At 72.3% G+C, this 57,671-nt stretch carries 47 protein-coding genes (1 of these 47 running past the window's edge); 35 read left to right on the top strand and 12 right to left on the bottom strand.

What is annotated here, in order from left to right; translation table 11 throughout:
• Positions 1–599: the 3' end of a S1C family serine protease gene (locus tag ISU07_RS13845; protein ID WP_194707398.1), read on the top strand. It extends 736 nt beyond the left edge of the window; the window shows 599 of its 1,335 coding nt (coding positions 737–1,335); the start codon falls outside the window, past its left edge; its stop codon occupies positions 597–599.
• A 1-nt stretch (position 600) separates the two neighbouring features.
• Here ISU07_RS13845 and ISU07_RS13840 read toward each other — a convergent pair whose 3' ends face one another.
• Positions 601–870 carry a helix-turn-helix domain-containing protein gene (locus tag ISU07_RS13840; RefSeq protein ID WP_194707397.1) on the bottom strand — a complete coding sequence of 90 codons (270 nt, stop codon included), beginning with the start codon at positions 868–870 and terminating at the stop codon, positions 601–603.
• 100 nt (positions 871–970) lie between these two features.
• Here ISU07_RS13840 and ISU07_RS13835 point away from each other — a divergent pair, with 100 nt between their 5' ends.
• Together ISU07_RS13835 and ISU07_RS13830 are read left to right on the top strand one after the other, a co-directional pair.
• Positions 971–1,657 carry a hypothetical protein gene (locus ISU07_RS13835; protein ID WP_194707396.1) on the top strand — a complete coding sequence of 229 codons (687 nt, stop codon included), beginning with the start codon at positions 971–973 and terminating at the stop codon, positions 1,655–1,657.
• A 4-nt stretch (positions 1,658–1,661) separates the two neighbouring features.
• Positions 1,662–2,897, top strand: a complete 1,236-nt coding sequence (locus tag ISU07_RS13830) for an AAA family ATPase (protein ID WP_194707395.1) — start codon at positions 1,662–1,664, stop codon at positions 2,895–2,897.
• Positions 2,898–3,297: 400 nt separating this feature from the next.
• On the opposite strand, the gene ISU07_RS13825 is transcribed toward ISU07_RS13830, so the two are convergent.
• The gene (locus ISU07_RS13825) at positions 3,298–4,641 is read right to left on the bottom strand and encodes a hypothetical protein (protein WP_194707394.1); all 1,344 of its coding nucleotides are present in this window, start codon (positions 4,639–4,641) and stop codon (positions 3,298–3,300) included.
• Positions 4,642–4,749: 108 nt separating this feature from the next.
• Between ISU07_RS13825 and ISU07_RS13820 the strand changes: the two genes are divergently transcribed.
• Genes ISU07_RS13820 through pruA form a run of 3 tightly spaced genes read left to right on the top strand, consistent with a single transcriptional unit; the run spans position 4,750 to position 8,163 of the window.
• Positions 4,750–6,189, top strand: a complete 1,440-nt coding sequence (locus ISU07_RS13820) for a WS/DGAT/MGAT family O-acyltransferase (protein WP_194707393.1) — start codon at positions 4,750–4,752, stop codon at positions 6,187–6,189.
• Positions 6,189–6,497: a hypothetical protein gene (locus ISU07_RS13815; protein WP_194707392.1), complete on the top strand. Its 309-nt coding sequence runs from the start codon at positions 6,189–6,191 to the stop codon at positions 6,495–6,497. The genes ISU07_RS13820 and ISU07_RS13815 overlap by 1 nt, the downstream gene beginning before the upstream one ends.
• Positions 6,498–6,522: 25 nt before the next feature.
• The gene (pruA, locus tag ISU07_RS13810) at positions 6,523–8,163 is read left to right on the top strand and encodes an L-glutamate gamma-semialdehyde dehydrogenase (RefSeq protein WP_228521898.1); all 1,641 of its coding nucleotides are present in this window, start codon (positions 6,523–6,525) and stop codon (positions 8,161–8,163) included.
• Between the two features lie 517 nt (positions 8,164–8,680).
• Here the strand turns inward: pruA and ISU07_RS13805 are convergent.
• A complete protein-coding gene (locus ISU07_RS13805) occupies positions 8,681–9,178 on the bottom strand; it encodes a DUF2505 domain-containing protein (protein WP_194707391.1) in 498 nt (165 codons plus the stop codon).
• 53 nt (positions 9,179–9,231) lie between these two features.
• Here ISU07_RS13805 and ISU07_RS13800 point away from each other — a divergent pair, with 53 nt between their 5' ends.
• The 4 genes from ISU07_RS13800 to ISU07_RS13785 all read left to right on the top strand — a co-directional run bounded on the left by ISU07_RS13800 (position 9,232) and on the right by ISU07_RS13785 (position 19,336).
• Entirely contained in the window at positions 9,232–14,112 is a 4,881-nt protein-coding gene (locus ISU07_RS13800) for an NAD-glutamate dehydrogenase (RefSeq protein ID WP_323742608.1), read from the top strand.
• 95 nt (positions 14,113–14,207) lie between these two features.
• On the top strand, positions 14,208–15,995 hold the full coding sequence (locus ISU07_RS13795) for an ABC transporter ATP-binding protein (protein ID WP_194707390.1): 1,788 nt from the start codon (positions 14,208–14,210) through the stop codon (positions 15,993–15,995).
• Positions 15,992–17,836 carry an ABC transporter ATP-binding protein gene (locus ISU07_RS13790; RefSeq protein WP_194707389.1) on the top strand — a complete coding sequence of 615 codons (1,845 nt, stop codon included), beginning with the start codon at positions 15,992–15,994 and terminating at the stop codon, positions 17,834–17,836. Before ISU07_RS13795 ends, ISU07_RS13790 begins: the two co-directional genes overlap by 4 nt.
• An 84-nt stretch (positions 17,837–17,920) precedes the next feature.
• Entirely contained in the window at positions 17,921–19,336 is a 1,416-nt protein-coding gene (locus ISU07_RS13785; RefSeq protein WP_194707388.1) for an amidase, read from the top strand.
• On the opposite strand, the gene ISU07_RS13780 is transcribed toward ISU07_RS13785, so the two are convergent.
• Positions 19,300–19,968 carry a response regulator gene (locus ISU07_RS13780; RefSeq protein ID WP_194707387.1) on the bottom strand — a complete coding sequence of 223 codons (669 nt, stop codon included), beginning with the start codon at positions 19,966–19,968 and terminating at the stop codon, positions 19,300–19,302. The two genes, ISU07_RS13785 and ISU07_RS13780, sit on opposite strands and share 37 nt — an antisense overlap.
• 20 nt (positions 19,969–19,988) lie before the next feature.
• On the bottom strand, positions 19,989–21,356 hold the full coding sequence (locus ISU07_RS13775; RefSeq protein WP_194707386.1) for a sensor histidine kinase: 1,368 nt from the start codon (positions 21,354–21,356) through the stop codon (positions 19,989–19,991).
• Between the two features lie 171 nt (positions 21,357–21,527).
• Between ISU07_RS13775 and ISU07_RS13770 the strand changes: the two genes are divergently transcribed.
• From ISU07_RS13770 to ISU07_RS13755, 4 genes are all read left to right on the top strand, one after another.
• Positions 21,528–22,232 carry an ABC transporter ATP-binding protein gene (locus tag ISU07_RS13770; RefSeq protein ID WP_194707385.1) on the top strand — a complete coding sequence of 235 codons (705 nt, stop codon included), beginning with the start codon at positions 21,528–21,530 and terminating at the stop codon, positions 22,230–22,232.
• Positions 22,229–24,604 (top strand): ABC transporter permease, encoded by a 2,376-nt coding sequence (locus ISU07_RS13765; protein WP_194707384.1) that lies wholly within the window; start codon positions 22,229–22,231, stop codon positions 24,602–24,604. Before ISU07_RS13770 ends, ISU07_RS13765 begins: the two co-directional genes overlap by 4 nt.
• A 119-nt stretch (positions 24,605–24,723) precedes the next feature.
• Positions 24,724–25,650, top strand: coding sequence for an ABC transporter ATP-binding protein (locus tag ISU07_RS13760; protein ID WP_194707383.1), 927 nt, complete (start codon positions 24,724–24,726; stop codon positions 25,648–25,650).
• Positions 25,647–26,726 (top strand): ABC transporter permease, encoded by a 1,080-nt coding sequence (locus ISU07_RS13755; RefSeq protein WP_323742607.1) that lies wholly within the window; start codon positions 25,647–25,649, stop codon positions 26,724–26,726. The genes ISU07_RS13760 and ISU07_RS13755 overlap by 4 nt, the downstream gene beginning before the upstream one ends.
• A 40-nt stretch (positions 26,727–26,766) precedes the next feature.
• Here the strand turns inward: ISU07_RS13755 and ku are convergent, their stop codons facing one another.
• A complete protein-coding gene (gene ku, locus ISU07_RS13750; RefSeq protein WP_194707382.1) occupies positions 26,767–27,687 on the bottom strand; it encodes a non-homologous end joining protein Ku in 921 nt (306 codons plus the stop codon).
• Positions 27,688–27,785: 98 nt separating this feature from the next.
• Between ku and ligD (ISU07_RS13745) the strand changes: the two genes are divergently transcribed.
• The 7 genes from ligD (ISU07_RS13745) to ISU07_RS13715 all read left to right on the top strand — a co-directional run bounded on the left by ligD (ISU07_RS13745) (position 27,786) and on the right by ISU07_RS13715 (position 34,560).
• The gene (ligD, locus tag ISU07_RS13745) at positions 27,786–28,724 is read left to right on the top strand and encodes a non-homologous end-joining DNA ligase (protein WP_194707381.1); all 939 of its coding nucleotides are present in this window, start codon (positions 27,786–27,788) and stop codon (positions 28,722–28,724) included.
• Between the two features lie 7 nt (positions 28,725–28,731).
• A complete protein-coding gene (gene ligD, locus ISU07_RS13740; protein WP_194707380.1) occupies positions 28,732–29,628 on the top strand; it encodes a non-homologous end-joining DNA ligase in 897 nt (298 codons plus the stop codon).
• 234 nt (positions 29,629–29,862) lie between these two features.
• Positions 29,863–30,555 carry a response regulator transcription factor gene (locus ISU07_RS13735; RefSeq protein ID WP_323742606.1) on the top strand — a complete coding sequence of 231 codons (693 nt, stop codon included), beginning with the start codon at positions 29,863–29,865 and terminating at the stop codon, positions 30,553–30,555.
• A 33-nt stretch (positions 30,556–30,588) separates the two neighbouring features.
• Positions 30,589–31,683 carry a sulfite oxidase gene (locus ISU07_RS13730; RefSeq protein WP_194707379.1) on the top strand — a complete coding sequence of 365 codons (1,095 nt, stop codon included), beginning with the start codon at positions 30,589–30,591 and terminating at the stop codon, positions 31,681–31,683.
• A gap of 50 nt (positions 31,684–31,733) precedes the next feature.
• Positions 31,734–32,828: a transcriptional regulator gene (locus ISU07_RS13725; RefSeq protein WP_194707378.1), complete on the top strand. Its 1,095-nt coding sequence runs from the start codon at positions 31,734–31,736 to the stop codon at positions 32,826–32,828.
• On the top strand, positions 32,825–33,739 hold the full coding sequence (locus tag ISU07_RS13720; RefSeq protein ID WP_194707377.1) for an ABC transporter ATP-binding protein: 915 nt from the start codon (positions 32,825–32,827) through the stop codon (positions 33,737–33,739). Before ISU07_RS13725 ends, ISU07_RS13720 begins: the two co-directional genes overlap by 4 nt.
• Positions 33,736–34,560, top strand: a complete 825-nt coding sequence (locus ISU07_RS13715) for an ABC transporter permease (RefSeq protein WP_323742605.1) — start codon at positions 33,736–33,738, stop codon at positions 34,558–34,560. Before ISU07_RS13720 ends, ISU07_RS13715 begins: the two co-directional genes overlap by 4 nt.
• Here the strand turns inward: ISU07_RS13715 and ISU07_RS13710 are convergent.
• On the bottom strand, positions 34,550–35,347 hold the full coding sequence (locus tag ISU07_RS13710; RefSeq protein ID WP_194707376.1) for an esterase/lipase family protein: 798 nt from the start codon (positions 35,345–35,347) through the stop codon (positions 34,550–34,552). The genes ISU07_RS13715 and ISU07_RS13710 overlap by 11 nt on opposite strands.
• Before the next feature lie 121 nt (positions 35,348–35,468).
• Here ISU07_RS13710 and ISU07_RS13705 point away from each other — a divergent pair, with 121 nt between their 5' ends.
• From ISU07_RS13705 to ISU07_RS13650, 12 genes are all read left to right on the top strand, one after another.
• Complete coding sequence (locus ISU07_RS13705; protein WP_194707375.1) at positions 35,469–35,609, top strand: hypothetical protein; 141 nt, start codon at positions 35,469–35,471, stop codon at positions 35,607–35,609.
• A gap of 30 nt (positions 35,610–35,639) precedes the next feature.
• Positions 35,640–36,920: an MFS transporter gene (locus ISU07_RS13700; protein WP_228521897.1), complete on the top strand. Its 1,281-nt coding sequence runs from the start codon at positions 35,640–35,642 to the stop codon at positions 36,918–36,920.
• Positions 36,921–36,938: 18 nt separating this feature from the next.
• Positions 36,939–40,262 carry a tetratricopeptide repeat protein gene (locus tag ISU07_RS13695; RefSeq protein WP_194707374.1) on the top strand — a complete coding sequence of 1,108 codons (3,324 nt, stop codon included), beginning with the start codon at positions 36,939–36,941 and terminating at the stop codon, positions 40,260–40,262.
• Positions 40,253–40,432, top strand: coding sequence for a winged helix-turn-helix domain-containing protein (locus ISU07_RS13690; RefSeq protein WP_323742604.1), 180 nt, complete (start codon positions 40,253–40,255; stop codon positions 40,430–40,432). The genes ISU07_RS13695 and ISU07_RS13690 overlap by 10 nt, the downstream gene beginning before the upstream one ends.
• Before the next feature lie 83 nt (positions 40,433–40,515).
• On the top strand, positions 40,516–42,360 hold the full coding sequence (locus ISU07_RS13685; protein ID WP_194707373.1) for a hypothetical protein: 1,845 nt from the start codon (positions 40,516–40,518) through the stop codon (positions 42,358–42,360).
• A gap of 134 nt (positions 42,361–42,494) precedes the next feature.
• A complete protein-coding gene (locus tag ISU07_RS13680) occupies positions 42,495–43,748 on the top strand; it encodes a CpaF family protein (protein WP_194707372.1) in 1,254 nt (417 codons plus the stop codon).
• Positions 43,748–44,605: a type II secretion system F family protein gene (locus ISU07_RS13675; RefSeq protein WP_194707371.1), complete on the top strand. Its 858-nt coding sequence runs from the start codon at positions 43,748–43,750 to the stop codon at positions 44,603–44,605. Before ISU07_RS13680 ends, ISU07_RS13675 begins: the two co-directional genes overlap by 1 nt.
• Entirely contained in the window at positions 44,602–45,543 is a 942-nt protein-coding gene (locus ISU07_RS13670; RefSeq protein WP_194707370.1) for a type II secretion system F family protein, read from the top strand. Before ISU07_RS13675 ends, ISU07_RS13670 begins: the two co-directional genes overlap by 4 nt.
• Positions 45,544–45,566: 23 nt before the next feature.
• A complete protein-coding gene (locus ISU07_RS13665) occupies positions 45,567–45,776 on the top strand; it encodes a hypothetical protein (RefSeq protein ID WP_194707555.1) in 210 nt (69 codons plus the stop codon).
• A 1-nt stretch (position 45,777) separates the two neighbouring features.
• Positions 45,778–46,158, top strand: a complete 381-nt coding sequence (locus tag ISU07_RS13660) for a TadE/TadG family type IV pilus assembly protein (protein WP_194707369.1) — start codon at positions 45,778–45,780, stop codon at positions 46,156–46,158.
• The gene (locus tag ISU07_RS13655) at positions 46,155–46,586 is read left to right on the top strand and encodes a hypothetical protein (RefSeq protein ID WP_194707368.1); all 432 of its coding nucleotides are present in this window, start codon (positions 46,155–46,157) and stop codon (positions 46,584–46,586) included. Before ISU07_RS13660 ends, ISU07_RS13655 begins: the two co-directional genes overlap by 4 nt.
• A complete protein-coding gene (locus ISU07_RS13650) occupies positions 46,583–47,038 on the top strand; it encodes a pilus assembly protein TadG-related protein (protein ID WP_323742603.1) in 456 nt (151 codons plus the stop codon). Before ISU07_RS13655 ends, ISU07_RS13650 begins: the two co-directional genes overlap by 4 nt.
• A gap of 101 nt (positions 47,039–47,139) precedes the next feature.
• Here ISU07_RS13650 and ISU07_RS13645 read toward each other — a convergent pair whose 3' ends face one another.
• From ISU07_RS13645 to ISU07_RS13625, 5 genes are all read right to left on the bottom strand, one after another.
• Complete coding sequence (locus ISU07_RS13645) at positions 47,140–48,360, bottom strand: HNH endonuclease signature motif containing protein (protein ID WP_194707367.1); 1,221 nt, start codon at positions 48,358–48,360, stop codon at positions 47,140–47,142.
• A gap of 186 nt (positions 48,361–48,546) precedes the next feature.
• The gene (locus ISU07_RS13640; protein ID WP_228521896.1) at positions 48,547–48,774 is read right to left on the bottom strand and encodes a formate dehydrogenase subunit delta; all 228 of its coding nucleotides are present in this window, start codon (positions 48,772–48,774) and stop codon (positions 48,547–48,549) included.
• Positions 48,771–51,617, bottom strand: a complete 2,847-nt coding sequence (fdhF, locus tag ISU07_RS13635; RefSeq protein WP_194707366.1) for a formate dehydrogenase subunit alpha — start codon at positions 51,615–51,617, stop codon at positions 48,771–48,773. Before fdhF ends, ISU07_RS13640 begins: the two co-directional genes overlap by 4 nt.
• Positions 51,614–53,164 (bottom strand): NADH-ubiquinone oxidoreductase-F iron-sulfur binding region domain-containing protein, encoded by a 1,551-nt coding sequence (locus ISU07_RS13630; RefSeq protein ID WP_228521895.1) that lies wholly within the window; start codon positions 53,162–53,164, stop codon positions 51,614–51,616. Before ISU07_RS13630 ends, fdhF begins: the two co-directional genes overlap by 4 nt.
• Positions 53,161–53,625: an NAD(P)H-dependent oxidoreductase subunit E gene (locus ISU07_RS13625; protein WP_194707364.1), complete on the bottom strand. Its 465-nt coding sequence runs from the start codon at positions 53,623–53,625 to the stop codon at positions 53,161–53,163. Before ISU07_RS13625 ends, ISU07_RS13630 begins: the two co-directional genes overlap by 4 nt.
• Before the next feature lie 221 nt (positions 53,626–53,846).
• Between ISU07_RS13625 and ISU07_RS13620 the strand changes: the two genes are divergently transcribed.
• Entirely contained in the window at positions 53,847–54,065 is a 219-nt protein-coding gene (locus ISU07_RS13620) for a heavy-metal-associated domain-containing protein (protein ID WP_194707363.1), read from the top strand.
• 18 nt (positions 54,066–54,083) lie between these two features.
• On the top strand, positions 54,084–57,257 hold the full coding sequence (locus ISU07_RS13615) for a heavy metal translocating P-type ATPase (protein ID WP_323742602.1): 3,174 nt from the start codon (positions 54,084–54,086) through the stop codon (positions 57,255–57,257).
• Positions 57,258–57,671: the final 414 nt, after the last annotated feature.

The following is a 57,671-nucleotide window of genomic DNA, read 5'->3' as shown; positions in this document are numbered from 1 at the left end:
TCGTCGCGTTCGGCTCGCCGCTCGGCCTGAGCTCGACGGTCACCGCCGGCATCGTCAGCGCGCTGAACCGGCCGGTGACCACCGGCGACGCCGGCAACCAGTCGTCGTACATCAACGCCGTGCAGACCGACGCGGCCATCAACCCCGGCAACTCCGGCGGCCCCCTGGTCAACCTCCAGGGCCAGGTGGTCGGGGTCAACTCCGCCATCGCCACCACCGGCGGCGCCACCCAGGGCGAGGCCGGCAACATCGGCGTCGGGTTCGCGATCCCGATCGAGCAGGTCAAGGTGACCGCCGACCAGATCCTGCGCACCGGCGAGGCGCGCTACCCCGTGATCGGGGCCAAGGTCGTCACCGGCGGCACCGACACCGGCGAGGGCGCGGAGATCAGCGAGGTGCTGCCCGACACCCCGGCCGACCAGGCCGGGCTCCAGAAGGGCGACGTGGTCACCGAGATCGACGGGGTCCGCGTCACCGACGGGATCGCGCTGATCGTGGCCATCCGCTCGCACCAGCCGGGCGAGGACGTCGACCTCCGGCTCACCCGCGGGGACGACGAGATGACGCTGACCGTGACGCTGGGCTCCGAGGTCGGCTGACTCAGGTCTCGTCGACCGGCTCGTCGACCGGTTCCTCGGCCTCCTCGAACGGGTGCTCGTCGATGAAGGTCTTCGTGTCGGCGTACGCCTGCTGGATGTAGGCCTCCAGCTCGGTCGTCTCCACCCGCCACTGCCCGCGGCCGCCGATCTTGATGGCCTTGAGCTCGTGGCGGCGCACGAGGGCGTAGACCTGCGCGCTCGAGGTGTTGAGCACCTCGGCCACGTCGGTCAGGGTCAGGAAGCGCGGCCCCACCCCGTGCTTGTCGGCCATGCGGGTCATCGTCGCATCCCCGGTCCGGCCCGCGGCGCAACCCCAGGTGCCTGTGGATGAAGCCCTGGGCGGTCGCGCGGACCGCGTGCATGATGGGCGCGTGAGCAGGAATCTCGGGAGCTCCGCTCTCTCCGGCACGTCCGGGTCCGGGGTCGCCCCGGCCGTCCGGGCCACGCGAACCGGCTGGCGCGACCCGCGCCTGTGGGTCGGCATCCTCATCGTCGCGGCGTCGATCGTGGCCGGCTCGCGGCTGCTGGCCGCCGCCGACGACTCGGTCAGCGTCTGGGCGGTGGCCGGCGACATGGGCGCGGGCGACACCGTCACCGCCGAGGACCTGGTGGCGCGGCAGGTGCGGTTCACCGAGGCGGCCGACCTCGACCGCTACTTCGCCGCCGACGAGGTGCTGCCGTCCGACGTCCAGCTCCTCCGGGGCGTCGGCGCGGGCGAGCTGCTGCCACGCGCCGCGGTCGGCGCGGCCGGCGACGACGGCCTGCTCCAGGTGCCGATCGCGGTCGACGCCCGGCAGGTGCCTCCCTCGGTCGCGGCCGGCTCGGTCGTCGACGTCTACCTCGTGCCGACGGCCGGCGGTCAGTGTCACAGCGCCTGCGACGGCACCCCCGTCCTGCAGGACGTCACCGTCGTGGACGCCTCCTCGGTCGACGAGGGCTTCGGCGCCACCGACGAGCGCCAGCTCGTGCTCGGGGTCCGGGACGACGACGCGGGAGCGTTCTTCCAGGCGCTCGGGGCCAGCGACGGGGCGACGGTCACGATCGTCCGGCGGGGCTGACCTCGTGGTCGTCCTCCTCGTCCTCGCGAGCGGCGCGGCCTGGGAGTCGGCGGCGCTGGCGCGGCTCGAGCGCGAGCCCGGCCTGGTCGTGCTGCGTCGCTGCGTCGACGTCGCCGACCTGCTGGCCGCCGCCTCCTCCGGCCAGGCCGACGTGGCGGTCGTGGCCCTCGAGGCTCCCGGGCTGGACCTCGACGCGGTCGACCACCTGCGTCGCTTCCAGGTCCGCCCGGTGGCCGTCGTACCCGACGGGCCGGGGGAGCAGCACGCCCTGCGGGCCGCGCGCCTCGGCATCACCCAGGTCGTCCCGGACCACGACCTGGAGGCACTGCCCGTCGCCCTCCGGGCATCCGAGCCCGCGGCCGACGAGGACACCGTCGTGCCGGACCCGCTCGAGCCCGAGCGGCCCGCACCCGGTGGTGCGGGCCGCGTGGTCGCGGTGTGGGGACCGGCGGGCGCGCCGGGGCGGACGACGGTGGCGATCGCGCTCGCCGCCGAGCTCGCCGCTCGCGGGCGGCGTACGACGCTCGTCGACGCCGACCCCTACGGCGGCGCGGTCGCGCAGCAGCTCGGCGTCCTCGACGAGGTCTCCGGCCTGCTGTCCGCCGCGCGGCTCGCGGGCACGGGCGCCCTCGAGGCCCGCTTCGGAACCGTCCAGCGGGCCATGGGCGAGCACCTGACCGTGGTGACCGGCCTGCCGCGCGCCGACCGTTGGGTCGAGGTACGGCGCGGCGTGATGGAGCACCTGCTCGAGGTCGCCGCGGCCCACGGCGACGTCGTGGTGGACACCGGCTTCAGCCTGGAGGCCGACCCCGCCGCCGACCTCGGTGCCCGAGCACCCCGCAACCAGCTCACGATCGCGGCGGTCGCGGAGGCCGACGAGGTCGTCGTGGTCGGGTCCGCCGACCCGGTCGGCCTGAGCCGGCTGGCCCGGGCGCTCGTCGACGTGCGCGACGTGACGTCCCGCGCGCCCGTGCGGGTGGTCGTCAACCGGATGCGGCCCTCGCTCGGCTGGTCGGAGAAGGACATCACCGGCATGGTCGAGGGCTTCACCCGGCTGTCCGGCCTGCACTTCCTGCCCGACGACCGGCCCACGGTGGACCGTGCGCTCGTCGCCGGACGCACCCTCGCCGAGGTCGGGGACTCGCCGTTGCGGCGCGCCCTCTCCGACGTGGTCGACGCGCTGGCGCCCGACACCGTCATGGTGGCCCCCGGGCGTGGTCGTCGTCGGCGGGTGCGGTGACGGGTGGATCCCCCTGCGGCGGGGTTGCCTGGGGTTGCGGTTCTCGGTTCGCCTGCGGCGGGCTTGGTGGTCTGTGGCCGGGCCGGCTGCGCGGAGAAAGCCCGCCGGTCCACTCCCGCCCTCGCTCGTCCCTCACGAGGGCCTGCCAAGCCCACCAAGACCGGCGGGCTTCCCCCGCTCCGCCGGACTGGCCGAGGTCACCGTGGTGGGGGGTCCGCGCGAGGTTGATGGATGTCAGTGCACCCGGGCGGGTCACCGCAGCAGGTGGTGGCTCTTCCACCACCCTCCCGTGACCGGACCGCCGGCGGCGGGATCTTCTCGTGCAGCCGCCGGCGACCCCGGTCCCGAAGCCCGCCGCAGGCGAACCGAGAACCGCAACCCAAGCCCGCCGCAGGCGGAACTACGCCGCGAACAGCAGGTACAACCCGCCGATCGTGAACGCCACCATCGCGAGCAGCAGGGGGAGCTGGCCGGTGATGCGGTGCCTGGCGGGGAGCAGGGTGAGTGCCCGGTCGTGCGCCGCGACCACGCCGACGACGTGGCCGAGCACGACGGCCAGCACCTTGGTCGTGGCCAGGCCGGTGGGGTGGTAGGAGATCCAGTAGCTGACGCTCCACCCGGCGGTGCCGAACCAGTTGCTGCCGTCCGAGAGCGGGTCGCTGGCCTGGATGAGCGTCTGCTGGCCGACCTCGACGAGGTAGCTCAGGTAGTGCGCCACGATGTACCCCGCCACGATCGGCACGATCGAGTGCGCGAACTGGTCGGGGAGCGCCAGCCGACGCGTGCCGGGCTCCACGCCGGTCGAGGTCGTCCCGGCGACGAACACCAGGCCGACGGCGACGCAGAAGCCGACCAGCGCCAGGTTGTTGAGCAGGTACGACGAGGTGTCGCTGGACTGGATGAACTTCACCCAGGGCGTGGAGTCGCGGAACGAGTCGAACGCCGTGCTGCCGAACAGCGTGGCCACCACCGCCACCAGCCCGGGCTTGGGCTCGACGGTCGAGAGGTTGGCCAGCGGGCTGCGCACCAGCAGCGTGCGGTCCGCGTCCTGCGCCCACACGGACAGCTTCGAGACGAGGGTGGAGTACACCTCGAAGGGGTCGGCGTGCTCGTAGAAGGTGTTGCCGAACAGGGTGCCGCCGATCAGCATCACCGCGACGTACAGGGCACACCAGAGCCGGACCGGGCCGAGCTCGGTGCCGTGCGTGTAGACGAGCTCGATCCAGACGAACGCCAGCAGGCCCAGGGCGGCCGGCCAGTACCCGGCCCGGGGCGAGTACGCGAAGACGCCGCGCTCGGGGTCGCCTCCGGACACCCGGGCGACCAGCGCGTTGATGGTGCGGACCGGGCTGACCGCGCGCCACACCGGGCCGAGCAGCAGGGAGGCCACCGGCAGGCCGACCCACCACCACACGTAGAACATCCCGAAGACCGGGTTGGTCAGCAGGTCCTGCCCGAACACCGCCGCGAACGCGCCGAACCCGAAGAAGAGCAGGCCGATCGTGCGCATCGCGACGTGCCACCCGGAGGAGGCGACGACCGCGGACAGCCACCCGGGAGCCGGCCGGCCGCGGACCGGGCCGTCCGGCTTGCCGTCGTACCGCGGCTCGCGCCACGCCAGTGCCAGCACGCCGAACGAGACGGCCAGCGCGGCCACCGCCCCGACGATCGCCAGCTCGGGCGGGAGGGGCAGGTCCTTCGCGCCGCCGATGCCGTGCTCGGCGAAGCCTCCGGGGACGATCAACGGTGCTCGGCTCCTGCGGCTCTGTTCCGGACGGGGACGCGTGCCAGAATCGCACGCGACCCTGAGAGCCCCGTGATGCACCCCGACAGATCCACCCGAGGAGACGCGATGAGCGAGCGGCTGCGCGCCCGCGACCTCGCCGTCCTGGCGGGGGAGTCGCCGACCACGCCGCGGCACAACGCGACGGTCGAGGTCTTCGAACCCGGCGAGTCCGGGTTCGACTATGCCCGCCTCGTCGAGCTGGTGGCGGACCGGATCTCCTTCGTGCCGAGGTACCGGCAGCGGCTCGCGCCCGTCCCCGGGCGCCTGGCCAACCCCGTCTGGGTCGACGACCCGGACTTCGACATCGGCTACCACGTACGCCGCTCGGCACTGCCGCGGCCGGGCTCGCCCGAGCAGCTCTTCGAGCTGGTGGGCCGCATCGTCGCGCGGCCGCTGGACCGGCACCGCCCGCTGTGGGAGGTGTACCTCGTCGAGGGCCTCGAGGGCGGGCGACTGGCGCTGCTCTCCAAGGCGCACGAGGTGCTGGTCGACGGCGTGCACACCGTCGACCTCGCCCAGGTGCTGCTCGACCGCACCGCCGAGCCGCGGCCGTTCCACCAGGACGACTGGCACCCGCTGTCCGCGCCGAGCCCGGCCGGCCTGGTGGCCGGGGCGGTTCAGGACGCCGTCACCGACCCGTCGACCGTCGTCGACACCGCCCGGGCCTCGCTGGACTCCGCCTGGCGGGCCGCCGAGTCGGTCGCCGGCCGGCTGGGCCAGGTCGCCGGCGCGCTCACCAACCGCCGTCCCGCGAACAGCACGCTCGGCGGCCACCTCTCGCAGCAGCGCCGGATCGTCACGGTGCGCACGGACCTGCGCGACTACCTCGAGGTCCGGCGCGAGCACGGCGGCACCGTCAACGACGCCATCCTCGCGACGGTCACCGGCGCGCTCCGTGGCTGGCTGCTCGGGCGGTCGGAGTCGATGAGCGGGGTCCGCAGCATCCGCACCGTCGTCCCGGTCTCGGTGCGCGACCGCGAGCTCGAGAACACCTCGCTCGGCAGCCCGATCGAGCCCTACCTCGTGGACCTGCCGGTCGGCGAGGCCAGCCCGGTGGTGCGGCTGCACCAGGTCTCCTACCAGTTCCAGGCGCACAAGGACACCGGCCGGGCCGTCGCCGCCAACCGGCTGGCGGGGATCGCCGGGTTCGCGCCGTCGACGTTCCACGCGATCGGCGCCCGGGTCGCCGCCGACGAGGTGCGCCGTGGCTTCCAGCTGTCGGTGACCAACGTGCCCGGCCCGCAGTCGCCGCTCTACGCCGCCGGGGCGCGGATGGTCGAGACGTACCCCGTCCACCCGCTGCTGCCCGGCCACGCCCTGGCGATCGGCGTGACGTCGTACGACGGCCAGGTCTTCTACGGCATCACCGCCGACTACGACCGCGTGCCCGACGCCGAGGTGCTCGCCCAGAGCGTGCCCGAGGCGCTGACCGAGCTGCTGGACACCATCGGCGGCCGGACCAAGGCGCCCCGGGGCCGGCGCAGCCGCAAGAAGAAGGGCCGCTGATGCGCCGGTACCAGCCGACGACCCTGCCCGCCCTCGCCGCTGTCGTCCCGGACGACGACGTGGTGCTCGCGGAGAGCGAGTCGGAGGAGGACGAGTACGCCGCGCTGATGACGGCCGCCGACCTCTCGGCCGGGCGGGTGGCCGGACTTCCCGACGGGCAGCGGCGCCGGGTCGTGGCCGTGTTCGAGGCCGGCGGCTCCGAGCTGGTCGCCGTGCACGCCGACACCGCCGACGACGCGGAGCCGGACGACGACCTGGCGTGGTACGCGGCGCAGGAGCTCGACTCGCTCACCGACGGGATCGTCTGACAACCCATCTGGCAACATCGCGGACATGAGCTCTGGCATGGACGCGATCACCACCCCTCCGGCGCCGGTCAACGAACCGAACCTGACCTACGCCCCCGGTACCCCCGAGCGGGAGGAGCTGCTGGCCGAGCTCGGTCGGCTGGAGCGGCTCCAGCACAACCTGCGCGCGTACATCAACGGCCGCAAGCGAGCCGGCGGCGGCCCCGAGACCAAGGTCGTCCAGCCCCACGACCACCAGCACGTGCTCGGCACGTTCAAGGGCGCCACGACCCGCGACGCGGAGGCCGCGATCAAGGCGGCGACCGCGGCCGCGCCGGCCTGGCGCGCGATGGCGTTCGAGGACCGCGCCGCGATCCTGCTCAAGGCCGCCGACCTGCTGGCCGGCCCCTGGCGCCAGGTCCTGAACGCCGCGACCATGCTCGGCCAGTCGAAGACGGCGTTCCAGGCCGAGATCGACGCGGCCTGCGAGCTGATCGACTTCTGGCGGTTCAACGTCCACTACGCGCGGCAGATCCTCGAGGACCAGCCGATCGCCAACAGCAAGGGCATCTGGAACCAGACCGACCACCGCCCGCTCGAGGGCTTCGTCTACGCGATCACGCCGTTCAACTTCACCGCGATCGCCGGCAACCTGCCCACCGCGCCCGCGCTGATGGGCAACACGGTCATCTGGAAGCCGTCGCCCACCCAGCAGCTCGCGGCCTCGCTGACGATGGACCTCCTCGAGGAGGCCGGCATGCCGCCCGGCGTCATCAACATGCTGCCCGGCGACGGCATCGACGTCTCGAAGGTGGCGCTCGCGCACCCGGACCTGGCCGGCATCCACTTCACCGGGTCGACGCCGACCTTCCAGCACCTGTGGCGCACGGTCGGCGAGAACCTGACGTCGTACCGCTCCTACCCGCGCATCGTGGGCGAGACCGGCGGCAAGGACTTCATCGTCGCCCACCCGAGCGCCGACCCGGACGTGCTCCGGGTGGCGATGATCCGCGGCGCGTTCGAGTTCCAGGGCCAGAAGTGCTCGGCTGCGTCCCGCGCGTACGTGCCGCGCTCGGTGTGGAACCGCATCAAGGACGACCTGGTGGCGCAGACCGAGTCGATCACGATGGGCGACGTCACCGACTTCTCGAACTTCATGGGCGCGGTCATCGACGACCGCGCGTTCGCCAAGCACAAGGCCGCGATCGCCCGCGTACGCCGCAACAACCACCTCACGCTCCTCGCCGGCGGCCAGACCGACGACTCGGTCGGGTACTTCGTGCGGCCGACGATCGTCACCTCGAGCGACCCGACCGACCAGATGTTCAACACCGAGTACTTCGGCCCGATCCTGGCCGTCCACGTGTACGACGACGCGCGCTACGAGCGCGTGCTCACCCAGATGGAGTCGTTCGCGCCGTACGCCCTCACCGGCTCGATCATCGCCCAGGACCGCCAGGCCATCGCCGACGCCCGCCGCGACCTCCGCTTCGCCGCCGGCAACTTCTACATCAACGACAAGCCCACCGGCGCCGTCGTCGGCCAGCAGCCCTTCGGCGGCGCCCGCGCCTCGGGTACGAACGACAAGGCCGGCGCCGCGGTGAACCTGCTCCGCTGGACGTCCCCGCGCTCCATCAAGGAGACCTTCGTGCCCCCGAAGGACTGGAAGTACCCCTACATGGGGTGAGATTCCGCCTGCGGCGGGCTTGGGTTGCGGTTCTCGGGTCGCCTGCGGCGGGCTTTTGCCTGCGGCGGGCTTGGGTTGCGGTTCGTCGGCCGGCGCCCCGGTCCTGCCCTCCGGGGGACAGGGGCGGCGCGTCGCACGCACGGCGTGGTCCTGTGCTTGCGACCGCCGGCGCGCGCCGCGGCCAAGCCCTTTTAGCCCCCGGAGGGCAGGCCCGGGTCACCGTCCCACGCCCACGACCCGTGGGCGGTCTGCGCGCGAGGTGGGGTTACCTCAACCATGCCGGGCGGGTCACCGCAGCAGGTGGTGGCTTTACCCCTACCCTCCCGTGACCGGACCGCGAGCGGCGGAGCGAGGAGGTCCCGCCGCCGTGGTGGGTCTGGCGGCTCGTCGTGAGGGACGAGCGACGAGTGGGTAGGCGGCGGGATCTTCTCGTGCAGCCGCCGGCGACCACGGTCCCGAAGCCCGCCGCAGGCGATCAAAGAACGACAACCACAGACAACCCCCGCCGGAGGCGGAACTAGACGCGCCACTCGCCGGCGAGCCACTTGAGGCCGACCTTGTTCTCGGCGCGGAAGGCGTCCTTGAGGAGGCCGGCGACCAGGTCCTCGAGCCTGCCGCCGATGAGCGGGATGGCGACGCGGACGTCCATGGTCACGGTCTCGACGGCGTCGGCGCCTTGCTGCACCAGCTTCGCGGAGCCGGTCATCTCGCCCGGCTTGCCGGGGATGGAGACGTCGAACGAGGCCTCGGTCGGGGAGGTCCACTCCTCGCGCTGGACCAGGTCGATGGTGGCGCCGACGAACTTGCGGGCGAACGACGGGACGAGCGCCGTGCCGTACGTGCGGTCGAGGTCGACGGTCATCGACCCGTCGTCGTACTCCTCGATGCTGACCGAGGAGTCCTCGACGTGCTGGTAGGCGCAGACGGCGTCCCGGAAGGCCGGGTCGGCCAGCATGGCGCGCACCTCCTCGACCCTGCGACCGGGGTAGCGCAGCTCTACGGAGACCGACTTCATGGGGACATCCTGGCGATGCACCACGGGGGACGCCAGGGTCGTAGGCTCGTGTCGTGTCAACGGCGACCGAACGCAAGTTGTCCGAGCTGCTCGACCGAGCCACCCAGCTGGCCATGAGCCGCAAGGCGAGCGGCGGGCCGCCGGCCGACGAGGTCGGCGCGCTGATCAAGCCGTACTTCCGCCACATCGCGGCCGACGACCTCTCCGAGCGCAGCGACGTCGACCTGTACGGCGCCCTCGCCTCCCACTTCCGGCTCGCCGACAACCGCCCGCAGGGCCGGGCCAACGTGCACGTGTTCACCCCGAACCACGCCGACAACGGCTGGTCGGCCGGCGGTCACTCCGTCGTGGAGATCGTCACCGACGACATGTCCTTCCTCGTCGACTCGGTGACCATGGAGCTGGCCCGTCAGCAGCGCGAGATCCACCTGGTCATCCACCCGCAGTTCGACGTCGTCCGCGACATCACCGGCGTGCTCCAGAGCGTGCGGCCGATCAAGGACGAGACCCGCCCGGCCGAGGGCGAGGCGGTCCGCGAGTCGTGGATGCACATCGAGATCAGCCGGCTCGGCGCCGACGAGAACCCGCACGAGATCGAGGAGTCGCTCCAGCGGGTGCTGCGCGAGGTACGCGAGTCGGTCGAGGACTGGGACAAGATGCGCGCCCAGGCGCTGGAGATCGTCGACCAGCTGACCGACGACCCGCCGCCGCTCGACGACGACGAGATCGACCTCGGCCGTGCCTTCCTCCAATGGCTCGCCGACGACCACTTCGCGTTCCTCGGCTACCGCGAGTACCACCTCGAGCGCGAGGGCGACGACGAGATCCTGCGCGCGGTGCCCGGCACCGGTCTCGGCATCCTGCGCGCCGACCAGGACCAGTCCAAGGGCTTCGCCAAGCTGCCCGCGGCCGCGAAGGCCAAGGCGCGCGAGAAGACCCTGCTCGTGCTGTCGAAGGCCAACTCCCGCTCGACCGTGCACCGCCCGGCGTACCTCGACTACGTCGGCGTGAAGACGTTCGACGAGCAGGGCGAGGTCACCGGCGAGCGGCGCTTCCTCGGACTGCTGTCCAGCGCGGCGTACACCGAGTCCATCACCCGCATCCCGCTGCTGCGCGAGAAGGCGTCCGAGGTCCTCCAGCGCATCGGCGTCGAGCCGCGCAGCCATGCCGGCAAGAGCCTGATGGACACCCTCGAGACCTACCCGCGCGACGAGATCTTCCACACCCCGGCCGACGAGCTGGCCGAGGTGACGCAGGGCGTGCTGCAGACCGTCGGGCGCCGCCAGCTGCGGGTGTTCGTCCGCCGCGAGACCTACGGCCGCTACGTCTCGGTGCTCTGCTACCTCCCGCGCGACCGCTACAACACGGCCGTGCGCGAGCGCTTCTCGCAGATCCTGAAGGACCGCTTCCACGGCGAGAACGTCGAGTTCAACGTGAAGATGAGCGAGTCCACGACCGCGCGCGTGCACTTCGTGGTGCACCCGCCGCTCGGCGCGGAGATCCCCGAGGTCGACCCGGCCGACCTCGAGCGCACGTTCACCGAGGCCTCTCGCTCCTGGCGCGACGACTTCATCACCGCGACCGTGTCCGAGTACGGCGAGGACAAGGGCTCGCGACTCGCGCGCACGTACGCCGACTCGTTCCCGGAGGCGTACAAGGAGGACTTCTCGGCCACCACCGCGGCGCTGGACGTCGGCCGGCTGGAGTCGATCGAGACCGACCCGGCCACCGGCAACGGCCTCGACCTCTCGCTGTTCTCCCCGCTGGACGCCGGCCGCGGCGAGGCCCGGCTCAAGGTGTTCCGCGTCGGCAGCCGGCTGTCGCTGTCGCAGGTGCTGCCGATGCTGTCCTCGATGGGGGTCGAGGTGCTCGACGAGCGGCCCTACGAGCTCGACGACATGACCCGCCCGACGTTCGTCTACGAGTTCGGGCTGCACTACCCGCCCGGCCTGCCCGACGACGTGCGCGGACTGTTCCAGGACGCCATCCGCGCGGTCTGGGAGGGCTACAACGAGATCGACGGGTTCAACGCCCTGGTGCTGGCGGCCGGGCTGACCTGGCGGCAGGCGACCGTGCTGCGCGCGTACGCGAAGTACATGAAGCAGGGCAACTCGCCGTTCGCCGTCGACTACATCGAGGCGGCCCTGCGCGGCAACACCGACATCGCGCGGCTGCTCTGGCAGCTGTTCGAGGCGCGCTTCGACCCGGGCAAGAACGGCCTCGACGCGAACGCCGAGGCGCGGACGGCGCGCGTGGACGAGCTCGAGGAGCGCATCAAGCGCGCGCTGGACGACGTGGCCAGCCTCGACCACGACCGGATCCTGCGGTCCTATCTGACGCACATCAAGGCCACGCTGCGCACCAACTACTTCCAGTCCGACGGGCGCGGCGGCCTGCACCAGTACATGAGCTTCAAGATGGAGCCGTCGGCGATCCCGGACCTCCCCGAGCCCCGGCCGCGGTTCGAGATCTTCGTGTACTCACCGCGCGTCGAGGGCGTGCACCTGCGCTTCGGCGCGGTCGCCCGCGGTGGCCTGCGGTGGTCGGACCGCCGCGACGACTTCCGGACCGAGGTGCTCGGCCTGGTCAAGGCGCAGATGGTCAAGAACACCGTGATCGTGCCGGTCGGCGCCAAGGGCGGGTTCTTCTGCAAGCAGCTGCCCGACCCCAGTGACCGCGAGGCGTGGCTGGCCGAGGGCGTGGCCTGCTACCGGACGTTCATCTCCGGTCTGCTCGACATCACCGACAACCTGGTCGAGGGCGAGACCGTCCCGCCGGTCGGCGTGGTGCGCCACGACGGGGACGACTCGTACCTCGTGGTGGCCGCCGACAAGGGCACCGCGACGTTCAGCGACATCGCCAACGGCGTGGCGAAGGACTACGGCTTCTGGCTGGGCGACGCGTTCGCCAGCGGCGGCTCGGTCGGCTACGACCACAAGGCGATGGGCATCACCGCCCGCGGCGCGTGGGTGTCGGTGCGCCGCCACTTCCGCGAGCGCGGCGTCGACTGCCAGACCGAGGACTTCACGGCGGTCGGCATCGGCGACATGTCCGGCGACGTGTTCGGCAACGGCATGCTGTGCTCGGAGCACACCCGCCTGCTGGCGGCGTTCGACCACCGCGACATCTTCGTCGACCCGAACCCCGACGCGGCGACGTCGTTCGCCGAGCGGCAGCGTCTCTTCGCGCTCCCGCGTTCCTCGTGGCAGGACTACGACAAGGAGCTGATCTCCGAGGGCGGCGGGGTGTTCCCGCGCTCGCTCAAGGCGATCAAGGTGACCCCGCAGATGAAGAAGGCGCTGGGCATCGACGAGTCGGTGCAGACCATGACGCCGGCCGAGCTGATGAAGGCGGTCCTCAAGGCGCCGGTGGACCTGCTCTGGAACGGCGGCATCGGCACCTACGTCAAGGCGGAGGGCGAGACCAACGCCGAGGCCGGCGACAAGGCCAACGACCAGATCCGCGTCAACGGCCGTGACCTGCGCGCGCAGTGCGTCGGCGAGGGCGGCAACCTCGGCCTCACCCAGCTCGGCCGGATCGAGTACGCCGAGCGTGGCGGCCGCATCAACACCGACTTCATCGACAACTCCGCAGGTGTGGACACCTCCGACCACGAGGTGAACATCAAGATCCTGCTCGACCGCGTCGTCGCGGCCGGCGACCAGACCGAGAAGCAGCGCAACGCCCTGCTGGCGCAGATGACCGACGAGGTCGCCGCGCTCGTGCTGCGCGACAACTACGAGCAGAACCTCGCCCTGGCCAACGCCGCCGCCAACGCGCCGTCGCTGCTGCACGTGCACGAGGACTGGATGCGCCAGCTGGAGAAGCGCGGGGTCCTCAACCGCGAGCTCGAGGGGCTGCCGAGCAGCCGCGCGGTACGCCGGATGCTCGAGCGCGAGGAGGGTCTGTCGGTCCCGGAGCTCTCGGTGCTGCTCGCCTGGACCAAGATCGTGCTCGCCGAGGAGCTGCTCGCCTCCGACCTGCCGGACGACCCGTACTGCCAGGTCGACCTCACGGCGTACTTCCCGCACGACATCCAGGAGGGCTTCGTCCAGCAGGTCGCCGACCACCCGCTGCGCCGGGAGATCATCGTGACGCAGGTCGTCAACGACCTGGTGAACGGGGCCGGCCTGACGTACTGGCCGCGCCTCCAGGGCGAGACCGGCGCCGGCCCGGCCGAGCTGACCCGGGCGAACTTCGTGGCGCGCGAGATCTTCGGGTCGCTGCCGTTCCGCCAGGAGCTCGCCTCCTACGACAACGTGCTCGAGGCCGCGGTGCAGACGCGCATGCGGATCGAGATGCGCACCCTGGTCGAGCGGGCCTCGCGCTGGCTGGTCACCAACCGCCGGCCACCGCTGGACAGCCAGGCCACCGTCGAGTTCTTCCGCGACCGCATCCAGGCGGTGATGGCCGAGCTGCCGATGCTGCTCACCGGCCGCGAGCTGGACGCCTTCGAGGCCCGCAAGCGGCTGTTCGTCGAGGCCGGCCAGGTCCCCGATGACCTCGCCACCCGGGTGGCGGTCCTGCACCCGGCGTACCAGCTGCTGTTCGTCCTCGAGATCGCCGACCGCGAGGGGCTGGACCCGATCGAGGTGACCCGGGTGCACTTCGCGCTCGCCGAGCGGCTCGGGCTGCCGATGCTGGTCGGCAAGATCCTGGCGCTGCCCCGCGACGACCGCTGGCAGACGATGGCCCGTGCAGCACTGCGCGACGACGTGTACACCGTGCACGCCCACCTCACCGCCCAGGTGTTCCGCGCCACGGGCGGCGACGAGTCGGCCCCGGCGCGCATCGCCACCTGGGAGGAGGGCGACTCGCTGCTGGTCTCCCGGGCGGCGTCGACGCTGGAGGACATCTGTGCCGACGAGACCGGCGACCTGGCCCGCATGTCGGTCGGCCTACGGGTCATCCGGGGGCTGCTCTCGTCGTCCTGACGAGAGCGGCGGTCGTTGCCCCGGCTAACGAAAGCCGTTACCTGCGCTAAAGGATTTCTCGAACGTCGGTGGCTGGTCGTATCGTCGTGCGGGCGATGCCACCAGCCTCTTCGTCCCTCGGACCGACCGACCACTCGCCCGCGAGTGTCCGGTCCCTCTGGCGCCTGCGCACCTACCTGCGGCCACACCTGGCGGCCCTCGCGATCATGCTCGGCACAGCGCTCGGCGGCATCGCGCTGTCGATCGGCATCCCGCTGGTGACCAAGGCCCTCATCGACGGCCCGATCACCAACCACGAGATCGACGGCGTGCTGCCGCTCGGTCTGCTGGCCCTCGGGCTCGGCATCCTCGAGGCGGTGCTGATCTTCTGGCGGCGCTGGGTGCAGTCCAACGCGGTGCTCTCCATGGAGACGCAGATGCGGCACGACCTCTACGAGCGGCTCCAGGAGCTGCCGATGAGCTTCCACAGCAAGTGGGAGTCCGGCCAGCTGTTGTCCCGCGTGACGACCGACCTCTCGGCGATCCGCAGGTTCAGCGGGTTCGGCCTGCTGTTCCTGATCATCAACATCCTCCAGGTCGCGGTCGTCACGATCGTGCTGCTCAACATGTACTGGCCGCTCGGCCTGGTCGTGGCCTTCACCGCGGCGCCGATCGTCTGGCTGTCGATGCGGTTCGAGCGCGGGTACGTCGTGCTCTCGCGGCGCGTGCAGGACGAGCAGGGCGACCTGGCTACCCGCGCCGAGGAGGGCGCCGTCGGCATCCGCGTCATCAAGGCGTTCGGCCGCAGCGACCACATGTCGGCGGGCTACGACAGGGCCGCGCAGAAGCTGCGCGGCACCAGCATGGAGAAGGTCCGGCTGGCGGCCCGGTTCTGGACCTTCCTGGAGGTCATCCCCAACTTCGCCGTCGTGGTCGTGCTGCTGCTCGGGGCGATCGGCGTCGGCCGCGGCGCGTTGACCCCCGGTGAGCTGGTCGCCTTCATCACCCTGATGCTGTCGCTGGTCTGGCCGGTGGCGTCGCTCGGGGTGATCCTGGCGATGTCGCAGGAGGCGATGACCGCCGCCGCCCGCATCCTGGAGATCTTCGACACCGAGCCCGACATCGTCGACGGCCCGGGGGAGCGGCTCGCCGCCGAGGGCGGCCACCTGCGCTTCGAGCACGTGGACTTCGCCTTCCCCGACGAGCCCGGCAGGGTCGTGCTCCGCGACGTGAACCTCGACATCCTCCCCGGTGAGACGATCGCGCTCGTCGGCGCGACCGGCAGCGGCAAGACGATCCTCACCGCGCTCGTGCCGCGCCTCTACGACGTGACCGCCGGCAGCATCACCCTCGACGGCGTCGACCTGCGCGACTTCACCCTGGAGAAGCTGCGCTCGATGGTCGCCACGGCCTTCGAGGAGCCGACGCTCTTCTCGATGAGCGCCCGGGAGAACCTCATCCTCGGCCGCGCCGAGGCCACCGACGCCGAGATCAGCGAGGCCCTCGCGGTCGCCCAGGCCGACTTCGCCCTGGACCTGCCCTGGGGCCTGGACACCCGGATCGGCGAGCAGGGCATGTCCCTGTCCGGCGGCCAGCGCCAGCGGCTCGCGCTCGCCCGGGCCGTCCTGGCCCAGCCGCGCGTGCTGGTCCTCGACGACACGCTGTCGGCCCTCGACGTGCACACCGAGAAGCTGGTCGAGGAGGCGCTGCGCCGCGTGCTCGCCGAGACCACGGGCCTGATCGTTGCTCACCGCGCCTCGACGGTGCTGCTGGCCGACCGGGTCGCCCTGCTCCAGGACGGCACGATCACGCACGTCGGCGAGCACCGCGAGCTGCTGGCCACCGTCCCGGCGTACCGCGAGCTGCTGGCCGCCGACGCGGACCTCGAGGGAGCGGCGTCATGACGACCACTCCGCAGGCGCCCCAGCAGAGCTGGCGCGGCGTCGCCGCCGACGGCCTCGAGCAGGACGAGATCACCGCCGAGACCTCCGCCCGGCTGGCCACCCGGTCGCGCCGGCTGCTCGGCGACCTGCTCCGGCCCTACGCCACTGCCATCAGGTGGCTGGTCCTCATCGTCGTCATCGAGAACGCCGCCCGGCTCTCGATCCCCTACCTCGTCAAGGTCGGCATCGACTCCGGCATCCCGCCGATCCGCGAGGACGACAACCTCGACCCGCTGCTGCTCATCGTCGGCATCGTGCTGTTCGCGACGATCACCCAGGCGGTCGCCCGCAACCTCTTCCTGGTGCGCTCAGGCACGATCGGCCAGGACCTGCTGTTCGAGATCCGGCAGCGGGTGTTCCGGCACTTCCAGCGGCTGAGCCCGGCGTTCCACGACGAGTACACCTCGGGCCGCGTCATCTCCCGGCAGACCTCCGACGTCGACGCCATCTACGAGATGCTCGAGACCGGCTTCGACGGCCTGGTCACCGCGGCGCTGACGCTCGTCGGCACCGCCGCGCTGCTGCTGTTCCTCGACGTGAAGCTCGGCCTGGTCGCGCTGTGCTGCGGCCCGTTCCTGGCCTGGCTGACCAACTGGTTCCGCAAGTCGTCGGCCAAGACCTACCGCGTCACCCGCGAGAAGGTCGCGCTGGTGATCGTCCACTTCGTCGAGTCGATGGGTGGCATCCGCGCCGTGCAGGCGTTCCGCCGCGAGCCCCGCAACCAGGAGATCTTCGACGACGTCAACGAGCAGTACCGCGTCGCCAACCTGGCCGCGTTCCGGCTGGTCGCCTGGTTCATGCCGGGCATCCGGCTGATCGGCAACGTCACCATCGCCGTGGTGCTGCTCTACGGCGGCTACCTCGCGTTCCACGGCGAGGTCACCGTCGGCGTGCTCGCGGCGTTCCTGCTGTACCTGCGGCAGTTCTTCGAGCCGATGCAGGAGATCTCGCAGTTCTACAACACCTTCCAGTCCGCGTCCGCGGCGCTGGAGAAGCTGTCCGGCGTGCTCGAGGAGGAGCCCGGCGTCCCCGAGCCGACGGACCCGACGCCCCTGCCGCACCCCCGCGGCGAGCTGACGTTCGACCACGTCGACTTCGAGTACGTCGCGGGCGTGCCCGTCCTGCCCGACCTCGACCTCACCGTCCCGGCGGGCCAGACGCTGGCGCTGGTCGGCACGACGGGGGCCGGCAAGACCACGCTGGCCAAGCTGGCCACCCGCTTCTACGACCCGACCGGCGGCCGGGTGCTGCTCGACGGCGTCGACCTGCGTCAGCTGACCGACGAGACCCTGCACCGCGCGGTGGTGATGGTGACCCAGGAGAACTACCTGTTCACCGGCTCCATCGCCGACAACATCCGCTTCGGCCGCCCGGGCGCCGGCATCGAGGAGGTCGTCGAGGCGGCGACCGCGCTGGGCGCCGACGGCTTCATCCGCGAGCTGCCCCACGGCTACGAGACCGAGGTCTCCAACCGCGGCGGCGTGCTCAGCGCCGGCCAGCGGCAGCTGGTCGCCTTCGCGCGCGCGTTCCTGGCCGACCCGGCGGTGCTGATCCTCGACGAGGCGACCTCGTCGCTGGACGTCCCGTCCGAGCGGCTGGTGCAGCGGGCGCTCAAGACGATCCTCGCCGGCCGCACCGCCGTGATCATCGCCCACCGGCTCTCCACGGTGGAGATCGCCGACCGCGTGCTGGTGATGGAGCACGGCCGCATCGTCGAGGACGGCTCCCCGGCCGACCTGGTCGCCGGCGGCGAGGGCCGCTTCAGCGACCTGCACCGCGCCTGGATCGACTCGCTGGCCTGACCGCCCTCCCCGCGATTCGTCAGCGATCCTCCGGGTGGTCGCAGCGGCGAGCCTGCTGACGAATCGGTGTGGGAGGCTCCCGGCATGCGCGGAGTCGTCGAGACGGTCCGGCTGACGACGACCGGGGAGGCGTCGGCCCGCGAGGTGCTGGAGGAGTCGATCGCGCGGATCGACGAGCTGAACCCGCGGCTGAACGCCTTCACGCGGATCCTGGCCGAGGAGGCCCGGGCCGAGGCCGACGAGCGCGACGCCGCGCTCGCCCGCGGCGAGGCGCCCGGTCCGTTGCACGGCGTCCCGGTCGCGATCAAGGAGGAGATCGACGTCGCGGGGTGCGTGACGACGTACGGCGGTCGCGCCAACACCACGCCGGCTGCCGCGGACTCCGAGGTGGTCCGCCGGCTCCGCGCCGCCGGGGCCGTGGTCGTGGGGAAGACCGCGATGCCGGAGTTCGGGTCGTTCCCGTTCACCGAGTCCGAGCACACCGGCTACACGCTCAACCCCTGGGACGAGTCCCGCAGCCCGGGCGGCTCCAGCGGCGGCACCGCGGTCGCCGTGGCCACCGGCATGGTGCCCGTCGGGCTGGGCGGCGACGCCGGCGGCTCGATCCGGGTGCCGTCGGCGTTCACCGGCGTCTACGGCCTCAAGCCGCAGCGCGGCCGCGTCACCACCGCCCCGCAGCCGCACCTGTGGTGGGCGCTCGGGGTGGTCGGGCCGTTGGCGCGCAGCGTCGCGGACAGCGCGCTCGTGTACGACGTGGTCCGCGGCAACCTGCCGACCGACCTGTACCGCGCGGGCGGCGACGCGTCCTTCGCGTCGGCCGCCGCTCGCGAGCCCGGCCGGCTGCGCGTCGGCTGGTCCCTCAAGGTGCCGTCGGCGGGTGTGCGCCTCGACCCCGTCCACGCACAGGCGGTGCGGGACACGGCCGCGCTGCTCACCGAGCTCGGGCACGACGTGGCCGAGGTCGACGTGCGGTACCCGGACCCGACGGCCGCGTTCGTGCCGCAGTTCTTGGCCGGCGTCCGGACCGAGGCCGACCAGGTGGACCACTTCGACCGGCTCGAGCGGCGTACCCGCGAGACCTACCGCCTCGGCTCCTGGGTGACCCCGAGGGTGCGCGACGCAGCGCTGCGGCAGACCGAGGCGTACTCGCGCAGGCTCAACCGCGTCTTCGAGGACGTCGACGTGCTCCTCACCCCGGTCACGGCGCACCGGCCGCCGAAGCTCGGGATCGTGATGGGCAAGGGCACCGTGCGCTCGTCGCTGGCGTCACTGCCGACGGTGACGTACATGGTCCCGTGGAACCTCGCCGGCAACCCGGCCGCGTCGGTCCCGACCGGCATCGGTGCCGACGGCCTGCCGGTAGCCGTCCAGCTCGTCGGCCGGACCGACGACGAGCCGACCGTCCTCAGCCTCTCGGCCCAGCTCGAGCGGGCCCGTCCTTTCCCGCGCTGGGCGGGCCCGGCTCACGGCTCCCCGGGCGCGACCAGCCCCGTCTCGTAGGCCACCACGACCGCCTGCACGCGGTCCCGGAGCTGGAGCTTGCCGAGGATCCGCGCCACGTGCGTCTTGACCGTCGCCTCCGACAGCTGGAGCTCCGCCGCCAGCTCGGCGTTGCTCATCCCGTGGGCGAGCAGCTTCAGCACCTCGCGCTCGCGCGGCGTCAGCGCGGCCAGGTCGCGGTGCACCGCGGACGCCTGCTCGCCGCGGCCCGCGAACCGCTCCACCAGCCGGCGGGTGATCGAGGGCGCGAGCAGCGCGTCCCCGGCTCGCACGAGGCGGACCGCGCCGGTCAGCTGCTCGGGGGTGACGTCCTTGAGCAGGAAGCCGCTGGCCCCGGCGGTCAGCGCCGCGTAGACGTACTCGTCGAGGTCGAACGTCGTCAGCATCAGGACCCGCGGCCCCTCGCCGTCGGTGGCGAGGATGCGCCGGGTCGCCTCGAGCCCGTCCATCTCGGGCATCCGGATGTCCATCAGCACCACGTCGGGGCGGGTACGACGGGCGGCGTCGACGGCCTCCTGGCCCGTGGTCGCCTCGCCGACCACGTCGATGCCGTCGGCGGTGAGGATCATCCGGAACCCGGTGCGCACCAGGGCCTGGTCGTCGGCCACCACCACGCGGACGGTGTCCCTCACGGGGTCACTCACGGGGTCGCTCACGGGACCTCCACGGGGCTCAGCGGGATGACCGCCTCGAGCCGGTAGCCGCCCCGGATCCGCGGGCCGGCGTGCAGCGTCCCGCCGTACAGCGCGAGCCGTTCGCGCAGCCCGATCAGGCCGCGTCCGCTCCCGGCGTCCGCGTCGGCGGGCGCCGGGCGCACCGGCCCGGTGTCGGTGACCTCGATCCGGAGCCGGTCGGCCCCGTGGTCGACGCGCACCACGGCCGACGACCCGGACGCGTGCTTGACGGCGTTGGTGAGGGCCTCCTGGACGACGCGGTACCCCGCCAGCACGACGCCGTCCGGCATCGGCGTGTCCGCGGGCCCGGTCACGACCAGCTCGACCGGCAGACCGGCGGCCCGGACACGCTCGACCAGCGACTCGAGCTGGCCCAGGCCCGGTTGCGGGGCCAGGGCCGACGTCTGGTCCACCGTCTGGTCCACCGTCTGGTCCATCGTGTGGGCCTCGGTGGTGAGCAGCCCCATCACGTGCCGCAGCTCGGTCATCGCCGCGCGGCCGCTCGCCTCGACCGACAGCAGCGCGTCCCGGGCCTGGTCGGGCGACGACTCGAGCACCTTCCGGGCGGCACCGGCCTGGATCACCATGACGCTCACGTTGTGGGTGACCACGTCGTGCAGCTCGCGGGCGATCCGGGCGCGCTCGTCCTCCGCCGCGCGGCGTACCGCCTCGGCGTTCTCCCGCTCCATGGCCGCCACCCGCGCCTGCTCGGCGTCGGCCCGGGCCTGGAGGGTCCGCAGGCCCCAGGCGGCGACCGCGATCGGCGCCATCACCAGGAACGGGACCGCTCCCTGCGGCACCGCGTCGATGGCCCCGCCGAGAGCCGGCTCGGCAGAATCGCTCTGCAGCTCGCTCATCAGGAACGCCGCGGCCGGGAGGCTGAGCAGGGCCGGGATCCGGTACGGGCTGTAGACCGCGGCGCTGTAGGCGGCGATCACGCACACGTAGAATGAGAGCCGCAGCGCCTCCGGGCGGTCGGCGACCATGGTGGCCATCAGCAGCACGCCCCAGAGCACCGACAGCGGGTAGCGGCGGCGCAGGACCAGGGGCGCCGCGATGAGGACGAGCAGCAGCGCGTTGCCCAGCGCGTCCCAGGTGGACGTCTGGTCGACCAGGGGCGACGGCCCGCGCCCCGGGTCCACCGGTGGGAGTGGACCGAGGTCGCCGGGCTCGCGGAACGGCGTCACGTCGGGTGCGTCCGACGAGCCGTAGGTGAGGATCGAGACCAGCGCGAGGCCGAGTGCCAGCCCGACGTCGAGCAGCCAGCTGCGCCGGGTCAGCGGCTCCAGCGGGCGGGGTCGGCGCAGCACCCACCCACGCACGGCCCGGAGGCGCTCTCGCAGCACCCGGTCATTGTCCGCCCTGGGCCCTACCGGCGGCGTCGCTCGCGCGGACGACCGGGTCCCCGGCGGACTACGTCGCAGGGATGACAGGGCGGCCGGGTGCGCCGCGCGGACGACGCGAAAGGGCCAGTACGACGGACGCGGCCGACCCGCCCGCGCTCCTAGCGTCCGGGCATGGCCACACCACTGATCGAGCTCGACGCCGTCACCCGCCGCTACGACGGTGGACCACCGGCGCTGGACGAGGTGTCGTTGACCGTCGACCACGGGGAGGCGGTCGCCGTCCTTGGCCCGTCCGGCAGCGGGAAGTCGACGCTCCTGAACCTCGTCGCCGGCCTGGACCGGCCGACGTCGGGCACCGTGACGGTGGACGGTACGCGCATCGACACGCTGGGGGAGGCCGCGTCGGCGAGGTACCGGCGGGCCTCGGTCGGGCTGGTCTTCCAGTTCTTCAACCTGCTCGACGACCTCACCGTCTTCGACAACGTCGTGCTGCCGGCCCAGCTCGCCGGCGCCTCGCGCGCCGAGACGACCCGCCGCGCGAACGACCTGCTGGGCGCGCTGGGGATCGACCGCCACGCGCGTGCCTACCCGGGTCGGCTGTCCGGGGGGGAGCGACAGCGGGTCGCGGTGGCCCGGGCGCTGATGAACCGGCCGGCGCTGCTGCTGGCCGACGAGCCCACCGGCGCGCTGGACACGGCGTCCGGCGCCGACGTACGGCGGCTGCTGACCGACCTGTACGCCGACGGACAGACGATCGTGCTGGTCACCCACGACCGCACGCTGGCCGCCGAGTGCGCGACCCGCACCGTCGAGGTCGTGGACGGGCGGATCGCGTCCGACGTCGCGCTGGCGACCCCCCGGGCTGCACGCCGATGAGCGCCCTGACCCGGGTGGTCGGCTCGGGGCTGCACCGGCGGTGGCTGCAGACCGTCGTGATCACCCTGGCCACGGCCGCCGCGGTGACCTCGGGCGTGCTCGGCCTCGGCCTGCTGGTCGCCTCGAACGCGCCGTTCGAGCACGCCTTCGCGGCCCAGCACGGGGCGCACCTGACGGTGCAGGCGGACCCGGCCAAGGTGTCGGCCGACCAGCTGTCCGCGACCGCCGACGTACCCGGGGTCGAGGAGGCCACCGGACCCTTCCGCACCGCCCAGGTGATGGTGTTCCCCGGGCTGCCGCCCGGTGCGACCGCCGTGCCCGAGGGTGCCCACGGCCCGGTCCTGACCGTCGTCGCACGTACCGCGGCGGGGAGCGGCATCGACCGGCTGTCCCTGACCGAGGGCCGCTGGGCCACGGAGCCGGACGAGGTCGTGATGGCGGCGGGCGGGGACTTCAGGGTCCCGGTGGGCGACGAGCTGGTGATGGGGGAGGGCGCGGACGCCCGCGAGGTGACCGTGGTCGGGCTGGTGCGGTCCGTGAGCGCCACGGCGGACGCCTGGATGACCGCCGAGGGTCTGGCCGCGCTGGACGCCTCGTCCCGGGGCTACGAGATGCTCTACCGGCTCGACGACGCGAGCAGCGCCGCGCGGATCGCGGACGCCAGGGAGGCGCTCGGCGCCGCCCTTCCCGAAGGAGCCGTCGCCAGTGCGCGCTCCTGGCTGACGGTCAAGCACGCGGCGAACGACCGGACGTCGCTGTTCGTCCCGATCCTGCTGATGTTCGGCGGGCTGAGCCTGCTGCTGTCGGTGCTCATCGTCGGCACCGTCGTCGCCGGGGCGGTCGGCTCGACGGTCCGCCGGATCGGCATCCTCAAGGCCCTCGGGTTCACCCCGGCCGAGGTCGTGCGGGCGTACGTCGCCCAGGCCCTCGTCCCGGCAGCGGCCGGCGCGCTGGTGGGGGTCGCCGCCGGCAACCTGGTCGCGGTGCCGCTGCTCGCCGACACCGAGGACCTCTACGGCACGGTCGCGCTGACGATCGCCCCCTGGGTGGACGTCGTGGCGCTGGTCGGCGTGCTGGCCGTGGTCACGCTGACGGCGTCCGCCGCGGCGGGCCGCGCGGGACGGCTCTCGTCGGTCGACGCGCTCGCGGTCGGGCGCACGCCGACCGCGCGTCGTGGCCAGCGCGCGGCGCGGGTGGCGGCCCGGCTGCCGCTCCCGCGACCGGTCACCCTGGGACTCGCCCGCCCGTTCAGCGCACCCGCTCGGACCGCCGCGATGGTGCTGGCGGTCGCCTTCGGAGCGGCCGCGGTGACCCTGGCCACCGGGCTGGCGACGTCGCTGAACCGCGTGCAGGTCGCCGCCGACCACTCGGCGGCCGACGTGTTCGTCAACGGCGTCGAGGGCGGCCCCTTGGGTGCGCGGGTCGTCCCGAAGCGCGGGACCGAGCCGGCCATTCGTCCGAAGGCTCCGGACCCCGACCGGGTGGCCGCCGTGCTGGAGTCCCAGCCCGGGACCGCACACTGGCTCGGGTACCGCGAGACCGACATCTCGGTCCCCGGGCTGACGGGGGAGAGCTCGCTCGTGGAGTACACCGCGAACCCGGGGTGGGTCGGGTACGAGCTGGTGTCCGGGCGCTGGTTCTCCCGTCCGGGAGAGGCCGTCGTGCCCACCGAGCTGCTGCGGTCCACCGACCGGGAGATCGGCGACACCCTGACGCTGACGCGGGACGGGGAGTCCCTGGCCCTGACGATCGTCGGCGAGGTGTTCGACCCGGGCGACAACGACGGGCTCGTGCTCACGCAGGCGCGCTCCGGCACGACCCTGACCGACTGGATGGTCGGTGTCACCGGCGGCACCGACCCGACGACGTACGCCGACGCCCTCCAGCAGCACCTGGACGCCCTCGACCTCACGGCTCACGTCGACGGTCCCGACGGCGCCGACGAGCTGGTGGTCGTCATCGACGCGCTGGCCGGCCTGCTGACGCTGATGCTGGTGACCGTCGCGGGTCTGGGCATCCTCAACGCCGTCGTCCTCGACGTACGCGACCGCGTGCACGACATCGGCATCCACAAGGCGCTGGGCATGACCCCGCGGCAGACGCTCACCTCGGTGCTGTCGTCCGTCATGTCGATCGGGCTCGTCGGCGGGCTGGTGGGCGTGCCGGCCGGCGTGGTCCTGCACGGCATCCTGCTGCCGGCGATGGCCCGCGGTGCCGGCGTCGAGCTGCCGAGGGTGGTCCTCACCGTGTACGGGCCCGTCCTGCTGACCGCGTTCGTGCTCGGCGGCCTGCTGCTCGCCGTGGGCGGGGCGCTGCTGCCCGCCGGGTGGGCGGCCCGGACCCGCACCGCCACCGCCCTCCGGACGGAATGACGCGGCGCGAGTTGCGCCTCCGGTACCTCCGAGCTGCGCGTCCGGTACGCCCCGGGGCGCAACTCGGGCGTGCCGGAGGCGCAACTCGCGCACGGCTGGCCGACCGATAGCGTCCCGGCATGACGAACTCGGGGGGCCCAGCCATCGAGGTGGTCGATCTCGCCAAGGCGTACGGGGATTCCAGGAACCTGGTCCGCGCGGTGGACGGCGTCACCTTCAGCGTGGCTGAGGGCGAGTTCTTCGGCATCCTCGGTCCCAACGGCGCGGGCAAGACCACGACCCTGGAGATGATCGAAGGGCTGCGGAAGCCCGACGCCGGCACGATCACGCTGCTCGGCCAGTCGCCGTGGCCCCGTAACCCGGCGGTGCTGCCGCGGATCGGCGTCCAGCTGCAGAGCACGGCGTTCTTCGATCGGCTGACGGCGCGCGAGCAGATCCGCACGATGGCCAGCCTGTACGGCGTGCAGCCGGCCGTCGCCGACGAGTGGCTCGAGCGCGTCGGGCTGGCCGACAAGGCGGACACCCGCGTGTGGGACCTCTCCGGCGGCCAGGCCCAACGGCTCTCGATCGCCTGCGCCCTGGTCCACGACCCCGAGGTGGTGTTCCTCGACGAGCCGACCGCGGCCCTCGACCCGCAGGCCCGGCGCAACCTCTGGGAGCTGCTCTCCGGCCTCACCGACAGCGGCCGGACCGTCGTGCTGACGACCCACTACATGGACGAGGCCGAGGTGCTCTGCGACCGCGTCGCGATCGTCGACCACGGCCGGCTGCTCCAGCTCGACAGCCCGGCCAACCTGGTCCGCGGTCTCGACGCCCCCACCCGGATCTCCGTGTCTCCCGGTCAGCTGACCGCCGACGAGGCGCGTGCCGTGCCGGGCGTGGACGACGTCGACGCGGACGCGGGGAGCATCACCCTGCGCACCCGCGAGCCGGCCCGCGTGCTCACCGCCCTTGCCGAGCAGCAGCACCTGGCCGGAATCTCGGTGCAGACCGGCACCCTCGAGGACGTCTTCCTGTCCCTGACCGGACGGGAGTACCGCGCGTGAACCGGTCCGGCAACGGGTTGGCGTTCCGGATGCTCAGCCTGGCCATCATCCGCGGCTTCGTGCGCGACCGGGCGTCGGTGTTCTTCGCGATCGTCTTCCCGCTGATGTTCCTGGTGCTGTTCGGCGGGCTGCTGGGCAACCAGACCCAGTCGAAGGTGGACATGATCCAGGTCGGCGACGTCTCCTTCATCGACCAGATGCCGAAGGACGCGAGGGCCGCCTTCGAGCAGACCTTCGAGATCACCCGCAGCGACGACCTCGCCGACGCGATCGCCCAGGTGAAGAAGGGCGACGCCGACGTCGCGGTCGAGATGCAGGGCGACACCCTCCTGGCGCACTACACCCAGACCGACCAGGTGAAGGCCGCCGTCACCCAGGGCGTGCTCCAGGCGTTCGTGGACGGCACGAACGTCGCGCTGTCGGGCAAGCCGCCGACGTACCGGCTCGACGCGGTCCAGGTCGAGGACGACTCCCTCAAGACCATCCAGTACGTCACGCCCGGCCTGCTCGGCTGGGCCGTCGCGATGAGCGCCAGCTTCGGCGCCGCCGCCACCCTCAACGGCTGGCGCAACTCCAAGCTGCTGCGCCGGCTCCAGCTCTCGCCGGTGCCCACCGGCACGCTGGTCGGTGCACGGGTCGCGGTCACCGTCGGCATCGCGCTGACCCAGCTGGCGATCTTCCTCGGGCTGGGTGCGGCGTTCTTCGGGCTCCGGCTCACGGGGGCGTGGATGGCGTCCATCCCGCTGCTCGTGGTCGGCACGCTGTGCTTCATGGCCATCGGCCTGCTGTCGGGTGCGGTCGCCAAGACGACCGAGGGCGCGGTGAACATGGCCAACTTCATCGTGCTGCCGATGTCGTTCCTCAGCGGTTCGTTCTTCCCGCTCGACGTCACACCGCAGTGGCTGCAGAACCTCGCCCACGTGCTGCCGCTGTTCTGGCTCAACAACGGCATGCTCGACGTGATGGTGCGCGGCGAGCCGGCCACCGCGGTGCTGCTGCCGATGGCCGTGCTGGCCGCGTTCGCGGTCGTCGTGACGGCGCTCGCCGCCAAGCTGTTCCGGTGGGAGACCACGTGACGCGGCCGTCCACGACGCCGGCCCCCGCCCGCGTCGGGCGCTAGCTGGCCTTCTTGGTCGCCTTCTTCGCCGCGGTCTTCTTCGTGGCGGTCTTCTTGGCGGCCGCCTTCTTCGCCGGGGCCTTCTTGGCGGCGGTCTTCTTGGCCGGCTTCTCGTCCTGGTCGTCCTTGGCCGACGACGGGGTCTCGCCGCGCGCGGTCTTGGCCGCGTCCACCGACCGCTGGAGCGCGGCGAGCAGGTCGACGACCTCGCCGGAGGACTTGGTCGACGTCGGCGTCTTCTTGACCTCGCCGCCCTCGATCTTCGCCTTCACCAGCGCCTCGACGGCCCCGGCGTAGTCGTCCTCGAACTCGTCGGCGTCGAAGTCGCCTGCGAGCGTCTCGACGAGCATGTTGGCCATCTTGACCTCGGCGTCCTTGACCTCGCCGGGCTCGACGGAGAAGTCGGGCTGCCGCACCTCGTCGGGCCACATCATCGTCTGCAGCACGATCACGTCGTCGCGCACGCGCAGCACCGCCATGGAGGTGCGGTTGCGGATCGCCACCGTCACCACGGCCATCCGGTCGGCGTCCAGCAGCGCCTGGCGCAGCAGGGCGTAGGGCTTGGTGCCGCTCTTCTCCGGCTCGAGGTAGTAGGACTTCTCGAACCAGATCGGGTCGATCTGCTCGCGCGGCACGAACTTCTCGACCGCGATCTCACGGGAGGAGCTCGACGGCAGGTCGTCGAAGTCGTCGTCGTCGAGGATGACCATCTCGCCGTCCTCGGTCTCGTACCCCTTGGCGATGTCGGAGTAGGGGACCTCCTCGCCGTCGATGGAGCACACGCGCTGGTACTTGATCCGGCCGCCGTCCTTGGCGTGCACCTGCCGGAACGACACGTCGTGCGACTCGGTGGCGGCGTACAGCTTCACCGGCACGCTGACCAGCCCGAACGAGACCGCGCCCTTCCAGATCGCTCGCATGGGGTCAGCGTACGGGGAACCGCCGACGCCTCGCGCCCACCCGACGGTCTCGCGACGGGACTTCGTCCCTCCTCGACCAGCATGCGCCGTGCGCGAGGATGGACACCGTGCGTCCGATGCTGGCCTCCAAGGGCACCTACGTACCCCGGGGTGAGGACTGGGTGCACGAGGTGAAGTGGGACGGCGTGCGCGCGCTCACCGACGTGCGTGACGGCAAGCTGCGGATGTACTCGCGCAACGGCAACGACATCACCATCGCCTGGCCCGAGCTGTCGACCTCGCCGCTGGGAGACCGGGACCTGCTGGTCGACGGCGAGATCATCGCGCTCAACGAGCACGGGCTGCCGGACTTCCGGATGCTCCAGGACCGGATGCACCTGCGCAACGCGCAGACCGCCCGGCGGCTGTCGGCGAGCAACCCCGCGACGTACATGGTCTTCGACCTGCTCCGCCTCGACGGTGAGGACCTCACCGGCCTGACCTGGGAGGAGCGCCGGGCCCGGCTCGAGGGGCTGGGCCTGGACAGCAGCTGGCAGGTGCCGGCCGTGTACGACGACGGGCAGATGCTCCACGACGCCACGCTCGCCCAGGGGCTGGAGGGCGTGGTGAGCAAGCGCCGGTCGTCGAAGTACTTCCCCGACCGCCGGACCGACTCGTGGCTGAAGCTCGCGCACCGGCTGAGCGCGTCGTACGTGGTCGGCGGCTGGCGACCCCAGGAGGGCTCGAGCGCCGGCAACCTGGCCGCCGTGCTGGTCGGCGAGATGACCCCGGACGGCCTGCTGTACCGCGGCCGCGTCGGCAGCGGCATCGGTCCCAAGGCCGGCGCCCAGCTCGCCAAGCTGCTGGCGGGCCGCGACCGCGACGACAGCCCGTTCGACGACGAGGTGCCGAAGGTCGACGCGCTCGGCACGCGCTGGGTGGAGCCGTTCCTGGTCGTCGAGGTCGACAGCCACGCGACCGCCAAGAACCAGCGGCTGCGGCAGCCGTCGTACCGTGGCGTCCGCGCCGACCTGAGCCCGGAGGACCTGCTGAGATGACCGTGTCATGAGTCCCGGGTCCGGCGAGGAGGTCCGCGTCGAGGTCGAGGGTCGCACGCTGAAGCTGAGCAACCTCGACAAGGTGCTGTACCCGCGCACCGGCACGACCAAGGGCGAGGTGCTCAACTACTACGCCCAGGTGTCGCCGGCGATGCTGCCGTTGCTGAAGGACCGCTGTGCGACGCGCGTGCGCTGGCCGAACGGCGTGGAGAAGCAGAGCTTCTTCGAGAAGAACATCCCCAACGGGACCCCGTCGTGGGTGCGCACGGCCGCGGTCCCGACGACCGGCTCGCGTGGGTCGTCGAGGAACGGCGACATCCTCGTCTTCCCGATCGTCGACGACCTGGCGACCCTGACCTGGCTGGCGAACCTCGCGGCGCTCGAGCTCCACGTCCACCAGTGGACGGTGACCAAGGCCGGCAAGCCCCAGAAGGCCAACCGGCTGGTCATCGACCTCGACCCGGGCGACGGCGCGGGGCTGCACGAGTGCTGCCAGGTGGCGCTGATGGTGCGCGACAAGCTCGAGGAGCGCGGTCTGGAGACGCAGGCGGTGACCAGCGGCAGCAAGGGCCTGCACCTGTACGCCGCACTGGAGAAGCGCCTGGACCCCGAGGACTCCACGGCGCTGGCCAAGGAGGTCGCCGACGAGCTCGCGAAGGAGCAGGGCCGGCTGGTGACCGCGACGATGACCAAGTCGAAGCGGTCGGGGAAGGTCTTCCTCGACTGGTCCCAGAACGCCGGGTCGAAGACCACGCTCTCGCCGTACTCCCTGCGCGGACGCGAGCTGCCGACGGTCGCGACACCGGTCACGTGGGACGAGGTCGAGGCCGGGGCGGAGGACGTGCTGGGCCTCGAGCAGTTCCGTTTCGAGGAGGTCCTGGAGCGACTCGCCGACGGCCGGTGACGGGCGGGTGGGGGTGGCCCGACCTTGTTACCAAGGCGTTGATGTCGTGTGGGAGTTCTGTAGTTTTCGCGGGTGCGGGTCCGACGTAGCGTTCTCCTCGAAACCTGCCAGGTTCGGGTACGACCGGGGGGACGTCCCGAACCTGGCATTTTTCGCTGTCCGAGGCGCGATACGCGCCCATTTCTTCTGGTGTCGGCTCCAAAGACGCCACGAATCGCCCTATGCTCCGTGATCGTGGGGGGTTCTGTGCTCGTCGTCGAGGACGAGCGTGACATCGCATTTCCGTTGGTCCGCACGCTCGAACGTGAGGGCTACGACGTCGCCTGGGTCGGCACCGGCCGCGAGGTGCTCGACGTGGTCGGCCGCGACCCCTCCGACGTGGTGATCCTCGACCTGTCGCTGCCCGACATGGACGGCCTGGACGTGTGCCGCTCGCTGCGCGACACCGGCTACGACGGCGCGATCATGATCGTCACCGCCCGCACCGGCGAGCTCGACCGCGTGGTCGGCCTCGACAGCGGCGCCGACGACTACCTGACCAAGCCGTTCGGGCTGGCCGAGCTCCAGGCGCGGGTCCGCGCGCTGCTGCGGCGCACGCGCGTCCACGACCACACCGGCCGGGCCGATGCCAGCGCTCTGCGCCTCGACGTCGAAGCCCGGCGCGTGTACGCCGGCGAGTCGGAGATCAAGCTGACCAGCAAGGAGTTCGACGTCCTCAGCGTCCTGGAGGCGCACCGCGACAAGGTGGTCCCGCGCGGCCGGCTGATGTCGGAGGTGTGGGACGAGAACTGGTACGGCTCCACCAAGACCCTCGACGTCACCATCGGCCGGCTGCGCCAGAAGCTCGAGCAGGCCGGGCTGCCCGACCGCGTCGTGGCGGTGCGTGGCGTCGGTTTCCGGCTCGAGCACACCCTTCCCGCGCCCTGATGGGGACGACCTGACGGGACTACGCTGCGGACCATGAGCGACCTCTCCGCGCTCAGCCGTCCGTCCCGGGTCGCCGACCCCGGCGAGGGCATCTCCCTGGACGAGCTGCGGCTGGCCGCGCGCAACCACGCGATGCCCGCGGAGGCGCTCCGGTACGACGTCACCCCGCCCGGCCTCCACTACGTGCTCACCCACTACGACATCCCCGACGCGGACCCCGCCGCGTGGACGCTGTCCGTCGGCGGTCTCGTCGACCACCCGCTCACCCTGTCGCTGGCCGACCTGGACGCGATGACCCGGCACACGGTCCGCGTCACGTTGGAGTGCGCCGGCAACGGGCGGGCGGCCGACGAGCCGCGGCCTGTGTCCCAGCCCTGGCTGGACGGAGCGGTCGGCACGGCCGACTGGACCGGCGTACGGCTCACCGACCTCCTCGACGACGCCGGACTCCAGGACGGCGCGGTGTCGGTCGTCTGTGCCGGCGCCGACCACGGGGTCGAGCGCGGCGTGGAGCAGGACTACGAGCGGGGGTTGACCGTCGCGGAGGCGACGACCGGTGACGTGCTCGTCGCGACGTCGATGAACGGCGACCCGCTGCCCCCGCAGCACGGGTTCCCGGTGCGGCTGGTCGTGCCCGGCTGGTACGGCATGGCATCGGTGAAGTGGCTGCGCGAGATCCGCGTGGTCGACCACGAGTTCGCCGGGTTCCAGCACCAGGCGTACCGGGTCCGGCAGACGCCCGAGGACCCTGGCGTCCCGGTGACCCGCATCGAGCCGCGCGCGCTCCTCGAGCCACCCGGCTTCCCCGACTTCATGAGCCGCGGCCGCGTCGTGGACGCAGGACCGGTGGAGCTGCGCGGGCGGGCCTGGTCCGGCTGGGCACCGGTCGAGCGCGTCGAGGTGTCCGCCGACGACGGGGCCACGTGGCTGGAGGCCACCCTCGACGGCGACCGCGGACCGTACGCCTGGCGCGGCTTCTCCGCGTCCTGGGACGCGACCCCTGGCTCGGCCTCCCTGCGCGCTCGGGCCACCGACGCCTCCGGCCGCGTGCAGCCCATCGAGCCGGTGTGGAACCGCGGTGGCTTCACCAACAACGCCTCCCAGCCGATCCCGGTGCTCGTCCGCTGAGTCCGAACCGGCTCACCCGCTTCGACGTACGTTCTCACCATGGGGGACCGGTGAGACCTGCCCATCGCTGGACCGCGGTCGCGGTCGGCACGGCGCTGCTCGTCGGGATCCCTCTCGCCGTCCGCGCCCGGCCCGCGGAGGACTCCGGGATCTCCGCGGTGGACCTGCTGGCGAAGGTCGAGGCGGGCGCCGACCATCCGTACTCGGGCTACGTCGAGAGCCTGGGCACCCTCCAGCTGCCGACGGCCGACCGGTTCACCGACGTCGGGCAGCTGTTCGGGGAGCGGACCCGGATGCGGGTGTGGTGGCGCAGCGCCGACGCGTGGCGCGTCGACAAGCTGCTCACGACCGGTGAGCAGGACCTGGTGCACAACGCGCAGGGCACGACCCGGTGGCGCTACGAGCAGCACGACGCGACCCTGAGCCGGGACCCGTCGATCCGGCTGCCGCGCACGGCCGACCTCGTCCCTCCCGCGGTGGCGAAGCTGCTCCTCGACGACGTCGACGCCTCCGAGGTACGCCGGCTGCCCGCCCGCCGCGTCGCCGGCGTGGACGCGCCCGGTCTCCGGCTGCAGCCGGCCGCGCCGCAGTCGAGCATCGACCACGTCGACGTGTGGGCGGACCCGCGTTCCGGGGTGGCGCTGCGGGTCGAGGTGGTGGCGAAGGGAGCGACCCGACCGGCGTTCACGACGGCCTTCCGGCAGTTCGACGCGCGCACGCCCCCGCCCAGCCGGACGGAGTTCGAGCCGCCTGCCGGCGCCGAGTACCGCTTCGACGACGTGCTCGACATCGCCGACGCGGCCAACCAGTACGCCCCGATCCTGCCCCCGGATGTCGTGGCCGGGCTGGCCGAGTCCCCGCAGGCCGACGGCGCGGTGGGCGTGTACGGCTCGGGCGTCACCCGGCTGCTGGCCGTCCCGATGCGGGGCCGGGAGGCCGGACCGCTCCGCGAGCAGCTGCTGAGGACGCTCGGCGTCCGGACGGTCGACAGCGGCACGCTGGTCACCCTCGGGCCGTTGGGCGTGCTGCTCACCGGCACCGAGGGCGAGGGCGGCTGGCTGATCGCCGGGACGGTCACCCCCGACACGCTGACCCGGGCGGCCGACGACCTGTTCGCCAACACGGTGTACGTGAGCACCCGATGACCGCGACGATCATCGGCACCCAGGGCCTCACCAAGCGCTTCGGCGCCATCACCGCGGTCGACGGCATCGACCTCGACGTCCGCGAGGGAGACGTGTACGGCTTCCTCGGCGCCAACGGCTCGGGCAAGACCACGACGGTGCGGATGCTGCTCGGCCTGGTGCTGGCCACCTCGGGCACCGCCGAGGTGCTCGGCCGTCCGATGCCGCGCGACGGGCGGCACGTGCTGCCGCAGATCGGAGCGCTGGTCGAGTCGCCGGCGGCGTACCCGCGTCTCTCCGGCCGCGCCAACCTGCGCGTCCACGACGCGCTCGCGCACGGCCGGCGCGCCACCCGCAAGGGCCGCGTCGACCAGGTGCTCGAGCAGGTCGGCCTCGCCGGTGTCGACGAGCGTCCGGTGGCGGCGTACAGCCTCGGCATGCGCCAGCGCCTCGGCCTCGCGCACGCGCTGCTCGGCGAGCCCCGGGTGCTCGTGCTCGACGAGCCGACCAACGGCCTGGACCCGCAGGGCATCCGTGAGGTCCGCGACCTGCTGCTGCAGCTGCACCGCGGCGGCACCACGATCTTCCTGTCCAGCCACCTGCTCGCCGAGGTCGAGCAGATCGCCACCCGCGTCGGCGTGCTCGACCGCGGCCGGCTGGTGGTCCAGGAGCGGCTCGACGTGCTGAAGCGGCCGACCGGTCGCACGTACGTCCGCACGCCCGACGTCGCGCAGGCCCGCGCGCTGCTCGACGGGCAGGTCGAGTCGTACGACGAGCGCTCGCTGCTCGTCCGTGTCGACGACGTGGCGGCCCTCAACGCCCTGCTGGTGCGGGGCGGGGTACGGGTGAGCGGCCTCGCGCCGGAGCGCCACACGCTCGAGGACGTCGTGCTCGAGGCCGCCGGCGCCAGCAGCGATCGGTTCGAGTCGTGATCCGCCTGCTCGGGGTGGAGCTCCACCAGCTGGTCCGCAGCCGGCGTACCTGGGTGACGATCCTGCTCATCGACCTGCTGCCCACGATCGTCGCGGTGCTGCTGAAGCTGACCGACATCGGGCCGCGGCCGGGCACCGGCCCGGCCTTCCTCTCGGCCGTCCTCACCGACGGCACGCTCTTCCCGCTCGCGGCGATGGCCATCGTGCTGCCGCTGTTCCTGCCGATCGCGGTGGCGATCCAGGCCGGCGACGCGATCGCGGGCGAGGCGGAGCAGGGCACGTTGCGCTACCTCCTCGTCCGGCCGGTCGGCCGCACCCGACTGCTCGTCGCCAAGCTGGTCAGCGTCATCGCGTTCGTGCTGCTGACGCTCGCGGTCGTCGCGGTGACGGCGTACGTCGTCGGCGTGCTGCTCCTCGGCACCCAGCGCGTCGCCGGCGCGACGACGACGGTGTCCGGCACGCCGCTCACCCAGGGTGAGCTGGTCACGCGGACGTTCCTCGCGCTGGCGTACGCACTGCTGTGCATGCTCGGCGTGGCTGCGATCGCGCTGTTCCTCTCGACCGTCGTGGACACCCCGCTCGCCGCCGCGATGGGCACCATGGCCGTGCTCGTCGGCTCGACGCTGCTGCTCACGCTGGACGCGGCCGACTCGATCGCGGCGTTCCTGCCGACGCGCTACTGGCTGGCGTTCGTCGACCTCTTCCGCGACCCGATCCTCTGGCGGGACGTGGTGCGCGGGACGCTGCTGCAAGGGGCGTACGTGCTGGTGTTCCTCGGCGCGGGCTGGGCCAACTTCGCGACCAAGGACATCACGAGGTAGCGCAGATCTCCCGGCCCGGCACGGCGGGATCGGCGACGCCCAGCTCCGCGGCGACCGCGGCCGCGACGACCGGCGAGCGGGGCAGGTCGCCGTGCGACACGGTCAGGCCGGGGCAGACCGACTGCAGGGAGAAGTCCACCGCACCCGCGAGGTCGGCCGACGTCGGGGGCACGACGACCTGGTCGTCGGTCGTCCACATCGACACCCACGCCGGCCCGGCCGGGGTCTCGTCCCGCGCGTTCAGCGCGCGCAGCAGGTCGCTGTCGGGCTGGAGCTGCTGGCAGGCCACCGGGCACTCGTCGGGCGCGACGTCCGAGGCCAGCCCGGCGAGATCCGTGCCGTGGTGCGGCGAGCCCACCGTCACGACCCGGCGGGCCAGGCTGCCGCCGCCGTGGTCGCGGACCCAGAGGCGGGCGATCACGCCGCCGGCGGAGTACCCGACGACGTCCACCGACTCCGCCCCCGTGTCGCCCAGGGCGCTGTCGACCGCCTCGCCGAGGACCCGAGCCTGCGCGTCCAGGTCGCCCAACCCGTCCCCGGACAGGTGCACCACGACCGCGTCGCGCCCCGCGGCGCGCAGCGCCTTCGCGAGGACCTCGAGGCCGGCCGTGCCGCCGCCGTACCCGGGGACGAGCAGCACCGGTCCGCGCTCGTCCTGGGAGACCGGGTCGACCGGCTCGTCGCGCGACACCCACCACGCGGCCCCACCGCAGACGATGGCGACCGCGACCAGTCCGACGACGCCGAGCACGAACCGGCGCCGCGCGGGGGCCAGGCCGTCGAGCACGTCCCGATCCTGACAGCCGCGCCCAGGACCTACCTCAGACGGCTGAGGTACGTAGTCGGTGCGCCAAACCTAGGGATGGTTACCGATCCGCGGGTGGGGGCCTTACGGCGACTGTTGAGCCATGAGCACGAACTCCATGCACCCGTACCTTGCCGCCCAGCTCGCGCGCTACCGCGCCGACGAGCTGGCCAACGAGGCGCGCGCGGCCCGCCGCGCTCGCCTCGCCCGCCGTACCCGCCGCAGCGGCCGCTCGGCCCGATAAAGGATTACTCGACATCAAGACAGTTCGCGCATGATGGTCGCGATGACCAGCCTGCGCGAACGCCTGACCCGGATGATCGGCCCCACCCCGCTCGTCCGCAGCCTCGCCGGCCAGTCGGTGATCTCGGCGTTCGGCGAGGGCGCCTTCCTCACCGGGAGCGCCGTCTTCTTCACCGTGATCGTCGGGCTCTCGGCCCAGCAGGTCGGTCTCGGCCTCTCCTTCGCGGCGCTCGTGCGGTTCGCGATGTCGGTGCCGCTCGGCAAGCTGGCGGACCGGATCGGCTCCAAGCAGATGTGGCAGCTGGCCAGTGGGATCGAGGCCGTGCTGTACGCCGCGTGGCCGCTGCTCTCGGGCTTCTGGGCGTTCGTGGCGATGATGGCCGTGATGGCGGTCGTCGAGTCCGGTCGACGGGCCGGCCGCGGCGCCTACGCCATCGCGATCTTCCCGCGCGAGGAGCGGGTGAAGTCGCAGGCGTACCTCCGCGCCGCCCGCAACGTCGGCTACACCTTCGGCGCCCTCGCCGCCGGCGTCGCCCTGGCCACCGACAGCGACGCCGTCGTCCAGGCCGTGCCGCTCGCCACGGCGTTCCTGCTGGTCCTCAACGCGGTGTGGGTCTTCCGGCTGCCCGACGTCGTGGGACGTGACCGCGAGGAGCTCCCGGTCGAGAAGGCCGTCGAGCACGCCGGCGAGAAGAGCAGCGCGCTGCGCAACCGCGGCTTCTTCCTGATGAGCATCTGCAACGGCGTGCTCGGCACCCACGGCGTGCTGCTCAACGTCGTGATCCCCCTCTGGCTGGTGCAGGAGACCGACGCGCCGCGGGTACTGCTCGCCTGGCTGTTCGGCACCAACACCGTGATGGCGGTGTTCCTCCAGGTGGCCGCGGCGCGCGGCGTCACCGACGTACGCCGGTCGCTCGTCGCGCAGTACCGCGGCGCCGCCTGCTTCGTCCTGTCCTGCCTCATCGTGCTGGTCACCCACGACACGACCGGGTTCGTGACGATCGCCCTGGTGTGGATCGGGCACGTGACGGTGACCGGGTCCGAGCTCTACCAGTCCGCCGGCATGTGGGGGCTGATCTCCGAGCTGTCCGACCCGGAGCGGCTGGGGGAGTACCAGGGCGTCTCCGGCCTCGGCTACACGATGGGCGACGTCTGGGCGCCGGCGCTCTACACCTTCCTGGCGATGACGTGGGGTGCCCCGGGCTGGATCCTCATCGCGGCCATCGTGGTCGTGGCCGCGGTCGGCATCGGACCCTCGTCCCACGCCGCCGAGCGGTACCTGGCCCGGAAGCCGGTCGCCACCAGCGCCTGACGGCTCTACATTGCCCTCGTGGGCACGGGGGCCCGCGCCACGACGCTGCGGCGCACGGTCGACATCGCCGGCACGGCGGTCTGCACCGGCGTGCTCCTGATGAGCGTCTTCGTGGTGCTCGCCGCCTCCGCTCGTGGCCGCGACGATGCCGCCGGGTCGACGCCTCACGTGGCGATGCTCGAGCCCGGGACGGTGTCCGACACCGGCCTGCGCGACCTTCCCGTCCTCCGGCCGGACGGCCCGGTGGCGACGGCGTTTCCCGGCGGCGCCGGGCTCGCCGACCGGGCCCGCGTCCGCACCGTGGCCCGGTCGCTCGCCGGCCCGCTCGGCCTCGGCCCGGTCATCGGCTACCTGCTGCGGACCAAGGCCGAGCCGATCGACGTCGAGCACCAGCTGGACCTGTACCACGGCTACCCGTACACCTACCCGCAGCTCGACCCGGTCGTCGACGGGTGGCTGGACGCGGACGCCGTACGCCGCGACCCGGGGCAGGTGGTCGAGCTCGCGAGCCTGCTGCTCCTCAGCGCCGTCGAGGACCCGGCCGAGGACGACTACGGCGACACCAACTCGCACGCGGCGGTCGCCTACAGCGTGCTCCGCCGCGCCCGGGAGGTCACCGAGAGCTGCGACCTCCAGCTGGAGCTGATGACCACCCTCGCGATGGGGTACGCGCCCCACGTCCGCGACGTCGCGACGGAGCTCGCCGAGACCCGGCGGCTGTGCCCGGACGACCCGACCCCGCTGTGGCTGATGGGCCAGGTCCAGATCACCGAGGCGACCCGGATCCCGTCGGCGGCGGTCAGCTACCTGCCGGGCTCACGGGGAATGGAGGCGGGCGCCGAGAAGACCTTCGCGACGCTCCGGCGCGACTTCCCGGACAGCCCGCTCGGCTGGGCCGGCGCGGCCGACCTGCGGCTCAAGCAGGCCGACGAGGGCGACGAGCTCGGGGTGCAGCGCTTCGAGAACCGGCAACGCCGCCGCGAGGCGCTCGCGCTGTACGAGCAGGCCCGCGCCCGGTCCGACGACCCGGCGCTGCTGGCCGGGTACGGCTGGGCGCTCTCGGGGCTCGGCCGTCACGACGAGGCGGTCGCCGCGCTGACCCGCGTCCACGAGCTGTTCCCCGACGACCCGGCGTACCGCTCGCTGCTCGTCCTGGCCCTCCAGCGCGCGGGACGTCCCGCGGACGTCGTGTCCGTGTTGCAGCCGCTGCTCGCGACCGACCCGCCCGCCCGGACCTCGTTGCGGCTGACCCCGCAGACCGTCGAGGTCCGCGAGCCCGAGCTGACGGCGTACGGCGCCCGCGACAGCGTGGCCGGTGGCGCCTACGACGCCTCGCAGCAGTACAGCGCGGGCGCGGTCGTCGCGGACACCGGGTTCATCCCGGCCAGCAACACGTCGTGGACCGACCGGTGGTGCCCGGTGGCCGCCCTGGTCGGCGCGCAGGTGCAGCTCGGCGACGGCCGGGCGGCGTACGACGTGGTGCGCAGCAAGCAGCAGGTCCCGCCCCAACGGTGCCCGGAGTACCCGAAGGTGCTGGTCGACCGGCTCGGCGGCATCGCGGCGTTCTCGACCGGGGACGAGGGGCTGATGCGCGACGCGGTGGGCCGGCGGGACGCGTACGGCGGTGCCGAGGCGGCCCGTGACGAGATCTGGGACGACACCCAGGACTTCTGGCGGTCGGTCGGCGACTGGGACCGGGCCTCCGAGACGATCGACCGGTGGCGGGCCGACCTGCCCGGCGACCCCTGGCCCGACCACCGGGCCGGCGAGGTCGCCTACCTGCGCGACGACGCCGACGCGGCGGTCGCGGCGTACTCGGCGGCTGCGGACGAGTTCCGCGCCTCCGCACCGGACGACTGGGGCGAGCACGGGTACGGCGAGCAGTTCGTCGGCGTCGCCGAGGGCGCGGCCGACAACGCGCTCGAGCTCGGTGCCGCGCTGCAGCGGGCCGGCCGGCTCGCCGACGCCAGGGAGGCGTACACGCAGGCGGTCACCCAGGCCGACGGGCAGGAGCTGACGACCGCCTACGAGGTCGACTTCTTCGCGCACTCGCAGCTCGGCGCACTGGCCATCGCGGTGGGCGACTACGAGGAGGCGGCCCGCGACCTCGGGCTGTCCCTGGAGAAGTACCGCGGCGACGCGACGTACGTGCCCGGCGACGACATCTTCCCCAGCAAGGACCTCGGCGCCCAGGACAACAACCTGGCGCTGGCGCTCGCCAAGCTGGGCCGCGACGACGACGCGCTCACGCACGCGCAGTCGGCGCTGGCCCACGACCTGGCCAACCCGGTGTACGTCGACACGCTGGCGTTCGTGCAGCAGCTCGCCGGTGACGACGCGGCCGCGACCGCGACGTACCGGAAGGTGCTGGAGACCGACCCGACCTCGTACGTCTCGGCCAACAACCTCGCGGTCCTGCTGGCCCAGCACGGGCATCGGGCCGAGGCGGAGGACCTGCTCGAGCGCGCGGTCGCGGTGGCGCCGAGGTACGCGATCGGCTGGCACAACCTGGGCGTCGTCCGCGAGCCGGCGTCGCACTCGCTGCTTGCGTCCCAGGGCGCGCTCGCACGAGCCGCGCGGCTGGACCGGGGTCTGCGCGGCGAGGACGGCCTCGTCGTCGACGAGGAGATCTACCAGTCCGGGCTGGACGTGTCGCGGCCGCTGAGCCCGGACTGGCAGTACGCCGCGTCGGCGACGAGCACCCCCCGGACGCTCACCCTCGGGGTGCTCGCACTGCTGTTCCTGCGACTGCTGTGGACGCTCGGCCTGGACAAGCTGACGGGCACGGTCAGCGAGAAGCTGCTGACGGCGGGTGGTCGCGGCTGGCGGCTTCCTTCCATCGTGGCGGTGGTGGCGTCCACCGGGGTGCTCGGGTGGCCGGTCGTGTCCGCCGCGCACTCGTCGCTCGAGCGGGTCGTGCTCGTGGGTGCCGTCGCCGCGATGGTGGTGCTGCCGCTGTTCGTCCGGCGGCTGGTGGCCCGGGACCGGACGGTCGCACACTTCGCCTGGGTGCCGGCCGTGGGCGTCGGGGTGGTGGGGGTGCCTTTCGGCGTCGCCTTCGCGCCGTACCCCACCCTCGTCGCCCCGGCCTCCGAGACCCGCCTGCGGTGGGCCGTGCCGGCCGCGGTGGTCCCGGTCGCCCTGGTGTTCGTGGCCCTGGCCGCGGTCGACCCCGTGCCGCTGGCGCGGGTGCTCGCGCTCACCGCCACCGCGCTGCTCTCATCGGTGCTGACGCCGGTGCCGCCGCTGGACGGCGCGTACCTGAAGCACCGGCTGCTGAGCCTGGGCGTCACGGTCGTGTTCACGGGGACAACGCTCGCCTTCGCGTTCAAGTGGATCTGAGCGACGGTCAGCGGCCCGACAGCAAGCCTGTCTGGTTCGGCTCCACCAAGACCCTCGACGTCACCATCGGCCGCCTCCGCCAGAAGCTGGAGCAGGCTGCTCTGCCCGACCGCGTGGTCGCCGTACGGGGCGTCGGCCTACGTCTGGAGCAGACCCGGCACACCGACTGATCGCTTGCGTTTGTGTCATTCCGAAGACACCAGCACCTGCGCAGGCAATCATGACGCCACCATCGCGACAGGGGGGGTCGAGCATGGTCGTTCGTCTGTGGAGCCCGGGAAGATCGGCCTGGCTGGCCGTCCTCACGGTCGCGACAGTGCTGGCGCTCTTCGTCCAAGCCATGACCTTCGGGGCGAGGGACGCTGCGGCAGCCTTGCCGGTCGCCGGTACCTGGTCGGGCACGATCAACTATCACGCACAAGGGGATTGGCAGTACACGATCGGCTATCGCCCGGACGGCGCGCGCACGACCATGGCCACGTCGCATCACACGTTGGACTGGCAGGTGACGGTCAACGATGTCGTGGCGACCCAGACGCTGGACCAGGTGTACGACGGTGGCGAGGTCGCCCTGGACTCCTTCGCGTGGTCCGGCTCGGTGCCGAACGCTGGCGGGGCCGGCGGGTGCAACTACTCCGCGACCGGCTCGATGAGCACGCCCGCCAGTGGACCGTTCCAGTTCTTCGGGTTCGACGGCGATCGTCACCCCTGGATCTCCGGCGCCGCCGTGGTACCCCTGTCGCTGACCCGGTCCTCATGCGCCCACGGGGTCATCTTCGGGTTCTCCGGTCCGAACGCTGGAACTCTGTGGTCGGGAGGCGGTTACGACACGTACTTGTTCAACGGGTACCCCGAAAGCGTGGCGTCGCCGAGCTTCTCGCTGTGCTCGCAACCCGACGTGGTGACGCCGGCGCCGCTGCCTGCGGTCAACCAGTCCGGGCAGACCGTCCTCGTCGGCACGTACCAGTCCGACTGCAGTGGTCAGCGGACCGAGTGGTTCGGGGACAGCGACGTCTACCACCTGTCGCAAGTGACGGGCACGTACACCTACAACCTCAGCTTCACGCCGGACCCGCCGCCCACGAACCCCACGTCGAACCCGACGTACGACCCCACGTCGAATCCCACGACGTATCCGACGGACATGCCGACGACCGACCCTCCCGCGGAGCCGTGCGAGCTGTCGGGCTTCATCGACACCGACTGCGACGATCTCGTGGACTTCCTGGAACGGGCCGTCGGCACCAACCCGCTGGCGCCCGACACCGACGGGGACGAGCTGGGCGACCTGGAGGAGCTCATTCTCGGATACCGCCCGACCGACCCTGGTTCGAACAACAAGGTCAAGCTGATCAAGGCAGCGGCCGGTGAGCGTGGCTACGGCGGCTTCTCCTGCGGCACGGCCAAGCGAAAGTGGTACGCCAGCACGCTGAGCTCCCTGCACGTCGACAAGGGCGACTACGCGTGCGTCTTCATGCTCGGGAACGAGCCCACCAACGAGATCTTCGACTACGCCAAGTCGCAGGGCTTGAACCCGGTCGAGACCCTCCCGTTCCTCGTCGCGCGTTTCATGTCCGACGCGGTCGTCTCGCAGAAGGCCGGATCGGCCGTCGACAACGTGATCGGGTGGCGTTTGAAGAAGAAGTCCAAGAAGGCGCCACGCAAGGCGTTGATGGACTGGGCCAAGAACCAGGTCGCGCACGAGCTGGTCCCCGAGATGGCGCAGTCGGCCTTTCGGGTCTTTCGCGTCAGCAACGCGATCACGTCCCTGGGCGAGATCGTCGCACTCAACCTGCTGCCGATCGGGCTCGCGCTGATCTACAGCTCGGTGCGGGACAAGGGGGCGTGCGTCCAACTCGTCGCCAACGTCAGCGACATGTCGATGCGGCACTGGAACCTGGTCTACAACCCGGCGCACTTCTCCGACGACGAGATGACCAAGGCCCGTGTCTTCACCAAGGAGGACCATTGGTACGGCGACGAGGCGATCACCCACGACGTCGGAATGAGCTGCACCTCGACAGGGCGGGTCAAGGCCAACTCCAACGCCAATGAGGGCAACGGGGTCTTCGAGTCGTCCAAGACGTTCGTGTTCTGACCGGTCCCTCAGGGCCTGGTGGCGAGGACCACACGTGACAACAGGTTGTCCACAGGTCCTGGGGTGGTGGTTCCCTCGGGCTGACCTGCGGGCTTAGGGTCCCGGCAGGAGCCTCACTCGGGAGGGGAGCCACCATGTCGGCGACGACGGTCGACGCCCACGCGCAGCTGGTCGAGCAGCTCGACCAGCGGGTGCGCGAGCAGGTGCGTCGGCAGGGCGTGGACCCGCAGCGGGACGCGCCCGTGGTACGTCGGATCGCCGAGACCGTGGTCCGCGACCACGACGAGCGCAGCCTCACCGGCGCGGTCGCCGCGGTGCCGGACGCCGCGGCGGTGGTCGGCGAGCTGGTGGCCCGGGTGTCGGGGTTCGGGCCCCTGCAGCCGTTCCTCGACGACCCGACGGTCGAGGAGATCTGGGTGAACGACCCGAGCCGCGTGTTCGTCGCGCGGCAGGGCCGGCACGAGCTGACCAACCTGATCCTGACCTCGGCGCAGGTCACCGAGCTGGTCGAGCGGATGCTCAAGTCGAGCGGCCGCCGCATCGACCTGTCGCGGCCGTTCGTGGACGCGATGCTGCCCGAGGGCCATCGGCTGCACGTCGTGCTCGAGGGCATCAGCCGCGGGTTCTCGGCGGTCAACATCCGCAAGTTCGTGCTGAAGGCCGCCCGGCTCACCGACCTCGTCGAGCTCGGCAGCCTCACAGGGCCGGCGGCGGCGTTCCTCGAGGCCGGCGTGCGGGCCGGGCTGAACATCCTCGTCGCCGGCGGCACCCAGGCCGGAAAGACGACCCTCCTCAACTGCTTGGCCGCCTCGATCCCCGGCGGGGACCGGGTGGTCAGCGCCGAGGAGGTCTTCGAACTGCGCTTCCCGCATCCGGACTGGGTGCCGATGCAGACCCGGCAGGCCGGCCTGGAAGGTACGGGCGAGATCGCGTTGCGCGACCTGGTGCGCGAGAGCCTGCGGATGCGCCCGAGCCGGATCATCGTCGGCGAGGTCAGGTCCGAGGAGTGCCTGGACCTGCTGCTCGCGCTCAACGCCGGGCTGCCCGGGATGTGCACGCTGCACGCCAACAGCGCGCGTGAGGCGCTGGTGAAGATGTGCACACTGCCGCTGCTGGCGGGCGAGAACATCTCGGCGCGCTTCGTCGTCCCGACCGTCGCGTCGTCCGTCGACCTCGTCGTGCACGTGGGCATCGACCACGACGGCGCGCGGCGCGTCAACGAGATCGTCGCGGTGCCCGGTCGCGTGGAGAACGACATCATCGAGACCGAGACGGTCTTCGAGCGCACCCACGGCGAGCTGCGCGCAACCGGCGGGATGCCGACCCGGCTCGCCAACTTCCAGCGTCTCGGCATCGACGTGCACGCGATCCTGGCGGCGGGCCGCTGATGGGCGCGCTCGTCGGGCTAGGGGTCGGCGTCGGGCTGCTCCTGGTGTGGTCGGCGTACGCGATGCCGCGCACGGCTGGCCGGACTCCACGGACTCGGCAGGGCACGCTGGCCCGTCGTCTCGACGAGGCCGGTCTCGGCGCCGTCTCCGTGCCCGGGCTGGTGACGCTCTGTGCCGCCATCGGGCTCGGCTGCGCCCTCGTGGTCCAGGTGGCCTCGGGCACGCCGCCCGTCGCTGCCGCGTTCGGCCTGATGGGCGCCTACCTGCCCGTCGCCGTGGTGTCGTCGCGCGGGCGGCGCCGGCAGCGGGAGTTCGCGGAGGTGTGGCCGGAGGCGGTCGACAACCTCGCGAGCGCGGTTCGCGCCGGCATGTCCCTCCCCGACGCGCTCGCCGCGCTGGCCGTCCGCGGTCCCGAGCCGCTGCGGCCGGCGTTCGACGCCTTCGCCCTCGACTACCAGGTCACCGGGCGGTTCGGCGAGTGCCTCGACCGTCTGAAGGCACGGCTCGCCGATCCGGTCGGCGACCGCGTCGTGGAGGGACTCCGCATCGCCCGCGAGGTCGGCGGCGGCGAGCTGGGCCGGCTGCTGCGCAACCTGTCGGGCTACCTGCGCGACGACGCCCGCACCCGCTCCGAGATGGAGTCGCGACAGGCGTGGACCGTGAACGGCGCTCGCCTGGCCGTCGCCGCGCCGTGGGTGATCTTGCTGATCATGTCGTTCCAGCCCGATGTGATCCGCCGCTACTCGTCGCCGGCCGGGGTCGTGGTCCTGGTGTTCGGCGCGGCGCTCTGCGTAACCGCCTACTGGGCGATGCTGCGCATCGGTCGCCTCCCCGTGGACCGGCGGATCCTGCGATGAGCCTCGGTCTGTGGGGAGCGCTGCTCGGCGCCGTCGGTGCGGCGGGACTGCTGCTCGTGGCGGCGCGGGTGATGGTGATCCGCAAGCCGCAGCTCTCCGTGCGCGTGCTGCCCTACGTCCGCGACCTGCCGCAGGTCGGCCGCACCGCTGCGCTGCGTCCGGTCCCGGGTGACCCGACGTCGGCCGCGGTCGGGGTCTTCGGACCGGTGCTGCGCTCGGCGGCCGACGCGGTCGAGAAGGTGCTCGGTGGTGCGTCGTCCGTACGCCGCCGGCTCGACCGCGCGGGCGTCGACAAGACCGTCCAGGAGTTCCGCGTCGAGCAGGTGGTGTGGGGGCTCGTCGGGTTCGCCGTCACCGCGGCGTACGGCCTGCTCCGCACCCTCGGCGGCGACGCCGGCGTGCTGTCGTCGCTGGTGCTCTGCGGCGTGGGGTTCGTGGTCGGCGTGATGGCGGGCGACAACCACCTCTCCGGGCAGGTCAAGCAGCGGGAGCGGCGCATCCTCGCCGAGTTCCCGACGGTCGCCGAGCTGCTCGCCCTCGCGGTCGCCGCCGGTGAAGGACCGGTCGCCGCCCTGGACCGCGTCTGCCGGCGCAGCAACGGCGACCTGTCGGCCGACCTCGAGCGGGTGCTGGCCGCCGTCCGCACGGGCGAGCCGGTGTCGTCGGCCTTCGACACCCTGGCCGCGCGCACCGGCGTACCCGTCGTCGCCCGCTTCGCCCAGGGCGTCGCCGTGGCGGTCGAGCGAGGCACCCCGCTGGCCGACGTGCTGCACGCCCAGGCCGCCGACGTGCGGGAAGCCGCCCGCCGGGAGCTCATCGAGACCGCCGCCCGCAAGGAGGTGTTCATGATGGTCCCCGTCGTGTTCCTCGTGCTGCCGGTGACCGTGCTGTTCGCGTTCTTCCCGGGCGTGATCGGACTCAGCCTGACGATCCCGTGAGCGGGCAAGGAGAAGGGGAAACGATGAGTGAGGAACTGCTGAAGCTGACCGTCCGCCTGCACCTGGCGCTGGTGGCCCCGACGGCACCGCGGCGGCGTGACGAGCGTGGCGACGTACCGGGCTGGGTCATGGTCACCGTGATGACCGCGGGCCTGGTCGTGCTGATCTGGGGCCTGGCCAAGGACCAGCTCGGCCAGATGCTCAAGGACGCGCTGGGCTCGGTCAAGGGCTGACGTGCGCGCCCGCGGCAGTCGCGGGGCGGCGATCGTCGACTTCGTGCTGGTGCTGGCCGTGCTGGTGCCGCTGTTCCTCGGCATCCTCCAGCTCGCGCTGGTGCTGCTGGTCCGCAACACCCTGACCGCCGCGGCGTCCGAGGGAGCTCGGTACGCCGCCACGCTCGACCGCGACGAGAGCGACGGCGAGGCCCGCACCCGCGCGCAGATCGACGGCGCTCTCGCGGCGAAGTACGCCGAGGACGTGGACGCGCGCCCGGTCCTGATCGACGGGGCGCCGGGCATCGAGGTCACCGTGCGCGCCGTCGTCCCGGCCCTCGGCCTCGGCGGTCCCGGCATCTCTCTGACCGTGACGGGCCACGCCATCGAGGAGGGTCCGTGAGGTCCCGCGGCGAGCACGGCAACGCGGTCGTCGAGGTCGCGTGGCTCGGGATCCTGTTGCTCGTCCCGATCATCTGGGTCGTGCTGTCGGTGTTCGAGGTGCAGCGCGGGGCGTTCGGGGTGTCGGCGGCGGCCCGATCGGCCGGCCGGGCCTACGCCTTGGCACCCGACGACGCGACGGGGCTGCAGCGGGCGCACGCCGCGGCCGCGGTGGCGCTCGCCGACCAGGGCTTCGCGGGTGGGTGGGACCTCGACGTCTCCTGCGAGCCGCTCGACGACTGCCACACCGGCGGTGCGGTCGTGGTCGTCCGGATCGACTCGCACGTGTCGCTGCCGTTCCTCCCCGCGTTCCTCGGCGACGGCGGGACCTTCGCGCTGCACGGCGAGCACCTGGTGCCGATCGGGCAGTACCAGGAGCCGGGCTCGTGACTCGTTCGCGCCGCCGACGCGACGAGGCCGGCTCAACGATCCCGCTGATCATCGGACTCTGCGGCGTCCTGGCCATGGGCGTCGCGGTGGTGACCGACGCCTCCGCGGCGTACCTCCAGCGCCAGGGCCTCGACAACCTCGCCGACGGCGCGGCCCTCGCCGGTGCCGACCTCGGTGCCGCCGGTGACGACGTCTACACCGGCGGTCTCGGCGACGAACGGCTCGCCATCACCGAGGCCGAGGCGCGCGCCGCCGTCGTCGACTACCTCGCTCGGGCGGGTGCGCACGCCAAGTACCCGGGCCTCAAGGCGTTCGTGTCCGCCGACCCCGCGACGCAGACCGTCCGCGTACGCCTCACCGCCCCGCTCCACCTCCCGCTCACCGTTCCGGGAGGTCCGACCGATGCCGTGATCGGCGCGACGGGCGCTGCGGTGGTGGCTCTGGACCCCTAGTCGGTGGGTAGTCGGGGGGAGCTCGGCCCTCAGACACCGATCGCCCACGGCGAACCGGCATGAGACGTCGCCGGACGTGCATCGAGCCGTGCGGGTGCGCATCACGTCCTGCGGTGGAAGGTCGTGGATCCGTTGGGATGGTGGTGGGTCTGCCAGGCGGGGTCGTGGGCGCGGTGGTGGTGGAAGGGGCAGAGGAGCTTGCCGTCGGCGAGGTTCGTCTTCCCGCCGCGGGACCAGGGCTGCTGGTGGTGGGCTTCGCACCAGGCGGCGGGGATGGTGCAGCCGTCGGCGGTGCATCCACGGTCGCGGATCGCCATCGCCTTGCGTTGGGGTCCGGTGAAGAGGCGTTTGCTGCGGCCGAGGTCGAGGATCTCGCCCTTCCCGCCGAGGACGACGGGGATGATGCCGGCCTGGCAGGCCAGGCGGCGGGTCTGGTCGGCGGTCAGGGTGTCGCCGGTGGAGGTCTCCGCGACGCCGACTCCTTCTCGGAGCTGGTCGAGGGTGATCATCACCATCACGCTGGTGGCGGTCCCACCGTGCTTCGGGAGGGCGTTGGCCGGGAGGTTCTCCAAAAGCGCACAGAACGCCTCCCCGCGACGCCGCGGAGCCGGGAGCAGGTCGACCTCGTTCCCGAGCGTGCCGCCGAGGGGGTTGCGTCGGGGTGAGGTGTAGGACTCCAGGTAGGTCCGTAGCCGGTTCAGCACGGGCATCGGGATCCGGGCGTGGAGGTCTCCCGACCCGTCGCCGCGGTCGCGGAAGGTGAGCCGGGTGACGGCGCGGGCCCGTCGGTCCTCGGCGAGCAGTCGCTGGTACTCGGCCTCGTCGGCGTCCTCGGGGGCGATGACCTCCAGCAGCCTGGCCCCGAGGCGTCGCAGTTCCGGTGGTCCGAAGTGGGCGGCCTCGGTGATCAGGTAGGCCTCGCCCTTGTCCCGGAGCTCGGGGTCCAGGTTCTTCGGCAACCGCTCCAGGGCCTCGACGATCTCCCTGGCCTGCGCGACCTGCACGGTGCCCTGACCCATCGCTTCCACGATCCGGGTGCCGGGGTGGTGGGCGAGCTTCTCGCGCAGACGGATCTGCCCGATGCCGTCGCGGGTCTCGGCGGCGAGCCAGTGGGCGGTGGACCGGGCGCCGGTCTCGACCGCGATGTCCTCGGAGACGGCCAGGATCCGGATCCGTTCGGCTTCGACCCGGGCCACGATCCGCGACAGCCGGACGAGTGCGTCCTTCTTCTCACCGGTGCTGCGGTAGTCCGGAGCGATGGTGGCGAGGTCGTCCAGCGCGTGCTCGACCGCATCGAGCGGGGCGGCGTACGTGTTGGACATGGATCAATCCAAGCATCGACCACCGACAGTCCCACGGCCCGGAAAGCCCTTGTCCACAAGGGATTGCGAGAAATGTCAGAGAATTTCGAACCGGGTCTCGTGACGGGACTTCGTCCCTCCTCGACCAGCGGCGGACGAGCAGAAAGCAGAACGGCGAGCGGACCGTCAGGTCCACGTGAGGTACGGCTAGCTCGCGCCCGGGATCTCCATGGCGAGCCGCCCGGCGGCGTCGACGAGCAGCGGGTCGAGGTCATCCTCGCCTTCGGCGACCAGGGACTCCAGCGTGCGGCGCATGCTGGGCGTCCAGAAGTTCTCGATGTGCCGGGCGATCGCGGCGGCCGCCTCGGGGGCAGGCAGGTGGGCGAACTGACGGGCGATGTCGTTGCCCATGCGGGCCTCGGGCGGCTGGTTCATGCGTGTGAGTCGGCCGGCTCGCGGGACTCGGCCACGGCCGACTCGCCGCGCACGTTGGCCACGCCGACCTGGACGGCGGTCACCTTGTACTCGGGGCAGTTGGTCGCCCAGTCGGAGTTCTCGGTCGTCACGACGTTGGCGCCGGTGACCGGGTGGTGGAACGTCGTGTAGACGACGCCCGCGGGCATCCGCTCGGAGACCTGTGCGCGCAGAGTCGTCGAGCCGACGCGGCTGGAGAGGTCGACCAGGTCGCCGGTGGAGATGCCACGTACCTCGGCGTCCGCGGGGTGGATCTCCAGGACGTCCTCGGGGTGCCAGGTGTTGTTGGGTGTACGGCGCGTCTGGGCGCCGACGTTGTACTGGCTGAGGATGCGGCCGGTCGTGAGGATCAGCGGGAACTTCCGCGTGGAGCGCTCGGTGGTCGGCACGAACACCGTCTCCATGAGCTTGCCCTTGCCGCGCACGAACTCGCCGATGTGCATGATCGGGGTGCCCGTCGACTTCTCGTCGTACACCGGCCACTGCATCGAGCCGAGCTCGTCGAGCCGTGCGAACGAGACGCCCGCGAACGTCGGCGTGGTGGCCGCGATCTCGTCCATGATCTCCGACGCCGCGGCGTACCTCATGTCGTCGAAGCCCATCGCGCGGCCGATCGCGCAGGTGATCTCCCACTCGTCCATGCCGACCTTCGAGGGGAAGACGGGGCGCACCCGGTTGATGCGGCGCTCGGCGTTGGTGAACGTGCCGTCCTTCTCGAGGAACGACGTGCCGGGCAGGAAGACGTGCGCGAACCGCGCGGTCTCGTTGAGGAACAGGTCCTGCACGACGACGAGGTCCATCGCACGCAGCGCGGCCTCGACGTGCTGGGTGTTGGGGTCGGACTGGGCGATGTCCTCGCCCTGGACATAGAGCCCGCGGAACGTGCCGGCCAGCGCGGCGTCGAACATGTTGGGGATGCGCAGGCCGGGCTCGGGGTCGAGGGTGCGGCCCCAGAGCTGCTCGTACGTCGCGCGGACGTGGTCGATGGAGACGTGCCGGTAGCCGGGGAACTCGTGCGGGAACGAGCCCATGTCGCAGGAGCCCTGCACGTTGTTCTGGCCGCGCAGCGGGTTCACGCCGACGCCCTCGCGGCCGATGTTGCCGGTGACCATGGCCAGGTTGGCCATGCCCATCACCATCGTGGAGCCCTGGGAGTGCTCGGTGACGCCGAGGCCGTAGTAGATCGCGCCGTTGCCGGCGGTGGCGAACATCCGGGCCGCCGCGCGCAGCTCGTCGGGGTCGATGCCGGTGGCCGAGGCCATCGCCTCGGGGGAGTTGCTGGCGTCGGCGATGAACGCGAGGTACTCGTCGGCGTCCTCGCAGCGCTCGCGCACGAACTCCTCGTCGTGCAGGCCCTCGGTGACGATCACGTGCGCCATGGAGTTGACGAAGGCGACGTTCGAGCCGGGCAGGACGGGCAGGTGGTACGCCGCCTCGACGTGCGGGCTGCGGACCAGGTCGATGCGGCGCGGGTCGGCCACGATCAGCCGGGCACCCTCGCGCAGCCGCCGCTTCATCCGCGAGGCGAAGACCGGGTGCGCGTCGGTCGGGTTGGCGCCGATCAGCAGGATCACGTCGGACTTCTCGACCGACTTGAAGTCCTGGGTGCCGGCGGAGGTGCCGAAGGTCTGTTTGAGGCCGTAGCCCGTGGGGGAGTGGCAGACCCGCGCGCAGGTGTCGATGTTGTTGTTGCCGAACGCCGCCCGGACCATCTTCTGGACGACGTACACCTCCTCGTTGGTGCACCGGCTCGAGGAGATGCCGCCGATCGCGGCGACGCCGTGCTGGGCCTGGAGGGCCTTGAAGCCGTCGGCCACCTTGGCGATCGCCTCGTCCCACGAGACCTTGCGCCACTCGTCGTCGATCGTGTCGCGCACCATCGGTGACAGCTGGCGGTCCTTGTGAGCGGCGTACCCGTAGGCGAACCGGCCCTTGACGCAGCTGTGGCCCTCGTTGGCGCCGCCGTTCTTCGACGGCACCATCCGCACGACCTTGGCATCGGGGCCGTCGCCCTGGACGTCGGCGCGGAACGAGCAGCCGACGCCGCAGTAGGCGCAGGTCGTCTCGACCGAGCGGGTCGGCATGCCGAGCTGGACGACCGACTTCTCCTGGAGGGCGGAGGTCGGGCAGGCCTGGACGCAGGCGCCGCAGGAGACGCACTCGCTGGCCAGGAAGTCCGTGCCTCCGGCGCTGATGATCGAGTCGAAGCCGCGGCCCTCGACGGTCAGCGCGAACGTGCCCTGCGTGTCGGCGCAGGCGCGCACGCACCGCGAGCAGACGATGCAGGACGAGGCGTCGAAGGCGAAGTACGGGTTGGACTCGTCGATCGCGTGCGGGTGCGCGACCTCGGTGCGTGTCGCGGGCCGGCCGTAGCGGACCTCGGCGGCGCCGACCTGCACGGCCATCGCCTGGATCTCGCAGTTGCCGCGTGCGCAGCCGTCGCAGTCCTCGGGGTGGTCGGAGAGGTAGAGCTCCATGACGTTGCGCCGCAGCTCCTGGACGGCGGGCGTCTGGGTGCTGACGACCATGCCGTCCGAGCAGGGCGTGGTGCAGGAGGCCGGGACGCCCTTGGCGCCGTCGACCTCGACGAGGCACATCCGGCACGAGCCGAACGCCTTGAGCGAGTCGGTGGCACACAGCTTGGGGATGCTCACCCCGGCCTCGGTGGCGGCGCGCAGGACCGACGTGCCCTCGGGGACCTCGACGGTCCGGCCGTCGATGGACACCGAGACGGTGTCGACGGCGTCACGGACCGCCGGGGTGCCGAAGTCGACCTCGGGGTCCCAGATGCTCTGGAGCGTCATGTGAGTGCTGCCTCCCGTTGCTGGAAGTCCTCGGGGAAGTGCTTGATGGCGCTCTGCACGGGCATCGGCGTCAGCCCGCCCATCGCGCACAGCGATCCCTTGGTCATGGTCTCGCACAGGTCGTCGAGCAGCACGAGGTTCAGCTGCACGTTCTGGCCCGCGATGATCCGGTCGATCGTCTCGACGCCGCGGGTGGACCCGACCCGGCACGGCGTGCACTTGCCGCAGGACTCGATCGAGCAGAACTCCATCGCGAAGCGCGCCATCTTGGCCATGTCGACGGTCTCGTCGAACACCACGATGCCGCCGTGGCCGAGCATCGCGCCGGACTCGGCGAGCGCCTCGTAGTCCATGGGTACGTCGAAGCCGGTGGCAGGCACGTAGGCACCGAGCGGGCCGCCGACCTGCGCGGCGCGCACCGGGCGGCCGGACAGCGTGCCGCCGCCGTACTCCCCGACGAGCTCGCGCAGGCTGACGCCGAACGGCAGCTCGACGATGCCGCCCTGCTTGACGTTGCCGGCGAGCTGGAAGACCTGGGTGCCGCGGGAGCGGCCGGTGCCCAGCGCGGCGTAGGCCTGGCCGCCGTCGGCCAGGATCATCGGCACGGCGCACAGGGTGAGCACGTTGTTGACCGCGGTCGGCCGGCCCCACAGGCCCTTGAGCGCCGGGATCGGCGGCTTGGCGCGGACCTCGCCGCGGCGCCCCTCGAGGCTCTCGAGCATCGAGGACTCCTCGCCGCAGATGTACGCGCCGGCGCCGACACGGACGTGCAGGTCGAAGTCGAGGCCGGAGCCGAGGATGTCGCGACCGAGGTAGCCGTGGGTGTACGCCGCGTCGACGGCCCGCCGGAGCGCGGCGACGGCGTGGGGGTACTCCGAGCGGACGTAGACGTAGCCCTCGCTCGCGCCGACCGCGTGCGCGGCGATCGTCATGCCCTCGATGAGTGTGAACGGGTCGCCCTCGACGACCATCCGGTCCGCGAACGTGCCGGAGTCGCCCTCGTCGAAGTTGCAGGCCACGAACTTGAGGTCGGACTCGGCGCCGAGGACGGTCTTCCACTTGATGCCGGCCGGGAAGCCGGCGCCGCCACGCCCGCGCAGACCGGAGTCGGTGACCTCTTGGACGACGTCGGCGGGCGTCATGGTCAGGGCGCGCCGCAGGCCCGCCCAGCCGCCGTGTGCCTCGTAGTCGGCCACGCTCGCCGGGTCGACGATGCCGACCCGTGCGAAGCTGACCCGCTGCTGCTTCGTCAGCCAGGGGTGCTCGTCGACCACCCCGATGCAGCCCCGTTGGTCGAGGAGGGACGTAGTCCCGTCACGAGACCCGGTGACGATCGTCGTGGCATCATCCGGCTCTGCGTTGGCGAAGCCCACCCGTCCCGCGTCGGTCTCGACCTCGACCAGCGGCTCCAGCCAGAGCATGCCCCGCGACCCGTTGCGCACGACCTGGGCGCCGGCCGCCTCGAAGGCTGCGGCCACCTCGTCGGCACCCACGGAGACCGCGGCGGCGTCGCCGGGCACGAACACCCTGCCTGCGAGGCCGGTCAACGCCATCCCTCCGTGAGTGCGTCGAGCCGCTCGCGCGAGAGCCGGCCGTGCAGGCGGCCGTCGACCGTGCCGGACGGGCCGAGTGCGCAGTTGCCGAGGCAGAACACCTCGGCGACCTCGACCCGGTCACCCGGGGCGCCGAGGTCGGCCGCCCGGCCGTGCGTGTCGGCGTACAGGGCCTCGGCCCCGACCGACTGGCAGGCCTCGCCGCGGCACAGCGCGACGGTGTGCGCGGGCGGCGGGTCGGCCCGGAAGTCGGCGTAGAAGCTGACCACGCCGTGCACCTCGGCGACCGACAGATTCAACACGTGGGCGATGGCCTCGACGTCCTCGCGAGCGATGTGGCCGAGCTCCTCCATGACCTCGTGCAGGACCGGCATCAACGGTCCGCGCTCGGCCAGGTGCTGGGTCGCGATGGCGCGCACCAGGGCGACCCGGTCGGTCGTCGGGACGGTGGTCATCAAGCGGCTCCGTGGGAGTGGCGGTGGTCACGCCATCGTAGGGCTGCCGGGGTCGTTTCGAACCTCCTGACCGGTGGCAATCGTTGCGAATCATGTATGCCGTTGCGTCACGTGCAACGGACGAGTCAGGCACGAGGGCTCTTCACATACCCCAGAGGGGTATGCTACGGTGGCATCGATAGGTACCCCCCGGGGGTATTCCACCACGAAGGAGAACGGTCATGGACGACCAGACGTTCACATTCACCGGCACCGTCACCGGGATGACCTGCGGCCACTGCGTCGCCGCCGTCACCGAGGAGGTCGGCGCACTCGACGGCGTCACCGACGTCCGTGTCGACCTCGCCTCCGGCGAGCTGGCCGTCGCCGGCACGCACCCTCTCGAGCGCGCGCGGGTCGCGGCGGCGGTCGACGAGGCCGGCTACGCGCTGGCGGGCTGACCCATGACGGTCAGGCAGGTGGGGACCACGCTCGACATCGAGGGCATGACCTGCGCATCGTGCGTCGGCCGTGTGCAGAAGGCGCTGTCCCGCGTGGACGGCGTGGCCGAGGCATCGGTCAATCTCGCCACCGAGACGGCCACCGTCTCCTACGACCCCGGCCTGATCACGCTCGACCAGCTGACCGCTGCGGTGGAGAAGGCGGGGTACGCCGGGACCGTGCGTCGCGAGGAGAGGGCCGAGGAGCCCTCGTCGCCGGCCGATGACCCGGCTGCCGCCCTGGACGCCCGGCGTGACGCCGAGATCGCCCGCCTCAAGCGCCGCTGGCAGGTCGCCCTGACAGCGGGGCTCGGGCTGATGGGTGTGATGTACCTGCCGCTCGACCGCGACACCATGGACTGGCTGATGCCGCTCATCCTGGTGGTCGCGACGGGCGTCCAGTTCTGGGCCGGCGCGGACATCTACCGCGCCGCGTGGACCGCCGCCCGCCACCGGGCCACGTCGATGAACACCTTGGTGGCGCTGGGCACCGGTGTCGCCTACGCGTACTCCGCCTTCGTCACCCTGTGGCCCGGCCAGGCGCAGGCGTGGGGACTGCCGTTGCACCTCTACTTCGAGACGGCCCTGGTCGTCGTCGCGCTCGTGCTGATGGGCCGCTGGCTCGAGCTCAGGGCCAAGAAGCGCACGGCCGCGTCGCTGCGCACCCTGGTCGCCCTGGCCCCGGCCACCGCGCGGGTGCTGCGCGACGGCGAGGAGGTCGACGTACCCCTCGACAGGGTCAGCACCGGCGACCTGGTCCGGGTGCGGCCCGGCGAGCGCGTGCCCGTCGACGGGACCGTGACCGAGGGCGGCTCGTCGGTCGACGAGTCGATGCTGACCGGGGAGAGCGCCCCGGTCCGGAAGGGACCCGGCGACTCCGTCATCGGTGCCACGCTCAACCGCACCGGCACCCTGGTCGTCCGGGCCACGGCCGTCGGTGACGAGAGCACCCTGGCGCAGATCGTCCGGCTGGTCGAGGAGGCGCAGGGCTCGCAAGCCCCCATGCAGCGACTCGCCGACCGGGTGTCGGCCTGGTTCGTGCCGGCGGTGCTGCTGGTCGCCCTGGGCACCTTCCTGGCGTGGATGACGTTCGGGCCGCAGCAGGACCGCCTGGTGCTCGCGATCGGCACCACGATCGCCGTCCTGATCATCGCCTGCCCGTGTGCCCTCGGCCTGGCCACGCCGACCGCCGTCATGGTCGGCACCGGCAAGGCCGCCGAGCTCGGCATCCTCATCGGTGACGGCGAGGCGCTCGAGAACGCCCGCCGCATCACCGCCGTCCTGCTCGACAAGACCGGCACGATCACCCGCGGCCGCCCCGGCCTCGCCGGCATCGTCACCGCCGAGGGCTGGAGCGAGGACGAGGTGCTCACCTTCGCCGCCTCGGCCGAGGTCGGCAGCGAGCACCCGCTCGGCGAGGCGCTCGTCGCCGCGGCCCGTGAGCGCAGCCTGGCCCTGACGGCCCACCGTGACTTCGCCGGGGTGCCGGGCCACGGCGTGACCGCGATCGTCGACGGCCGCCCGGTGGTGCTCGGGAACCAGGCGCTGATGACGTCGTACGACGTCGACGCGTCGCCGCTGGCCGGCGTCGCCGCGGAGGCGTCGGCGGCCGGGCGCACGCCCGTGTACGTCGCGGTCGACGGCCGCCTGGCCGGACTGCTCGCCGTCGCCGACACGGTGAAGCCCGAGTCGGCCGAGGCCGTGGCCGAGCTGAAGGCGCTGGGCCTCGAGGTCTGGATGCTGACGGGAGACAACGAGGCGACGGCCCGCGCGGTCGCCGCCGAGGTCGGCATCGACCACGTCATCGCCGACGTGCTGCCCGCCGGCAAGGCCGACCGCGTCGCCGCGCTCCAGGAGTCGGGCCACGTCGTCGCCATGGTGGGCGACGGCATCAACGACGCCCCCGCGTTGGCGCGCGCCGACCTGGGTATCTCCATCGGCACGGGCACCGACGTGGCGATGGCCGCCTCCGACATCACCCTGGTCGGCGGCGACCTGCGCTCGATCGTGGCCGCGATCGACCTGTCGCGCCGCACTGTGACGACCATCAAGCAGGGCCTGGCGTGGGCGTTCGCCTACAACGTGCTGCTGATCCCCGTCGCCGCCGGCGCGCTGTACTGGTGGGACGGCCTCCTGCTGGACCCCGTGCTGGCGAGCGCCGCGATGGCGATGAGCTCGGTCAGCGTGGTGACCAACGCCCTGCGGCTGCGCGGCTTCCGCGTCGGCGAGCGCCGGCGGCTCGCAGACTCGGCGTACCTCGTCGGCATCGCCGTCGTCGCCGTCGCCCTCGGTGCTGGCTTCACCGCGCTCAGCCGGACCGACCAGGCCGAGCGCGGCATGAACGGCGTGCTGGCCTGGTCCGAGGGCATGGGCATGCCGATGCGCCCGGCGATGAGCGTGATGGAGGAGACCGAGATGCCTCCGATCACGTCTCGCGACGCGGGTCTGGCGGTCACCATCGACGGCGCCGATGACCTGCGGGCGGGCGCGCGGGCCGCGCTGACGATCGAGGTGCGCGACGCCGAGACCGGCGACCTGGTCGACGACCTGGTCCGCACGCACCAGGTGTGGATGCACGCGATCATCACGCGCTCCGACCTCGGCACGTTCGCCCACCTGCACCCCGAGCGCACCGACCGGGCCGGCGTGTTCACGCTGGACGTCACGCTGCCGACCGGGGGCGAGTACGCCGTGCACACCGAGTTCCGCAGGCGGGGCCAGCTGGCCGACGTGCTGGACGACCAGCCGCTGACCGTGTCCGGTGCACAGCCTGCGCCGGTCGCGGTGCCGAGCGGCGATGTCCGCGAGGCCACCGACCACGGCGTGACCGTCCGGCTCTCCGGCGACGCGGTGGTGGGCGACGAGAGCGACTTCACCGTCACGGTGGACGGGGTCGACGACCTCCAGCCGTACCTCGGTGCGGCCGGCCACGTGGTCGTGCTGCGCAGCGACGGCGAGCTGTTCCAGCACGCGCACGCCGAGACCTACGACGGCGAGGGACGCCCCGTGGACGCGCTCCCTGGTACGACGTTCGGGCCCGACCTCGACCTGCACGTGCGGTTCGTGGTGCCCGGCACCTACCGGCTCTGGGCTCAGGTCGCGCTGGCCGACGGGACCGTCGTCACGGCGCCGTTCGTCGTGCACGCAGCATGACGCGCATGGTGGTCGAGCCGTGAGGCCGGCCACGGCCGAGCGTGTCGAGACCTGGTGAGGGGTCTCGACACGGGCTCGCTGGCGCTCGCCCGGCTCGACCACCATGAAGCTGATGGCGCGGTCGCCCGGCTCGACCACCATGGAGCGAGGGCATGGTGGTCGAGCCGTGAGGCCGGCCACGGCCGAGCGTGTCGAGACCCGGTGAGCGGTCGGCGTACGTCTCGCCCGGCTCGACCACCATGGAGCGGGGGCATGGTGGTCGAGCCGTGAGGCCGGCCACGGCCGAGCGTGTCGAGACCCGGTGAGGGGTCTCGACACGGGCTCGCTGGCGCTCGCCCGGCTCGACCAGCATGGAGCTGATGGCGCGGTCGCCCGGCTCGACCACCATGGAGCGAGGGCATGGTGGTCGAGCCG

Source organism: Nocardioides islandensis (genome assembly GCF_015352455.1).
Lineage (GTDB): Bacteria > Actinomycetota > Actinomycetes > Propionibacteriales > Nocardioidaceae > Nocardioides > Nocardioides islandensis.
Note: the sequence above shows the minus strand (reverse complement) of the source record. Positions and strands in the feature narration are given on the sequence as shown.

What these genes read in the sequence shown, in the direction of transcription:
- ISU07_RS13840 (WP_194707397.1), bottom strand. Translation starts at nt 870, where the DNA reads ATGGCCGACAAGCACGGGGTGGGGCCGCGCTTCCTGACCCTGACCGAC.
- ISU07_RS13820 (WP_194707393.1), top strand. Translation starts at nt 4,750, where the DNA reads ATGAGCGAGCGGCTGCGCGCCCGCGACCTCGCCGTCCTGGCGGGGGAG.
- ISU07_RS13815 (WP_194707392.1), top strand. Translation starts at nt 6,189, where the DNA reads ATGCGCCGGTACCAGCCGACGACCCTGCCCGCCCTCGCCGCTGTCGTC.
- pruA (WP_228521898.1), top strand. Translation starts at nt 6,523, where the DNA reads ATGAGCTCTGGCATGGACGCGATCACCACCCCTCCGGCGCCGGTCAAC.
- ISU07_RS13805 (WP_194707391.1), bottom strand. Translation starts at nt 9,178, where the DNA reads ATGAAGTCGGTCTCCGTAGAGCTGCGCTACCCCGGTCGCAGGGTCGAG.
- ISU07_RS13795 (WP_194707390.1), top strand. Translation starts at nt 14,208, where the DNA reads ATGCCACCAGCCTCTTCGTCCCTCGGACCGACCGACCACTCGCCCGCG.
- ISU07_RS13790 (WP_194707389.1), top strand. Translation starts at nt 15,992, where the DNA reads ATGACGACCACTCCGCAGGCGCCCCAGCAGAGCTGGCGCGGCGTCGCC.
- ISU07_RS13785 (WP_194707388.1), top strand. Translation starts at nt 17,921, where the DNA reads ATGCGCGGAGTCGTCGAGACGGTCCGGCTGACGACGACCGGGGAGGCG.
- ISU07_RS13770 (WP_194707385.1), top strand. Translation starts at nt 21,528, where the DNA reads ATGGCCACACCACTGATCGAGCTCGACGCCGTCACCCGCCGCTACGAC.
- ISU07_RS13765 (WP_194707384.1), top strand. Translation starts at nt 22,229, where the DNA reads ATGAGCGCCCTGACCCGGGTGGTCGGCTCGGGGCTGCACCGGCGGTGG.
- ISU07_RS13760 (WP_194707383.1), top strand. Translation starts at nt 24,724, where the DNA reads ATGACGAACTCGGGGGGCCCAGCCATCGAGGTGGTCGATCTCGCCAAG.
- ku (WP_194707382.1), bottom strand. Translation starts at nt 27,687, where the DNA reads ATGCGAGCGATCTGGAAGGGCGCGGTCTCGTTCGGGCTGGTCAGCGTG.
- ligD (WP_194707381.1), top strand. Translation starts at nt 27,786, where the DNA reads ATGGACACCGTGCGTCCGATGCTGGCCTCCAAGGGCACCTACGTACCC.
- ligD (WP_194707380.1), top strand. Translation starts at nt 28,732, where the DNA reads ATGAGTCCCGGGTCCGGCGAGGAGGTCCGCGTCGAGGTCGAGGGTCGC.
- ISU07_RS13730 (WP_194707379.1), top strand. Translation starts at nt 30,589, where the DNA reads ATGAGCGACCTCTCCGCGCTCAGCCGTCCGTCCCGGGTCGCCGACCCC.
- ISU07_RS13720 (WP_194707377.1), top strand. Translation starts at nt 32,825, where the DNA reads ATGACCGCGACGATCATCGGCACCCAGGGCCTCACCAAGCGCTTCGGC.
- ISU07_RS13705 (WP_194707375.1), top strand. Translation starts at nt 35,469, where the DNA reads ATGAGCACGAACTCCATGCACCCGTACCTTGCCGCCCAGCTCGCGCGC.
- ISU07_RS13700 (WP_228521897.1), top strand. Translation starts at nt 35,640, where the DNA reads ATGATGGTCGCGATGACCAGCCTGCGCGAACGCCTGACCCGGATGATC.
- ISU07_RS13685 (WP_194707373.1), top strand. Translation starts at nt 40,516, where the DNA reads ATGGTCGTTCGTCTGTGGAGCCCGGGAAGATCGGCCTGGCTGGCCGTC.
- ISU07_RS13680 (WP_194707372.1), top strand. Translation starts at nt 42,495, where the DNA reads ATGTCGGCGACGACGGTCGACGCCCACGCGCAGCTGGTCGAGCAGCTC.
- ISU07_RS13675 (WP_194707371.1), top strand. Translation starts at nt 43,748, where the DNA reads ATGGGCGCGCTCGTCGGGCTAGGGGTCGGCGTCGGGCTGCTCCTGGTG.
- ISU07_RS13670 (WP_194707370.1), top strand. Translation starts at nt 44,602, where the DNA reads ATGAGCCTCGGTCTGTGGGGAGCGCTGCTCGGCGCCGTCGGTGCGGCG.
- ISU07_RS13665 (WP_194707555.1), top strand. Translation starts at nt 45,567, where the DNA reads ATGAGTGAGGAACTGCTGAAGCTGACCGTCCGCCTGCACCTGGCGCTG.
- ISU07_RS13645 (WP_194707367.1), bottom strand. Translation starts at nt 48,360, where the DNA reads ATGTCCAACACGTACGCCGCCCCGCTCGATGCGGTCGAGCACGCGCTG.
- ISU07_RS13640 (WP_228521896.1), bottom strand. Translation starts at nt 48,774, where the DNA reads ATGAACCAGCCGCCCGAGGCCCGCATGGGCAACGACATCGCCCGTCAG.
- fdhF (WP_194707366.1), bottom strand. Translation starts at nt 51,617, where the DNA reads ATGACGCTCCAGAGCATCTGGGACCCCGAGGTCGACTTCGGCACCCCG.
- ISU07_RS13625 (WP_194707364.1), bottom strand. Translation starts at nt 53,625, where the DNA reads ATGACCACCGTCCCGACGACCGACCGGGTCGCCCTGGTGCGCGCCATC.
- ISU07_RS13620 (WP_194707363.1), top strand. Translation starts at nt 53,847, where the DNA reads ATGGACGACCAGACGTTCACATTCACCGGCACCGTCACCGGGATGACC.